This window comes from Xanthomonas sp. NCPPB 3005 (genome assembly GCF_041228095.2).
In the GTDB taxonomy this organism is placed as follows: domain Bacteria; phylum Pseudomonadota; class Gammaproteobacteria; order Xanthomonadales; family Xanthomonadaceae; genus Xanthomonas_A; species Xanthomonas_A bonasiae.
Genome location: NZ_CP166096.2, coordinates 607,501 through 663,514 on the forward strand (window position 1 = coordinate 607,501; position 56,014 = coordinate 663,514).

General features: G+C 68.6%; 47 protein-coding genes and 2 rRNA genes (2 of these 49 running past the window's edge). 31 read left to right on the forward strand and 18 right to left on the reverse strand.

Annotated features, from left to right (window positions below):
• Together AB8810_RS02810 and rrf are read left to right on the forward strand one after the other, a co-directional pair.
• Positions 1-1,064 (forward strand): 23S ribosomal RNA (locus AB8810_RS02810) (it extends 1,816 nt beyond the left edge of the window).
• Positions 1,065-1,237: 173 nt separating this feature from the next.
• Positions 1,238-1,352: ribosomal RNA gene (gene rrf / locus AB8810_RS02815) — 5S ribosomal RNA — on the forward strand.
• 73 nt (positions 1,353-1,425) lie between these two features.
• Here rrf and AB8810_RS02820 read toward each other — a convergent pair.
• Entirely contained in the window at positions 1,426-1,521 is a 96-nt protein-coding gene (locus tag AB8810_RS02820; protein WP_369915509.1) for a hypothetical protein, read from the reverse strand.
• A 329-nt stretch (positions 1,522-1,850) separates the two neighbouring features.
• Between AB8810_RS02820 and AB8810_RS02825 the strand changes: the two genes are divergently transcribed.
• Complete coding sequence (locus tag AB8810_RS02825) at positions 1,851-2,918, forward strand: NAD(P)-dependent alcohol dehydrogenase (RefSeq protein ID WP_206229849.1); 1,068 nt, start codon at positions 1,851-1,853, stop codon at positions 2,916-2,918.
• Positions 2,919-3,273: 355 nt separating this feature from the next.
• Here AB8810_RS02825 and AB8810_RS02830 read toward each other — a convergent pair whose 3' ends face one another.
• Together AB8810_RS02830 and AB8810_RS02835 are read right to left on the reverse strand one after the other, a co-directional pair.
• Positions 3,274-5,004 carry a M28 family metallopeptidase gene (locus tag AB8810_RS02830; protein WP_369915510.1) on the reverse strand — a complete coding sequence of 577 codons (1,731 nt, stop codon included), beginning with the start codon at positions 5,002-5,004 and terminating at the stop codon, positions 3,274-3,276.
• Between the two features lie 84 nt (positions 5,005-5,088).
• A complete protein-coding gene (locus AB8810_RS02835) occupies positions 5,089-5,751 on the reverse strand; it encodes a hypothetical protein (protein ID WP_179567892.1) in 663 nt (220 codons plus the stop codon).
• 162 nt (positions 5,752-5,913) lie between these two features.
• On the opposite strand from AB8810_RS02835, the gene AB8810_RS02840 reads away from it, so the two are divergent.
• The gene (locus AB8810_RS02840; RefSeq protein ID WP_369916604.1) at positions 5,914-7,167 is read left to right on the forward strand and encodes a murein hydrolase activator EnvC; all 1,254 of its coding nucleotides are present in this window, start codon (positions 5,914-5,916) and stop codon (positions 7,165-7,167) included.
• A 105-nt stretch (positions 7,168-7,272) separates the two neighbouring features.
• On the forward strand, positions 7,273-8,760 hold the full coding sequence (locus AB8810_RS02845; protein WP_179567890.1) for a S41 family peptidase: 1,488 nt from the start codon (positions 7,273-7,275) through the stop codon (positions 8,758-8,760).
• Positions 8,761-8,989: 229 nt separating this feature from the next.
• On the opposite strand, the gene AB8810_RS02850 is transcribed toward AB8810_RS02845, so the two are convergent.
• Both AB8810_RS02850 and AB8810_RS02855 read right to left on the reverse strand, forming a co-directional pair.
• Positions 8,990-9,310: a DUF1820 family protein gene (locus AB8810_RS02850; protein ID WP_142742976.1), complete on the reverse strand. Its 321-nt coding sequence runs from the start codon at positions 9,308-9,310 to the stop codon at positions 8,990-8,992.
• Positions 9,311-9,350: 40 nt separating this feature from the next.
• Complete coding sequence (locus AB8810_RS02855) at positions 9,351-10,043, reverse strand: rhomboid family intramembrane serine protease (RefSeq protein ID WP_039006253.1); 693 nt, start codon at positions 10,041-10,043, stop codon at positions 9,351-9,353.
• Between the two features lie 232 nt (positions 10,044-10,275).
• On the opposite strand from AB8810_RS02855, the gene AB8810_RS02860 reads away from it, so the two are divergent.
• The 6 genes from AB8810_RS02860 (at position 10,276) to AB8810_RS02885 (ending at position 20,916) form a co-directional block, all read left to right on the forward strand.
• Positions 10,276-11,613, forward strand: a complete 1,338-nt coding sequence (locus AB8810_RS02860) for an outer membrane protein transport protein (RefSeq protein WP_369915511.1) — start codon at positions 10,276-10,278, stop codon at positions 11,611-11,613.
• A gap of 631 nt (positions 11,614-12,244) precedes the next feature.
• Entirely contained in the window at positions 12,245-15,214 is a 2,970-nt protein-coding gene (locus AB8810_RS02865) for a TonB-dependent receptor (protein WP_369915512.1), read from the forward strand.
• A 70-nt stretch (positions 15,215-15,284) separates the two neighbouring features.
• Positions 15,285-17,156 carry a beta-galactosidase gene (locus tag AB8810_RS02870; protein ID WP_369915513.1) on the forward strand — a complete coding sequence of 624 codons (1,872 nt, stop codon included), beginning with the start codon at positions 15,285-15,287 and terminating at the stop codon, positions 17,154-17,156.
• A 70-nt stretch (positions 17,157-17,226) separates the two neighbouring features.
• On the forward strand, positions 17,227-18,600 hold the full coding sequence (locus AB8810_RS02875) for an APC family permease (protein WP_191826922.1): 1,374 nt from the start codon (positions 17,227-17,229) through the stop codon (positions 18,598-18,600).
• Positions 18,597-19,523, forward strand: a complete 927-nt coding sequence (locus AB8810_RS02880) for a carbohydrate kinase family protein (RefSeq protein ID WP_369916605.1) — start codon at positions 18,597-18,599, stop codon at positions 19,521-19,523. The genes AB8810_RS02875 and AB8810_RS02880 overlap by 4 nt, the downstream gene beginning before the upstream one ends.
• A complete protein-coding gene (locus AB8810_RS02885; protein WP_206229844.1) occupies positions 19,504-20,916 on the forward strand; it encodes a 6-phospho-beta-glucosidase in 1,413 nt (470 codons plus the stop codon). Before AB8810_RS02880 ends, AB8810_RS02885 begins: the two co-directional genes overlap by 20 nt.
• A 159-nt stretch (positions 20,917-21,075) precedes the next feature.
• Here AB8810_RS02885 and putA read toward each other — a convergent pair whose 3' ends face one another.
• Positions 21,076-24,261: a bifunctional proline dehydrogenase/L-glutamate gamma-semialdehyde dehydrogenase PutA gene (gene putA / locus AB8810_RS02890; protein ID WP_369916606.1), complete on the reverse strand. Its 3,186-nt coding sequence runs from the start codon at positions 24,259-24,261 to the stop codon at positions 21,076-21,078.
• Positions 24,262-24,535: 274 nt separating this feature from the next.
• Here putA and AB8810_RS02895 point away from each other — a divergent pair, with 274 nt between their 5' ends.
• Genes AB8810_RS02895 through AB8810_RS02920 form a run of 6 tightly spaced genes read left to right on the forward strand, consistent with a single transcriptional unit; the run spans position 24,536 to position 29,277 of the window.
• The gene (locus AB8810_RS02895; protein ID WP_179567876.1) at positions 24,536-25,012 is read left to right on the forward strand and encodes a DUF2244 domain-containing protein; all 477 of its coding nucleotides are present in this window, start codon (positions 24,536-24,538) and stop codon (positions 25,010-25,012) included.
• 20 nt (positions 25,013-25,032) lie between these two features.
• On the forward strand, positions 25,033-26,022 hold the full coding sequence (coxB, locus tag AB8810_RS02900; RefSeq protein ID WP_191826926.1) for a cytochrome c oxidase subunit II: 990 nt from the start codon (positions 25,033-25,035) through the stop codon (positions 26,020-26,022).
• A gap of 30 nt (positions 26,023-26,052) precedes the next feature.
• Positions 26,053-27,663 carry a cytochrome c oxidase subunit I gene (ctaD, locus tag AB8810_RS02905; RefSeq protein WP_185815048.1) on the forward strand — a complete coding sequence of 537 codons (1,611 nt, stop codon included), beginning with the start codon at positions 26,053-26,055 and terminating at the stop codon, positions 27,661-27,663.
• Positions 27,663-27,794, forward strand: a complete 132-nt coding sequence (locus AB8810_RS02910) for a hypothetical protein (RefSeq protein WP_255432700.1) — start codon at positions 27,663-27,665, stop codon at positions 27,792-27,794. Before ctaD ends, AB8810_RS02910 begins: the two co-directional genes overlap by 1 nt.
• Positions 27,791-28,381 (forward strand): cytochrome c oxidase assembly protein, encoded by a 591-nt coding sequence (locus tag AB8810_RS02915; protein ID WP_179567870.1) that lies wholly within the window; start codon positions 27,791-27,793, stop codon positions 28,379-28,381. Before AB8810_RS02910 ends, AB8810_RS02915 begins: the two co-directional genes overlap by 4 nt.
• A 20-nt stretch (positions 28,382-28,401) precedes the next feature.
• Entirely contained in the window at positions 28,402-29,277 is an 876-nt protein-coding gene (locus AB8810_RS02920) for a cytochrome c oxidase subunit 3 (protein WP_179567868.1), read from the forward strand.
• 100 nt (positions 29,278-29,377) lie between these two features.
• On the opposite strand, the gene AB8810_RS02925 is transcribed toward AB8810_RS02920, so the two are convergent.
• Positions 29,378-29,596, reverse strand: a complete 219-nt coding sequence (locus tag AB8810_RS02925; RefSeq protein WP_003480622.1) for a twin transmembrane helix small protein — start codon at positions 29,594-29,596, stop codon at positions 29,378-29,380.
• Positions 29,597-29,626: 30 nt separating this feature from the next.
• Between AB8810_RS02925 and AB8810_RS02930 the strand changes: the two genes are divergently transcribed.
• Genes AB8810_RS02930 through AB8810_RS02950 form a run of 5 tightly spaced genes read left to right on the forward strand, consistent with a single transcriptional unit; the run spans position 29,627 to position 33,541 of the window.
• Positions 29,627-30,385: an SURF1 family protein gene (locus AB8810_RS02930; protein WP_369915514.1), complete on the forward strand. Its 759-nt coding sequence runs from the start codon at positions 29,627-29,629 to the stop codon at positions 30,383-30,385.
• A gap of 27 nt (positions 30,386-30,412) precedes the next feature.
• On the forward strand, positions 30,413-30,988 hold the full coding sequence (locus tag AB8810_RS02935) for a hypothetical protein (RefSeq protein ID WP_206229842.1): 576 nt from the start codon (positions 30,413-30,415) through the stop codon (positions 30,986-30,988).
• A gap of 11 nt (positions 30,989-30,999) precedes the next feature.
• A complete protein-coding gene (locus tag AB8810_RS02940; protein WP_369916607.1) occupies positions 31,000-32,163 on the forward strand; it encodes a heme A synthase in 1,164 nt (387 codons plus the stop codon).
• Positions 32,160-33,080: a heme o synthase gene (gene cyoE / locus AB8810_RS02945; protein WP_179567862.1), complete on the forward strand. Its 921-nt coding sequence runs from the start codon at positions 32,160-32,162 to the stop codon at positions 33,078-33,080. Before AB8810_RS02940 ends, cyoE begins: the two co-directional genes overlap by 4 nt.
• Positions 33,077-33,541, forward strand: coding sequence for a hypothetical protein (locus tag AB8810_RS02950; protein WP_369915515.1), 465 nt, complete (start codon positions 33,077-33,079; stop codon positions 33,539-33,541). Before cyoE ends, AB8810_RS02950 begins: the two co-directional genes overlap by 4 nt.
• Positions 33,542-33,706: 165 nt before the next feature.
• Here the strand turns inward: AB8810_RS02950 and AB8810_RS02955 are convergent, their stop codons facing one another.
• Both AB8810_RS02955 and AB8810_RS02960 read right to left on the reverse strand, forming a co-directional pair.
• Positions 33,707-35,293, reverse strand: coding sequence for a thioredoxin family protein (locus tag AB8810_RS02955; protein ID WP_206229839.1), 1,587 nt, complete (start codon positions 35,291-35,293; stop codon positions 33,707-33,709).
• A gap of 365 nt (positions 35,294-35,658) precedes the next feature.
• Positions 35,659-36,648, reverse strand: a complete 990-nt coding sequence (locus AB8810_RS02960; protein WP_179567856.1) for a bile acid:sodium symporter family protein — start codon at positions 36,646-36,648, stop codon at positions 35,659-35,661.
• Between the two features lie 240 nt (positions 36,649-36,888).
• Between AB8810_RS02960 and AB8810_RS02965 the strand changes: the two genes are divergently transcribed.
• The gene (locus AB8810_RS02965) at positions 36,889-38,073 is read left to right on the forward strand and encodes a hypothetical protein (RefSeq protein WP_369915516.1); all 1,185 of its coding nucleotides are present in this window, start codon (positions 36,889-36,891) and stop codon (positions 38,071-38,073) included.
• A 52-nt stretch (positions 38,074-38,125) separates the two neighbouring features.
• Here AB8810_RS02965 and dnaG read toward each other — a convergent pair whose 3' ends face one another.
• The 4 genes from dnaG to rpsU all read right to left on the reverse strand — a co-directional run bounded on the left by dnaG (position 38,126) and on the right by rpsU (position 41,929).
• A complete protein-coding gene (gene dnaG / locus AB8810_RS02970; RefSeq protein WP_206259090.1) occupies positions 38,126-39,865 on the reverse strand; it encodes a DNA primase in 1,740 nt (579 codons plus the stop codon).
• A gap of 67 nt (positions 39,866-39,932) precedes the next feature.
• Positions 39,933-40,847, reverse strand: coding sequence for a YihY/virulence factor BrkB family protein (locus tag AB8810_RS02975; protein WP_179567850.1), 915 nt, complete (start codon positions 40,845-40,847; stop codon positions 39,933-39,935).
• 131 nt (positions 40,848-40,978) lie between these two features.
• Positions 40,979-41,425 carry a GatB/YqeY domain-containing protein gene (locus AB8810_RS02980; RefSeq protein WP_191826935.1) on the reverse strand — a complete coding sequence of 149 codons (447 nt, stop codon included), beginning with the start codon at positions 41,423-41,425 and terminating at the stop codon, positions 40,979-40,981.
• A 288-nt stretch (positions 41,426-41,713) separates the two neighbouring features.
• Complete coding sequence (rpsU, locus tag AB8810_RS02985) at positions 41,714-41,929, reverse strand: 30S ribosomal protein S21 (protein WP_003465342.1); 216 nt, start codon at positions 41,927-41,929, stop codon at positions 41,714-41,716.
• A 121-nt stretch (positions 41,930-42,050) separates the two neighbouring features.
• Here rpsU and tsaD point away from each other — a divergent pair, with 121 nt between their 5' ends.
• The 6 genes from tsaD to AB8810_RS03015 all read left to right on the forward strand — a co-directional run bounded on the left by tsaD (position 42,051) and on the right by AB8810_RS03015 (position 49,965).
• Complete coding sequence (gene tsaD / locus AB8810_RS02990; protein ID WP_179567846.1) at positions 42,051-43,130, forward strand: tRNA (adenosine(37)-N6)-threonylcarbamoyltransferase complex transferase subunit TsaD; 1,080 nt, start codon at positions 42,051-42,053, stop codon at positions 43,128-43,130.
• A gap of 95 nt (positions 43,131-43,225) precedes the next feature.
• Positions 43,226-43,585: a dihydroneopterin aldolase gene (gene folB, locus AB8810_RS02995; protein WP_179567844.1), complete on the forward strand. Its 360-nt coding sequence runs from the start codon at positions 43,226-43,228 to the stop codon at positions 43,583-43,585.
• A gap of 117 nt (positions 43,586-43,702) precedes the next feature.
• Positions 43,703-45,151 (forward strand): circularly permuted type 2 ATP-grasp protein, encoded by a 1,449-nt coding sequence (locus AB8810_RS03000; RefSeq protein ID WP_369915517.1) that lies wholly within the window; start codon positions 43,703-43,705, stop codon positions 45,149-45,151.
• The gene (locus tag AB8810_RS03005; RefSeq protein WP_179567840.1) at positions 45,151-46,092 is read left to right on the forward strand and encodes an alpha-E domain-containing protein; all 942 of its coding nucleotides are present in this window, start codon (positions 45,151-45,153) and stop codon (positions 46,090-46,092) included. Before AB8810_RS03000 ends, AB8810_RS03005 begins: the two co-directional genes overlap by 1 nt.
• 353 nt (positions 46,093-46,445) lie before the next feature.
• Positions 46,446-48,623: a glycoside hydrolase family 3 N-terminal domain-containing protein gene (locus AB8810_RS03010; RefSeq protein WP_369915518.1), complete on the forward strand. Its 2,178-nt coding sequence runs from the start codon at positions 46,446-46,448 to the stop codon at positions 48,621-48,623.
• 196 nt (positions 48,624-48,819) lie between these two features.
• Positions 48,820-49,965: a PQQ-dependent sugar dehydrogenase gene (locus tag AB8810_RS03015; RefSeq protein WP_369915519.1), complete on the forward strand. Its 1,146-nt coding sequence runs from the start codon at positions 48,820-48,822 to the stop codon at positions 49,963-49,965.
• Between the two features lie 357 nt (positions 49,966-50,322).
• On the opposite strand, the gene AB8810_RS03020 is transcribed toward AB8810_RS03015, so the two are convergent.
• Entirely contained in the window at positions 50,323-50,628 is a 306-nt protein-coding gene (locus AB8810_RS03020; RefSeq protein WP_179567834.1) for a hypothetical protein, read from the reverse strand.
• A 191-nt stretch (positions 50,629-50,819) separates the two neighbouring features.
• On the opposite strand from AB8810_RS03020, the gene AB8810_RS03025 reads away from it, so the two are divergent.
• Entirely contained in the window at positions 50,820-51,332 is a 513-nt protein-coding gene (locus AB8810_RS03025; RefSeq protein WP_369915520.1) for a hypothetical protein, read from the forward strand.
• 40 nt (positions 51,333-51,372) lie between these two features.
• On the opposite strand, the gene AB8810_RS03030 is transcribed toward AB8810_RS03025, so the two are convergent.
• From AB8810_RS03030 to AB8810_RS03040, 3 genes are all read right to left on the reverse strand, one after another.
• Positions 51,373-51,870 (reverse strand): hypothetical protein, encoded by a 498-nt coding sequence (locus tag AB8810_RS03030; RefSeq protein WP_179567830.1) that lies wholly within the window; start codon positions 51,868-51,870, stop codon positions 51,373-51,375.
• An 87-nt stretch (positions 51,871-51,957) separates the two neighbouring features.
• Complete coding sequence (locus tag AB8810_RS03035; RefSeq protein WP_179567828.1) at positions 51,958-53,250, reverse strand: APC family permease; 1,293 nt, start codon at positions 53,248-53,250, stop codon at positions 51,958-51,960.
• Positions 53,247-53,978, reverse strand: a complete 732-nt coding sequence (locus AB8810_RS03040; protein WP_369915521.1) for a L,D-transpeptidase — start codon at positions 53,976-53,978, stop codon at positions 53,247-53,249. The genes AB8810_RS03035 and AB8810_RS03040 overlap by 4 nt, the downstream gene beginning before the upstream one ends.
• A gap of 408 nt (positions 53,979-54,386) precedes the next feature.
• On the opposite strand from AB8810_RS03040, the gene AB8810_RS03045 reads away from it, so the two are divergent.
• Positions 54,387-54,752 carry a hypothetical protein gene (locus AB8810_RS03045; protein WP_369915522.1) on the forward strand — a complete coding sequence of 122 codons (366 nt, stop codon included), beginning with the start codon at positions 54,387-54,389 and terminating at the stop codon, positions 54,750-54,752.
• A gap of 550 nt (positions 54,753-55,302) precedes the next feature.
• Here AB8810_RS03045 and AB8810_RS03050 read toward each other — a convergent pair.
• A protein-coding gene (locus tag AB8810_RS03050) for a dipeptide epimerase (RefSeq protein WP_369915523.1) crosses the window boundary here: on the reverse strand, positions 55,303-56,014 show its 3' portion. It continues 392 nt past the right edge of the window; 712 of the gene's 1,104 nt are visible here — the last part of the coding sequence; the start codon falls outside the window, past its right edge; it ends in the stop codon at positions 55,303-55,305.

Below are 56,014 nucleotides of genomic sequence, written 5' to 3' on the forward strand. Positions count from 1 at the left end.
TGCTGGAAGGTTAATTGATGGGGTCAGCCGCAAGGCGAAGCTCTTGATCGAAGCCCCAGTAAACGGCGGCCGTAACTATAACGGTCCTAAGGTAGCGAAATTCCTTGTCGGGTAAGTTCCGACCTGCACGAATGGCGTAACGACAGCGGCGCTGTCTCCACCCGAGACTCAGTGAAATTGAAATCGCTGTGAAGATGCAGCGTTCCCGTGGCAAGACGGAAAGACCCCGTGAACCTTTACTATAGCTTTACACTGAACGTTGAGTTCGTCTGTGTAGGATAGGTGGGAGGCTATGAAACTGTGGCGCTAGCTGCAGTGGAGCCATCCTTGAAATACCACCCTGTCGTGCTTGACGTTCTAACCTAGGTCCGTAATCCGGATCGGGGACCGTGTATGGTGGGTAGTTTGACTGGGGCGGTCTCCTCCTAAAGAGTAACGGAGGAGCACGAAGGTACGCTCAGCGCGGTCGGACATCGCGCACTGTGTGCAAAGGCATAAGCGTGCTTGACTGCAAGATCGACGGATCAAGCAGGTACGAAAGTAGGTCTTAGTGATCCGGTGGTTCTGTATGGAAGGGCCATCGCTCAACGGATAAAAGGTACTCCGGGGATAACAGGCTGATACCGCCCAAGAGTTCATATCGACGGCGGTGTTTGGCACCTCGATGTCGGCTCATCACATCCTGGGGCTGTAGTCGGTCCCAAGGGTATGGCTGTTCGCCATTTAAAGTGGTACGCGAGCTGGGTTCAGAACGTCGTGAGACAGTTCGGTCCCTATCTGCCATGGGCGTTGGAAGTTTGAGAGGGGCTGCTCCTAGTACGAGAGGACCGGAGTGGACGAACCTCTGGTGTTCCGGTTGTCACGCCAGTGGCATTGCCGGGTAGCTATGTTCGGAAGCGATAACCGCTGAAAGCATCTAAGCGGGAAGCGCGCCTCAAGATGAGACTTCCCGGGGCACAAGCCCCCTTAAGGAACCATGTAGACTACGTGGTTGATAGGTCAGGTGTGTAAGTGCAGCAATGCATTGAGCTAACTGATACTAATGATCCGTGCGGCTTGACCATATAACCTCAAGTTGCTTCCTCAAGAAGTAACCCTTAGCACGACACACGTCGATAGCTATCCAAATGCTCGCTACGTCACACCCTATGAGAGGCTGGCGCCAGTTGCCGTCCTTCCCACACCGCACACCCGTGCGCTGTCCGAAGACGCAACCCGGCGACACTCCAACCGTCTCCCTGGTGAAATTAGCGCTGTGGAACCACCCGATCCCATCCCGAACTCGGAAGTGAAACGCAGCTGCGCCGATGGTAGTGTGGCTCAAGCCATGCGAGAGTAGGTCATCGCCAGGGGCTTTACCCCAAATCCCCGTCCGCAAGGACGGGGATTTTTTATTGGCCGCGAGATACACAAACACCACGCGCCTCAGTCCACCTCCGCGCTCACCACGCCTCCATCCGTCGGGTCCGCGTAGAGTTCCACCCGCTGACCCGCCGCACTGTGCGCACGTGCTTCCCACAACCCGTCGGCGTACTTCAGGTCGTGGACCTGCGTGACACCAAGCGCCTCAATCCCCCTCCGCGCTCACCACACGCCCGTCCAACGGGTTCGCATATACCTCCAGTCGAACGCCCGTGGCCGATCCGAGCGATCCGCGACGGCGTCCTTGGTTCCCTGGCCTGTCTGCCACCATGGTTCGCTCCGTTCCACCGGCGATGCGTGCTTTTAATGCATCGCGGCTTAGACTTTTCGTCTGCCGCGCCAGCCGGCTTTGACCTGCGCTGTCGGCTCCGACGACACCGGAGTCCCTCAAGCCGCTACCCCTTCCCCCGTCACGAGAGAACTCTCCCATGAGCCAAGCCAATGGATACGCCGCACTGGCGTCCGATCAGCCGCTGACCCCTTACGCGTTCGAGCGCCGCGCGACCGGGCCGCAGGACGTCAGCATCGAGATCCTCTACTGCGGCGTCTGCCATTCCGACCTGCATACGGCGCGCAACGAATGGCAGAACACCCAATATCCGTCCGTGCCGGGACATGAAATCGTCGGCCGCGTGATCGCGGTCGGCGAGCAGGTCGAGGCCTTCAAGGTCGGCGACCTGGCCGGCGTCGGTTGCATGGTCGATAGCTGCCGGCATTGCGCGTCCTGCGCGGACGGCGAAGAGCAGTATTGCGAAAGCGGCTTCGTCGGCACCTATAACGGCCCGATGTTCGGTGGCGAGAATACCTATGGCGGTTACTCCGACCATATCGTGGTCGACCAGAAGTACGTGCTGCAGATCCGCCATGCCGAAAAGGACCTTGCCGCGGTGGCGCCGCTGCTGTGCGCCGGGATCACCACCTATTCGCCGCTGAATCACTGGAAGGTGGGACCGGGCAAGAAGGTCGGCATCGTCGGCCTGGGCGGTCTGGGTCATATGGGCGTGAAGATCGCGCACGCGATGGGCGCGCATGTGGTGCTGTTCACGACTTCGGCGAACAAGAGGGAGGATGCACTGCGTCTGGGCGCCGACGAAGTGGTGGTGTCCAAGCTGCCGGAGGAGATGGCGGCGCATACCAACAGCTTCGACTTCATCCTCAATACCGTCGCGGCCTCGCACGACCTGGACGCGTTCCTGACCTTGCTCAAGCGCGACGGCACGATGACGCTGGTCGGCGCGCCGGCCGAGCCGCATCCGTCGCCGACGGTGTTCAATCTGATCATGAAGCGCCGGCAGTTGGCCGGCTCGCTGATCGGCGGTATCCGCGAAACCCAGGAAATGCTCGATTTCTGCGCAAAGCACGGCATCGTGTCGGACATCGAGACGATCGAGATGGCGCAGATCAACGAGGCCTACGAGCGCATGCTCAAGGGCGACGTGAAGTACCGCTTCGTCATCGACATGGCCAGCCTGGAGAAAGCCAAGCAGGCCGCCTGACGCAGCGGCATGGTCGGCCGCGCAACGTCGCGGTCGGCCCATGCGCTATAAACGTTCGACGATGCGCCTGGACACGCGAGTGTCCAGGCGTTTTTTATGCGCGTCATGCGCCATGACCTTGCGTTGGAGCGGTTTGCGTCCCGGTGGTTAACAGGCAACGAAACTCGTAGAGGCGGCTCGGGGGAATCCCAGGACCATCAGCTGCAACAGGCCATATCGGGAACGCCTGTCGCGGCTGAAGCCGCTCCTACAGGAAAGCGCGGGCTCATGCGCCAGCGGCGATGGCCGATAGTTCGAAACGACAACGGCGCCGCAGCGCCGTTGTCGTGACCATCGTCAGGAACGCGTCAGCCGGTCATTTGCCCGGCGTCGCCGCTGCCTGCTTGGCATTGCCCATCATGCTGTCGCGGGCGGCCTTGAACGGATTGTCCTGATACCAGTTGGGCCATGCGTCGCCCGCCGCCAGTCCCTTGCCGACGCCGTAGACGGCCTGCAGGTCGTCCATCACCCCGTCGAGCTTCCAGGTCGCCGGATCGTACTGGTCGGCGGGCGTGTGGTAGCGATGCTTGCCGTAGTCCTCGGCAGCGCGCTTGCCGGCATCGATGCCACCGTCGACCAGGTCTTCGCCGCCATCGATGTACAGCGCCGGCACGCCGGCCTTGGCGAAGTTGAAGTGATCGGAGCGGAAATAGAAGCCGCTCTGCGGCGAGGACTCGGCATGCAGCACGCGGCCCTGCGCGGCGGCGATCGGCTTGAGCAGGTCCTCCAGTTCGGAGCTGCCGAAACCGTTGACCACCAGGTCCTTGGCGCGGCCGGCGACCGGCATCGCGTCGAGGTTGATGACGCCGGCGATCTTGTTCAACGGGAAGGTCGGATGGGCGACGTAGTACTTGGAACCGAGCAGGCCCGACTCTTCCAGCGTCACCGCCAGGAACACCACCGAGCGTTCCGGCTTGGGCTGCTGGTGCACGAATGCGTCGGCGATCTCGAGGATGCCGGCGACGCCGGTCGCATTGTCGACCGCACCGTTGTAGATGTTGTCGCCGGTCTCGCCCTCGTGCTTGCCCAGGTGATCCCAGTGCGCCATGTACAGCACCGCTTCGTCGGCACGGCTGCTGCCGGGCAGCACGCCGACCACGTTGCGCGACTTCTTCTCGGAGATCGTGCTCTTCAGGTCCACCGACAGCTTGGCCTTCAGCGGCACCGGCTTGAAGCCGCGCTTGCTCGCGTCCTTGTAGGCCTGGTCCAGGTCCAGCCCGGCGTCGGCGAACAACTGCTTGGCGGCCTGCGCGGTGATCCAGCCCTGCGCTGGGATGCGCGGTTCCGGGTCGTCCTTGGCCGGCAGGTCGTACTGCGCGCCGGACCAGGAATTCTTCACCACGTCCCAGCCGTAGCTGGCACCGGGGGTGTCGTGCACGATCAGTGCGGCGGCCGCGCCCTTGCGCGCGGCTTCCTCGAACTTGTAGGTCCAGCGCCCGTAATAGGTCATGCGCTTGCCTTCGAACAGCGCGCCGTCCTCGGTGTGGAAGCCGGGGTCGTTGACGAACATCACCACCGTCTTGCCCTTCCAGTCCTGGTCCGCGTAGTCGTTCCACTTCTGCTCGGGCGCGTCCACGCCGTAGCCGACGAACACCATGTCGCTGGCGTCGATCTTGACCTCGGTCTGGCCGGTGCGGGTGCCGATCACCATGTCGGTGCCGAACTTCAGTTCGCGCGGCTTGCCGTTCTGCTCCAGCTTCAGCGTGGTGTTCGGATCGGCCGTGGTCTCGGTCATCGCCACGTCCTGGAACCAGCTGTCGCCGTTGCCCGGCTGCAGGCCGATGCGCTGCATCTGATCGCGGATATAGGAGACCGTCTTCTCTTCGCCCGCCGTGCCGGGACCGCGGCCTTCGAACGTGTCCGAGGACAGGGTCTTGACCAGCTCGCCGAAGTCGGCCGGCGTGATCTCGGGAGAAAAGGCGTGGCCTGCGGCGGCCACAGGAGCGGGCGCGGGCGGCGTGGCATCGGCGGCCGGGGCCGGCGCCTCGCGCTTGCACGCGGTCAGCGCGGCCGCGGCGGCCAGGCACAGCACAAGCTTGCGGGACATGGGGGCTCCTGGGGTGTGAGGAATCCCGATTCTATAGGCAAGTCCCGCGCGCGCGCCGCCGGCAGTGCGGACGACGCGGCCGGATCAATTCTCCGGCGCGGTGTCGCCATCGAACGGCTGCGCGGTGGCGCCGCTGATCGGGCCGGTCTTCGCGCTGCGATGCACGTACAGGGTCACCTCGCGCTCGAAATGCAGCGGACCGTCGATCACCGCGCGCGGACCGATGATGATGCGCGGCTTGCGCGTCGGCTTGAACGAGATGCTGAAGCTCGGCTTCTTGATCTCGATGCCGCCGCCGAGGTGCGAATCGTGGCCGACGGTGATGTCGCCGTTGACCGTCTCGATGCCGCCTTCCAGTTGCGTGGCGACCAGGCCGATGCTGCCGTTGACGCTCTCCACGCTGCCGCCGATGCGGCCGCCGCGGTCGACGAAGATGCCGCCGTTGACCGTCTCGATGGACTCGGAAATCTGCACCTGCTGGCCCACACGGATGCCGCCGTTGACCGTGGACAGGCCTCCGGTCTGCGCGTTGTCGGCGATCTTGAGGCTGCCGTTGACGGTTTCCACATCGCCGACGCTGGCGCCGGATTCGACGGTGATGCCACCGTTCACGGTTTCCAGGTCGCCGTACTGCTTGCCCGATTCGGCGGTGATGCTGCCGTTGACCTTGCTGATGCCTTCTGCGGCCAGGGCGGGGCCGGCGGCCAGGGCCAGCGCCAACAGGACCGATACATGCGTACGCTTCATCACCCACCTCCGGGACGCCGGCCAGTCGCGGCACCTACTTGTGCGGCGATCACAACATGCTTCGTTACAATCCGCACCTGCCTGAAGTCATTGGACCAGCCCTTGCCCGCAACCGCCTCCGCTTCGTTGCGCTCCGCCTCGCCTGCCGCGCCGGGGCGGCGCCTGCGCGCGCCTGGGCACGCGGCAACGAGGTGGCTGGCGGGGACGGTGTTGCTGCTGATCGCGACGCTGGCGCTGGCGCAGAACCCGCGCGAGGCCGAGCGCCGCCTGGAGAAGGTGCGCGGCGAGCTGAAGAGCGTGGCCGAGGAGCGGCGCCAGCTGGAAGGCAAGCGCGGCGATGCCGCGCGCCAGCTGCGCGAGGCCGACGAGAAGGTGGCCACCACCGGGCGCAGCCTGGCGCAGACCCAGCAGGCGCTGCAGCAGCACCAGCAGACCCTGGCCGAACTGGAGCGCAAGCGCGACACGCTGCGCAACGGCCTGGTGCGACAGCGTGCCGAACTGGCGCAGCTGTTGCGCGCGGCCTATGCGATCGGCGGCAATGCGCCATTGAAGCTGCTGCTGGCGCAGGACCGGGTGGCCGACGCCAACCGCCTGCTGGCCTACCACCGCTATCTGCAGCGCGAACGCGCGCAGCGTATCGCCACACTGACCCATGAGCTGCAGGCGCTGGAACAGGTACAGCACGAGGTCGCGGCAAAGCGGCAACAGCTCAGCGCAGCGCAGCGCCAGCAGCAGGAACAGGCGGCGGCGTTGCAGCGCGACCGCAAGCAGCGCGCCAGCCTGGTGTCCGAACTGGACGAGCGCTACCAGGACCGCAGCGAGCGCGAGAAGGCGCTGGGCCAGGACGCCAAGGCGCTGGAAACGTTGCTGGCCAATCTGCGTGCGGCGGCGGCGCGGGCCGAGGCCGAGCGCCGTGCGGCAGCCAGGCGCGCGGCGGCCGAGCAGGCCGCGCAGGCCAAGGCCGCAGCGAAGAATCCGTCGCGCGGCGGCAGCAAGGTACCGCCCAAGGTGGTGGCCTCGGCGCCGGCGCTGAAGGTCGGCGGCCTGGGCTGGCCGCTGTCGGGCGACCTGATCGCGCGCTACGGCGGCAAGCTGCCCGATGGGCGCACCAGCAACGGCGTGCTGATCGCCGCGCCGGCCGGCAGCACCATCACTGCGGTGGCCGACGGCACGGTGGTGTTCTCCGACTGGATGACCGGGTACGGCATGATCCTGATCGTGGACCACGGCAACGGCTACATGAGCCTGTACGCGCACAACGACACGCTGTTGCGCGATCCCGGCGCGCGGGTCAAACGCGGCGATGCGGTGGCCAAGGTCGGCAATTCCGGCGGGCAAGGGCGCCCGGCGCTGTATTTCGAATTGCGCCGCAACGGCCAGCCGGTGGATCCGTCGTCGTGGCTGCAGCGGCGCTGAGCGCCACCGAGGCCGTGCATTCAACGCGGATTTAGCCCGCTTTCGCGCATAATCCGGACAGCTGCGCCGTGGACGGTGCAGGTCATCCCACAATCGGAGTGCTTCATGCGCGTAGTTCTGTCCGCTGCCCTGTTGCTTGCTCTGGCGCCGCTGCCGTCGATGGCGCAGAGCGCCGGCGAACAGACGCCCTCGGCCTCCACCGCCAGTGCCGACGATCCGGACGCCACCGAATCGGCCACCTCGCGCGTGCCGCTGGACGAGATCCGCCGCTACGTGGCGGTGTACAACGCGGTGAAGGAAGCCTACGTCGATCCGGTCGACGACAAGAAACTGATGCAGTCGGCGATCCGCGGCCTGCTGCTCGACCTGGATCCGCACAGCACCTATTTCAGCAAGGAAGACGCCGAGGCCTTCGACGAACAGGCCACCGGCGCCTACGACGGCATCGGCGTGGAACTGCTGCAGCTGCCGGACAACACGCTCAAGGTGGTGTCGCCGATCGACGACACGCCGGCCGCGCGCGCCGGCGTGCGCTCGGGCGACATCATCGTCGCCATCGACGGCAAGCCGATCAGCGCGGTCAAGGCGATGGAGCCGTTGCGCGGCGAGTCGGGCAGCAAGGTGGTGCTGACCATCGTTCGCGAGAAGGTGGACAAGCCGTTCGACGTGACCCTGACCCGGCAGACCATCCGCGTGGCCAGCGTGCGCAGCCGCATGCTCGAGCCGGGCTACGGCTACATCCGCATCAGCACGTTCCAGGCCGATACCGGCGCGGACTTCCACAAGCAGCTGCAGCAGTTGCAGGCGCAGTCCGGCGGCAAGCTGCGCGGCCTGGTGCTGGACCTGCGCAGCAATCCCGGCGGCCTGTTGACCGCGGCGGTGCAGGTGGCCGACGACCTGCTCGACAAGGGCACCATCGTGACCACGCGCGGGCGCATCTCGGTCAGCGATTCCAAATTCGACGCCACGCCCGGCGATCTGCTCAACGGTGCGCCGATGGTCGCGCTGGTCGATGCCGGATCGGCCAGCGCCTCGGAAGTGCTGGCCGGTGCGCTGCGCGACAACAAGCGCGCGCGCATCGTCGGCAGCCGCACCTTCGGCAAGGGTTCGGTGCAGACCGTGCTGCCGCTGGACAACGGCGATTCGGTCAAGCTGACCACGGCGCGCTACTACACGCCCAGCGGCAAGTCGATCCAGGCCAGCGGCATCGTGCCGGAGGTGGTGCTGCGCCCGGAAGAGAGCAAGGAAGACGCGGACAAGCCGGCGGTGCTGGCCGACTACAGCGAAGCGACGCTGCCCGGCCACCTGCACGGCGACGACGAAGGCGCCGAGGGCTATAGCGCCGGCGACGTGCTGCCCGGCGACGCACCGATCGCGCAGGCGCTGGCCGAACTGAAACAGCCCGGTGCGGTGGCCAGGGCCGCTGCGGCCAAGCAGGCCAAGGCCAAGCCGAAGGCGGCCGCGCCGACCGCGGCCAAGCCGGCGACGCTCGCGCCAAAGAGCGTGGCGCCGAAGACCGATGCGCCGGCCGCAGAGGCGCCGAAGGTCGATCCGCCCAAGACCGACACGCCGACGCCGCCTTCGGGCGACTGACGCGGTGCTTGCCGTTCGCCGCGCCGGCAGGGTGCGCGGCGTGGTGCGCCGTGCATGGCGCGCCACCTGCGATCGAGCGCATTGCGATCCGCACGATGCTCTTGCAGCAGCGGCTTCAGCCGCGACCGGGCGTTACCGGCAACGCCCGGTCGCGGCTGAAGCCGCTCCTACAAAAGCACTGGATGCCGACAGCGGCGTGGCGCTGACCGGCACTTCACCCCGCATGCGCTCAGCGCGGTTTGCCCGGCATCGGGAACGGGGTGATCACCTTTTCGCCGGTGGCCGCGTCGCGGATCGCGGACTGGCCTTTCTTCTCCACTTCCTCGATGCGCACGATGCTCTGCATCGGCAGGTGCAGCATCTTGGTGTCGCCGAATTCCTCGCGCAGGCGTTCTTCGGTGGGGTCGACTACCAGGCCGTCGTGCAGGTCGAACACCAGCCCGCCGATCTCGCTGAAGCCCCACAGGTGACTGCTGCCCACGTGCTGCGCGTACAGCTCGTACACCTTGCCGTGGTTGAGGAACGTCACTTTGTACAGGGACTTGGCCATGCGCGAAGTATAGAGCGCGGTAGCGCGATGGCGTGGCGGATCAAAAGCCCTTGCGCTTGCGCAGGCGCCGCGCGATCGCCGCGCGCACGTACAGCCCGTACGCCATGCCCAGGGTGAAGCCGGTCAGGTGCGCGGACCAGGCGACCATGCCGAAGGCCGGGCCGATATAGGCGAACACCACCTGCAGCGCCGCCCAGGTGCCGATCAGCAGCGAGGCCGGCGCGCGCACGAATTCCAGGAACAGCCCCAGCGGCAGCACCACGCCGAGCTTGGCGCGCGGGAACAGCGCCAGGTAGGTGCCGATCAGCGCCGAGACCGCGCCGCTGGCGCCGATGATGACCCGGTCCGGAGTGCCGATCGCGAACACCGCGGCCAGGTTGGAGAGGGCGCCGCCGCCCAGGAACAGCAGCAGGAAGCGCCACGGCCCGAGCACGCGCTCGGCCGGCAGGCCGAAGATCAGCAGGAACACCAGGTTGCCGAGCAGGTGCGACCAGTCCGCATGCAGGAACAGCGCGGTGAACAGCCGCAGCACGCTGCCGTCCTGCACCGTCGCCAGCCAGTCGCGCGGGCTGGCGACGCCGGCCGACAGCGCGCCCCAGTCCAGCCACAGCGTGGCGCGGGCCTGGTTGGGGCGGCTGATCGACCACAGGAACGCCAGCCACATCGCCGCGAACAGCAACGGCGTGGCCCAGCGCAGCGTGGTCCGGTCGCGGGAGGGAATGGAGACGAACATGCCAGTACCGGGGGACGCGGCCCGTAACGATACCGGCTCCCTCCGGCTGAACGCACGCCTACTCCGCGCGAAACTGAACGGGCGGTATTGTTATTGTTCGGTTAACGCAGAGGGGTATACTGCATACGGCGTCGTATGTCGGGAGGGGACTCCGGCGCGCATTTCCGGCTTGCTCAGCGGGGATGCGCAGACGCGAACACAGACATTTTCGTCTTCCGGAGAGTAACAAGCCATGCAAAACGCAACCCAGTTCGTCCGCTTCACCGCCCTGGCCGTCGGCATCGTCGGCGCCCTGACCATCGGTCAGGCGCACGGCGCCGCGTTCCAGCTCAAGGAAAACAGCGCCAAGGGCCTGGGCCGCGCCTTCGCCGGCTCCGGCAGCGCCCCCGGCGACGCCTCGATCATCGCCAACAACCCGGCCGGCATGCGCCAGCTCGACGGCAAGGTGTTCCAGGCCGACGTCAGCGCGATCCAGTTCGCGGCCAAGTACGAGGGCACCGGCACCTACGCCACCGGCTCGGCGATCTCCGGCGGCAACGGCGGCGATGCCGGCACGATCGCGCCGGTCCCGGCGGCCTACTTCCACCTGCCGTTCGGCGAAAACAACAACATGCACTTCGGCACCTCGCTGACCGTGCCGTACGGCTTCAAGACCGAATACGACCGCGACTGGAAAGGCCGCTACAACGGCGTCAAGACCGAGTTGCAGGCGATCGACCTCAACCTCGCCTTCTCCTACGACGTGAACCCGTACGTGTCGTTCGGCGCGTCGGTGTTCGCCGAGCGCCTGGACATCGATCTGTCCAACGCGATCGATCTGGGTTCGGTCCTGGCCGCGCGCCGCGTGCCGGGCTTCGCGCCGGGCAGCGCCGACGGCTACTCGCGCATCAAGGGCAACAGCACCGATATCGGCTACACCCTGGGCGGCCTGTTCAGCATCGACGAGAACACCCACATCGGCTTCAGCTACCGGTCGAAGGTCGAGCACAAGATCACCGACGGCACCGCCGACTTCACCACGCCGGCCAACGCCGCCACCGTGCTGGCCGTCGCTGCGCCGGGCACCTTCGTCGACACCAAGGGCCGCGCCACGGTCACGCTGCCGGCCAGCGCGACCGCCAGCTTCACCCACACCATCAACGAGCAGTGGACGGTGATGGCCGACGTCAGCCGCACCGCCTGGAGCAAGTTCGACCAGGTGACGGTGGACTTCGCCAACAACCAGCCCGACAGCGTGCTGAACTTCGCCTACAACGACACCACCTTCGTCTCGATCGGTGCCGACTACCGCATGAGCGACACGCTGACCCTGCGTGGCGGCCTGGCCTACGACGAAACCCCGACCAGCAACGAGCACCGCGACGTGCGCGTGCCCGACGCGAGCCGCAAGTGGGTCTCGCTGGGTCTGAGCTGGCGTCCGTCCGAGCAGGCCGAGTACAGCTTCGGCTATACCCACCTGTTCACCAGCGATCCGAGCATCAACTCGACCACTGCCACCGGCAACACCCTGATCGGCAGCTACGACGTCAGCGGCAACGTGCTGGCGGCGTCGGTCAACTACAAGTTCTGATCGAGCGCTTGCGCGACAGTCTCGCGGCGCAGGCCGCGAGCCACCAAAGCCCCGCTTCGGCGGGGCTTTTTTGTGCGTGTTTCCCTTCCCCTGACGCGGCTTCGCGCATATCGCCGCGAATGCTTGACAGACATCCCACCCCGGCGTAGAAGGCTTGTGAAGCCGATGGGGATGTGACATCGGCATGCGGCCACGGCAGTCATGCCGTCGCCATCCGGCCTGCGGTCGTCGAATGGGAGAGGTTGGCAATGCACCACCGCGAATCGACTCCTTCGTCCTGCGCTGCAACGCCGCTGTTTTTCTGTACCGCGCCTTCGGCACTGGCTGCCGTCCGCGTTTCCCGAGGCGAGCCGGCATGACCGTTCGCCACAAGCTGAGTGCCTTGCGCTCACGCGACAAGTGCGTCGCCGGCTACTCGCCGCCTCGACGCTAATCGTGCATCGCGGTCTGATCTGACCGACGCCGTCGCGTTTGTTTCCCGTGTCCCGTTGCCCGTGCGCGCCCGTTGTTGCGCGCAGCGCCGCAGCGTGCGCGCCATGCATTCGCCGTGCGTCCGGTCGGTCCAAACGACATCCGGGTTGCCGACATGCGTCGCGCCCGGTGCATGGCACTTTTGGCGAGGGGAAGCATCATGTGCAGTGGCAAGCGTTCGAACGGCAAGATCCTGGTTGAGGCGATCCTGGCGGTACTGGGGGCGAGCGCCGCATTGACGGCGGTGGCGGGGACGGTGACCGGTCAGGTCAGCGTGCAAGGCGGCAAACCCGCCGCGAACGCGCGGGTCGGCATCGCCGGGACCGCGTACAGCGCGGTGACCGATGCCAATGGGCATTTCGCCATCGCCGATGTGCCGGCGGGGCAATACGCGCTGGAATCGAGCTATCCCGGTTTCAGTGCGGCGCAGACCAGCTTCGAGGTGAGCGACACCGGCACCACCGCGCTCACCGTCGCGCTGGACGAGGTCAAGCAACTGAAGAACATCACCGTCGTCGCCAACCGCTACGACGCCAGCAACCTGAAGATGAATGCCGTGAACACGGTGGACGTGCTGTCCGCCAACGACCTGCAGCACACCGCGGTGCACAACGTCGCCGAGGCACTGGGGCTGATCTCGGGCATCAACATCACCACCACCGGCTCGGGCTATTTCGGCGGCGTGGATGGCGCGGCGCGCGGCGAGGGCATGTTCGCCTCGGTGCGCGGATTGCCCTCGGAGTACAACGTCAACCTGATCGACGGTGTCACCGTCGCGCAGGGCATGCCCTACAGCCGCAGCGTGCAGCTCAGCCTGCTGCCGCCGTCGGGATTGCAGACCATCGTGGTCAACAAGACCTCCACCGCCGACATGGACGGCGATGCGATCGGCGGCACCATCGACTTCCGCACGCCCACCGCGTTCGATTTCAAGCAGACCACCAGCGGCAGCGTGACCGGCAGCGGCCGCCTGGAGAGCCGTGCGCGCGACTACGGCGGCGACGGCCTGGGCGGCGGCCTGGCCGGCGAGTTCCAGCACAAGTTCGGCGACGAACAGCAGTTCGGCTTCTATGCCAGCGCCTATTACGACTACCGCACTTCGACCAACAGCGAGGTCGCTGCGGCGACCAGCGCGCTGAACGACCATTCGTGGGCGTTCCTGCATGCCGATGCCGACGGCGGCAACGCCGCCGGTTACGATCCGCAGCACAACCTGACCAGCACCGGCATGAACGTCGGCGTGGTCGCCGGCTGGGAACGCCGCTACGGCGGCAACGCTTCGTTCGACTGGCAGGTCGACGACAGCCTGTCGCTGTACGCGCGCGCCACCTACGCCTACGCCAAGACCGACCAGGGCACCACCTTCGTGCAGCTGCTGCCGCAGGACGTGACCTATGTGCCGAGCGCGACCGCAGGCGTCTACACGCCCAACATCGGCCGCATCGCCTCGCGCTTCTGGTACGAGACCAATCCGGAAATCGCCGACCTGGCGACGTTCCAGATCGGCGCGCGCAAGACCTCCGGCGGCTGGACCTTCATGCCGAACCTGTTCTACAGCTTCGGCGACAACGACCGTCCCAACCATGTCGAGATCGACGGCCGCGAGGACAAGTTCTCGCAGACCAATTACGCCTACTCCGGCAGCAGCCTGGTCAACTACGGCAGCGGCGCCTTCCCGTATCCGCAACTGACTCCGGCGTTGCTGGCGCAGGTCAACAATATCCCGTCGCTGTACGCCAGCAGCTACGGCGAACTGACCAAGATCTATTCCGGGCAGAAGAAGGGCGGCGCCAAGTTCGACGTGCGCTACGACTTCGAGGACGGCGCGCTGTCGGCGCTGCAGTTCGGGGTGAAGTACAGCAAGAGCTCGCGCAATTTCAGCAACCGCGACTGGTGGACCGGCGGCGTCGACGACACCAGTACGCTCGGCGACCTGGGCATCTTCAACGGCAACTACAGCGCGATCTTTCCCGGCAAGTATCCCTGGGTCACGCCCAAGGTCAGCGAGACCGCGGTCAGCAACGTCATCTACAGCCATCTGCACGACGACGACCTGGACAGCTGCGGCAAGGCGTATTACGTCAACAACTGGAACTGCAACACGATGCGCGGCACCGAGGCGGTCGCCGCGGCCTATGCGATGGCGACCTTCTCGCTCGGCAACCTGGAAATCGTGCCGGGCGTGCGCTTCGAGCACAGCAGCATCCACAACACGTTCTGGGTGACGCCGTCCGATGCCGACGGCAACGAAACAGTCGGCTATTTCGACAGCAACCACACCGCCTACGACGAACCGTTGCCGAGCGTGTTCCTGACCTGGCGGCCCGACGCGCGCACCGCCTACCGTGCCTCGCTGTGGACCAGCTATACCCGGCCCGCGTTCGTGCAGTTGGGCGGCGGCAGCAATATCAGCGTCTCCAATGGAAATACCACGATCACCCAGGGCAACCCGGACCTGAAGCCGATCGAAGCGACCAACCTGGACCTGTCCGGGGAATGGTCGACCGAGCATGGCGGCTTCTTCTCGGTCGCCGGCTTCTACAAGCGCCTGCGCAACTACATCTACGACGCCGGCTCCGGCCAGGCCAATCCCGACACCAGCGGCAGCGGCACGGTGTTCTATTCGATGCCGACCAATGGCGGCGACGGCCGCGTCTATGGCCTGGAGGTCAGCGCACGCCAGCGCTTCCAGGATCTGCCCGAACCGCTGAACGGCCTGGGCGTGAGTTTCAACGCCACCCGCCAGCATGCGCGCGCCGATCTGGGTATGGACGGTTTCGAGAACGAGCACATGCAGTCGGCGCCCAATGCCATGGCCAACGTCGAACTGTTCTACGAACGCGAGCGGTTCTCGGTGAACCTGAGCTACCACTTCAGCAGCTCGTACCTGCTCAGTTACGACTATCTGCACCAGGGCGCGACCTGGGACGACCTGTGGGCGCGTCCGACCCGGCGCGTGGACCTGCATGCCGGCTACCACTTCGACAACGGCCTGAGCCTGGATCTGTCGATCTCCAACCTGACCAAGGAGTACAGCTACTGGGCGCACGTGGGCCGCAGCGATCTGGCGGTCTCGGACATCGTCGATGCCGGCATGACCACGTTGCTGACCGCCAAGTACGCGTTCTAGCCAGTTCTCCGCGGGACCGGGGCGGTGCAGGTCTGCATCGCCCCGTGCCGCGCTGCCCACGGAGACTTCGATGAAACGTCGCCATTTTTGCTTGCTGAGTGTGCTCGCGCCGCTGGGAATGGCGGCCGTGCCGGCGGGCGCGGCCGCCACGGCTGCCGCGCCCGAACCGGATGGACGCCCGCATGCGTTCGGCTTCGCGCAAGGGCAGTTCGTGCTCGACGGCCGGCCGTGGCAGATCCGCAGCGGCGAGATGCATCCGCTGCGCATTCCGCGCGAGTACTGGCTGCAGCGGATCCGCATGGCCAAGGCGATGGGCCTGAACACCATCGCGCTGTATCTGATGTGGAACGCGCTGGAATCGGAACCGGGGGTATTCGACCTGGACAGCGGTCGCCGCGATTTCGTCGCCTTCATCCGCCTGTGCGCGCAGGAAGGCATGTGGGTCTATCTGCGGCCGGGTCCTTACGTCTGCGCCGAGTGGACGCTCGGCGGCCTGCCCGCCTATCTGTTGCGCGAACCGGGCATGCGCCTGCGCGATGCCGGCGATGCGCGTTACATGGCGGCGGTGCGCCGTTATGTCGCGGCGGTGGCGCCACGCATCGCGCCGTTGCTGGCGTCGGCCGGCGGGCCGGTGCTGATGCTGCAGATCGAAAACGAGTATTCGATGTTCGGCGACGACGTCGGCTACCTGCAGGCGCTGCGCACGCTGTGGCAGGAGCACGGCATCGACGGGCCGTTCGCGGTCGCCGATGGCATGAAGGATCTGCGCCGGCGCAAGGCGTACCTGCCGGGCGCGGCGTTGGGCCTGGACGGTGCCGATCTGGCCGATCTGGAGCACGGCCGCGCGTTCGCCGGCGACGCCCCGGTGTGGGTGGCCGAGGGCTATCCGGGCTGGCTGACGCACTGGGGCGAGGCGGACTTCGCGCGGCGCGACTATCTGCCGACGCTGCGCCGGCTGCTGGCGCATGGCCATTCGTTCAACCTGTACGTGGTGCATGGCGGCAGCAACTTCGGCCTGAGCGCCGGCGCCAATGCCGACGACGACGGTTCCAACTTCCAACCGGCGTTGACCAGTTACGACTACGGCGCGCCGATCGACGAGCGCGGCGAGGCGACGCCGGCGTATTGGGCGATGCGCGACACGATCGCCGCGTATCTGCCACAGCGCTTGCCGGCGCCACCGGCAGCGCCGGCACGCACGGCCTTCGCACCGACGCTGGCGCTGCCGTATGCGGCGCTGTGGGACAACCTGCCTGCAGCACCGGTCGCGACCGTGGCGCCGGCCGGCAACGAACTCCTGTTCGGCCAGGACCAGGGATTGGTGCTGTATCGCCGCCGCATCGGTCCCGGCGCGCAGTTGCGCGTGGACGGCGTGCACGACTACGCGGTGGTGCATGTCGATGGCGAGGAAGTGGGGCATGTGTCGCGGGTGCGGCACCGTACGTTGCATTCCTCGGCACAGCTGACGCTGCCGCCGGCGCAGCAAGCGGAGCGCACGCTGGAGATCCTGGTCGACAGCTTCGGCCATGTGAACTTCGGTCCGGCGCTGGGCGATGCCAAAGGACTGCTCGGCGACGTGCGCCTGCACGGCACGCCGCTGCAGGACTGGCAGGCGTATCCGATCGCACTGGACGACAGCTGGATCAAGACGCTGCAGCCGCTGCGCGCACCGACGTCGCGGCCGGGGCTGTTCTTCCGTGCGGAGATCGTGATCGAGACGCCCGGCGACGCCTACCTGGACATGCGCGAGTGGGACAAGGGCTATGTGTGGGTCAACGGCCAGTTGCTCGGCCGCTACTGGCGCATCGGGCCGCAGCAATGCCTGTACTGCCCGGGACCGTGGCTGCGGCCGGGCCGCAACGAGGTGCTGGTGCTCGATCTGCATCGCACCCGTGCCGCCGCGATCCGCTGTGCGGACGCGTTGCAAGGAGCGCGCGCATGAGCGTGCGCCGCATACACACCCACCGTCTCCATCCGATCCACTGCGTCGCGCCGGCGACAAGGGAGTCTGCATGCTGCTGACCACGCCCGATGCGACGCGCCACGATGCCGAGCACGTGCCGCCGCGCGCGATCGGATTCTGGGGCGGGCTGTCCGCGAACCTGCTGAACATGGTCGGCATCGGCCCGTTCATCACCATCCCGTTGGCGTTGTCGGCGCTGGCCGGACCGATGGTGCTGCTGGGCTGGGTGGCCGGCGCGCTGCTGTGCCTGTGCGACGGCCTGGTCTGGGCCGAACTGGGCTCGGCGATTCCCAAATCCGGCGGGCCGTACCACTACCTGCGCGAGGCTTATGGCCGCGACCGCCTGGGCAGCCTGTTCGGTTTTCTCTACCTGTGGCAGACGCTGCTGACCGCGCCGTTGTCGATCGGCGCGGCGGCGGTCGGCTTCACCCAGTACCTGGCCTTTCTGGCGCCGGGCCTGGCGCCATGGCAACTGACCGCGATCGCCGCGGCGCTGTGCCTGTTCAACACCGCCTTGCTGTACCGCGAAGTGCGCTCGGTGCAGGTGCTGTCGCTGCTAGTCACCGCCGCGGTGGTGGCGGCGGTGGTGTGGATCGTGGCCAGCGGCCTGCTGCATTTCGACATGGCGATCGCGCGGCGTTTCCTGCATGCCGGTGCGGTCTCGCCGCACGGCTTCTGGCTCGGCTTCGGCGCGGTGGCGCTGATCGCGGTGTACGACTACGGCGGCTACAACAACGTGTGCATGCTCGGCGGCGAGATCCGCCAGCCGCGGCGCAACATCCCGCTGGCGGTGCTGTGTTCGATCCCGATCGTGGCGGCGCTGTACCTGGGCTTGAACGTGGCCATCCTCGGCGTGCTGCCGTGGCAGCAGGCGGCGCAGTCGAAGGCGGTGGTCGCCGACTTCATGCAGGCGATCTACGGGCATGTCGGCAGCACCATCGCGGTCGCGCTGATCATGCTGGCCAGCTGGGGCTCGGCGCTGGTGGTATTGCTGGGCTATTCGCGGGTGCCGTACGCGGCGGCGGCCGAGGGGCAGTTCTTCCGGGTGTTCGCGCGGCTGCATCCGCGCGGGCGTTTCCCGACCGTGTCGCTGCTGTTCGTCGGCGCGACCTCGGCGCTGGCCTGCCTGCTGTCGCTGGACGACCTGATCGCCACGCTGATGGTCATCCAGATCATGTTCCAGTTCATGGCGCAGTGCCTGGCGGTGGTGCTGCTGCGGCGGCAGGCGCAGCGTCCGCCGGAGGCGTTCTCGATGCCGCTGTATCCGTGGCCGCTGTGGGTGAGCGTGGCCGGCTGGCTGTACATCCTGGCCACCAGCCAGGGCCGCCACCTGCTCGCGGCGGTCGTGGCGTTGTGTGTGGGCACGGCGCTGTTCTTGATTCAAGCCAGGAGGCAGGGCACATGGCCTTGGGTAGCGCGATGAGCGCGTGCGACGTCGCCGTGGTCGGCGAGATCTACGCCGATCACATCCTCAGCGGGTTCCAGCGCTGGCCGCAGCCGGGCGAGGAAGCCCTGGCCAGCGCCTATCTGCGCGAACTCGGCGGCGGCACCGTCAACACCGCCTGCGGGCTGGCGCGGCTGGGGCGCAGCACGCGGCTGATCGGCCTGATCGGCGAGAGCGACCGGCCGTGGTTCGAACAGCGCCTGGGCCAGTTCCAGGTGCGCAGCGACGGCTTGCGCAGCGACCCGGCCGGCACCGGGATCACGGTCAGCGTGTCGATGCCCGACGACCGTGCGTTCTTCACCTACCTGGGCGCCAACGCCAAGCTCGACGCGCTGCTCGCGCGCGCCGAGCTGCTGGACGAACTGTGCGCGGCGCGCCACGTGCATTTCGCGATGCCGCTGTCGCGCGCGCTGGCGCAGACGCTGCTGCCGGCGCTGGCTGCGGCCGGCTGCACGACGTCGCTGGACGTGGGCTTCAGCCCGGACTGGCTGAGCGCGCCGCACAACCTGGCCACCTGCCGCGAGGTGGACTATTTCCTGCCCAATCAGAAAGAGGCCGCGCTGCTCGGCTGCGGCGACGGCGCCGAGGCGTGCCGCCAGTGGGCGCAGACGCTGGGCTTGCGCCATGCGGCGATCAAGCTCGGCGGCGCCGGCGCGATGGCGGTCGATGCGGCCGGCGCGCGCCTGGTGGCCGCGCCCGCGGTGCAGGTGCGCGACACCACCGGCGCCGGCGACGCCTTCGACGCGGGCTTCATCGATGCGCTGCTCGACGGCGCAGGACTCGACGACTGCCTGCGCCGCGCCTGCTTCTGCGGCGCGTCCTGCTGCGCCGCGCTCGGCGCGCTGGACGGCCTCCCCGATTTCGACCAACTGAGGAACCGCAATGACAGCAACGAATCGTAAGATCGCCTTGATCGGCGGTGGCGGGGTGCGCTCGCCACTGGTCGTGTATGGGGTCAACGAGGCGGCCGCGGCACTGGGCGTGGAGGAGATGGTGCTGTACGACCCGGATCCGGAGCGCGTGCAACTGATGGTCGCGATGGGCCGCGCGGTGGTGAGCGAGTTCGGCGGCGACTTGCGCCTGCGCGCGGCCGATTCGCTGGAGGATGCGATCGAAGGCGCGGACTTCGTGCTCAACAGCATCCGCATCGGCGGCATCGCGCAGCGCGCCGCCGACGAGCGGGTGAGCATCGACCAGGGCTATCCGGGGCAGGAGACCACCGGCCCGGCGGGCGTGGCCATGGCCTTGCGCACCGTGCCGGTGTCGATCGCGCAGGCGCGGCTGGTCGAGCAGTTGAGCCCGGACGCGTGGCTGGTCAACTTCACCAATCCGGCCGGGTTGATCACCCAGGCGGTGACCACGCATACCCGCGCCAAGATCGTCGGCATCTGCGACACCCCGACCGAACTGTTCCACAACATCGCGCACGCGCTGGGCGCGCACCACGACGCGGTGGAATGCGATTACGTCGGCCTCAATCACCTGGGCTGGGTGCGCGGCGTGCGCCTGCACGGCGAAGAGGTCATCGACCGGCTGCTGCAGGACGACGCGCTGCTGCGCCAGCTGTACCTGGCGCCGCTGTTCGACTTCGACATGATCCGCGAGCTGCGGCTGATTCCCAGCGAATACCTGTTCTTCTACTACGAGCGGCGCCGCGCGCTGGCCAACCAGCGCACGCAGGGCGGCAGCCGCGGCGCCGAGATCGAGACCTTGAACCATGCCCTGATCGCCACGCTGGGCAGCCGCCTGCAGGCCGGCGACGGCCACGGTGCGGTGCAGACCTATGCGGCGTATCTGAACCAGCGCTCGGGCTCGTACATGAAGCTCGAGGCCGAAGGCGGTTCGGCGTTCGATGCCGGGGTCAGCCTGCAGGCCGATCCGTTCCGGGTCAGCACCGGCTACCACCGCATCGCCATCGACGTGATGAGCGCGCTGACCGGCGCGGTGCCGGCGAAGATCGTGGTCAACGTGCGCAACCAGGGCGCGATCGCCGATCTGCCCGACGACGACATCGTGGAGATTTCCTCGCACATCGACCGCGACCGCATCGTGCCGTGCCCGACCGCGCCGCTGCCGGATGCCGTGCATGGCCTGATCCGCGCGGTGAAGGCCTACGAGCGCGCGGCGATCGAGGCGGTGCTGTCGGGCAGCCGCCTGACCGCGCGCAAGGCGATGCTGATCCATCCGGCGATCGGCGAATGGACGCCGTCGCACGATTTGCTGGAGAGCCTGTTCGGGCATCTCAGCGACGACGGCCAGTGCCTGTGCCAGGGGCCGATGCACTGGCATGGCTGATGGGTGCATGAAGACGTGGCGGCGGAGCCGTTGATCCGCCGCCAATTGCGCTTCGCTGTCGTGTAGGAGCGGCTTCAGCCGCGACATTGGCCTACCGGAGAGTGCCTGTCGCGGCTGAAGCCGCTCCTACAGACATGCCGCAGAGGACTCTTGCGCCGATCAGTCGCCCAGGGTCAGCAGCGACGCATTGCCGCCGGCCGCGGTGGTGTTGACCGTCACCACCTTCTCGGTGGCGAAGCGCAACAGGTAGTGCGGACCGCCGGCCTTGGGGCCGGTGCCGGACAGGCCCTGGCCGCCGAACGGCTGTACCCCGACCACCGCGCCGATCTGGTTGCGGTTGACGTAGACGTTGCCGACCTGCACGCGGGCGGCGATGCGCTCGATGGTCTCGTCGATGCGCGAATGCACGCCCAGGGTCAGGCCGTAGCCGGTGGCGTTGATCTGCTCGATCACCGCGTCGAGCTGGTCGGCCTTCCAGCGGATCACGTGCAGCACCGGGCCGAAGATCTCGCGCTGCAGCTGCGCCAGCGACTGCAGTTCGTAGGCGCGCGGGGCGAAGAAGCTGCCGTGCGCGGTGCCGTCGTCGCTGGCGGCCACCGCGATCAGGCGCGCTTCGCGGTCCATGCGCGCGGCGTGGTCGGTGAGGAGTTGCAACGCGTCGGCATCGATCACCGGGCCGACGTCGGTGGACAGCAGGCCCGGGTCGCCGATCTTCAGTTCGGCCATCGCGCCGGCGAGCATGGTCATCACCTTGTCGGCGATGTCGTCCTGCACGAACAGCACGCGCGCGGCCGAGCAGCGCTGGCCGGCGGAGATGAAGGCGCTGGAGATCGCGTCCTTGACCACCGCCTCGGGCAGCGACGAGGAGTCGGCGATGAACGCGTTCTGGCCGCCGGTCTCGGCGATCAGCACGCCGATCGCGGCGTCGCGCGCGGCCAGCGCGCGGTTGATCGCGCGCGCGGTCTCGGTCGAGCCGGTGAAGGCGACGCCGGCCACGCGCGCATCGCGGGTCAGTGCGGCGCCGACGGTGGCGCCGTCGCCGGGCAGGAACTGCACCGCCGCTTCCGGCACGCCGGCCTCGTGCAGCAGCTTCACCGCGGCATGGCCGACCAGGTTGGTCTGCTCGGCCGGCTTGGCGATGACGCTGTTGCCGGCGGCCAGCGCCGCGGCGACCTGGCCGAGGAAGATCGCCAGCGGGAAGTTCCAGGGACTGATGCACACGAACACGCCGCGGCCGTGCAGCTGCAGTTCGTTGGACTCGCCGGTCGGCCCGGGCAGGCGCTCGGGCGCGCCGAACTGGGCGCGCGCCTGGCCGGCGTAGTAGCGCAGGAAATCCACCGCCTCGCGCACTTCGGCGACGCCGTCGGGCAGGGTCTTGCCGGCTTCCTTGACGCACAGCGCGATGAACTCGGGCATGCGCGCTTCCAGCAGATCGGCGGCGTGCTCGAGGATGGTGGCGCGGCTGGCGGCCGGGGTGCGGTTCCAGCCCGGCTGCGCGGCGACCGCGTTGGCCAGCGCCTTCTCCACGGTGGCGGCGTCGGCCGGTTGCCAGCGGCCCACCACCTGGCGGCGGTCGGCGGGGTTGGTCACGTCCAGCGGCGCGCTGGCGATCACCGCGCCCGGCACCAGCGGCACGGCCTGCCAGGGCTTGATCGCGGCGTTGAGCTGGTCGGCCAGCGCGCGCAGGTCGTTGTCGTTGGCGAGGTTGGCGCCCATGGAATTCTTCCTGTTGTGGTTCTGGCTGCGCAGCAGATCGGCCGGCAGCGGAATCTTCGGATGCGGGATGGAGGCGAATGCGGACACGGCTTCGACCGGATCGCGGATCAGGTCCTCGATGGCCACGTCCTCGTCGGTGATGCGGTTGACGAAGCTGGAGTTGGCGCCGTTCTCGAGCAGGCGCCGCACCAGGTACGGCAGCAGGTCCTCGTGCGAGCCGACCGGCGCGTACACGCGGCACGGCACGCCCAGGCGGTCGGCGGGAATCACCTCGGCGTACAGGTCGTCGCCCATGCCGTGCAGCTTCTGGTGTTCGTAGTCCTTGCTGCCGGCGATGGCGCGCACCGCGGCGATGGTCTGCGCGTTGTGGGTGGCGAACATCGGGTACAGCGCGTCGCTGTGCGCGAACATGCGCTTGGCGCAGGCCAGGTACGACACGTCGGTGTTCTGCTTGCGGGTGAACACCGGGTAGCCCGGATGGCCCTCGACCTGCGCGCGCTTGATCTCCGCGTCCCAGTACGCGCCCTTGACCAGGCGCACCGGGATGCGGCGGCCGACGCGGCGCGCCAGGTCGGCGAGGAAGTCGATCGTGTACGGGGTACGCTTCTGGTACGCCTGCACCGCCAGGCCGTAGCCTTCCCAGCCGTCCAGCGACGGATCGGAGAAGGTGGCCTCGATGATGTCCAGCGACAGTTCCAGGCGGTCGGCCTCTTCGGCATCCACCGTGTAGCCGATGCCGTAGGACCGGGCCAGCTGCGCCAGTTCCAGCACGCCCGGCACCAGTTCGGCCATCACCCGCGCGCGCTTGGCGTGCTCGTAGCGCGGATACAGCGCGGACAGCTTGATCGAGATGCTGGGCGCGGCGAACACGTCGCTGCCCTTGTACGAGCCGTTGGGACCGCTGCGGCCGATCGCGTGGATCGCCTGGCGGTAGGCGTCGAGGTAGCGGTGCGCGTCCTTCATGGTCAGCGCGCCTTCGCCGAGCATGTCGAACGAGTAGCGGTAATGCGCGTTGTCGCCCTTCTTCGAGCGCGACAGCGCCTCGCCGATGGTACGGCCCATCACGAACTGGTGGCCCATGATCTTCATCGCCTGGCGCACCGCCAGGCGGATCACCGGCTCGCCGACGCGGCCGATCAGGCGCTTGAACGCGCCGGCCACGTCGGCGCGGGTCAGGTCGTTGATCTGCACCAGCTTGCCGGTGAGCATCAGCCCCCAGGTGGAGGCGTTGACCAGCACCGAGTCGCTTTCGCCCATGTGCTTCTTCCAGTCCGCGTCGCCGAGCTTGTCGCGGATCAGCTTGTCGGCGGTTTCCTGGTCGGGGATGCGCAGCAGCGCTTCGGCCACGCACATCAGCAGCACGCCCTCTTCGCTGCCCAGGTCGTACTGGCGCATGAAGGCTTCGATCGCGCCCTGGTTCTGGGCGCGGGCGCGCACCCGGGTGACCAGGTCGGCGGCCAGCGCCTGCACCTTGGCCTGGTCGGCGGCGGGCAGGCGCGCCTGTTCGAGCAGTTCGCGCACGTGGTCGGCCTCGTCCTTCAGCCATGCGGCGGTGATCGCGGCGCGCAGCGCGTGGGAGGCGGGGGGCAGTTCGGGGGCAAGCAACGGCGAGGGAGACGCGGACGGCATCGCCGGTGAGGAACCGGCGCCAGACAGAGCGTTCATGCAGGGAGGACCAGGGAAGATGCGCGCATTTTATGCCAGCGCCCGCTCGTGCAGCGCGTCGGCGCGGTGCACGGTTGCCTGCGGCGGACACCGATGGCTGAACGCTTGCGGCGAGAATTTGGTTGCAATGCAGCATTTTTTATGATGAACGCGCGCTTGCCGGCGCGCAGGCCCGGGGCTACCATCGAATCGTTGCTCGCGGCTGGTACAGCGCGGCGGCTCGGAAGCGCGGTTCGACATGATCGAAATGTGTCCGTTTTCTGCGGAGGGAGCGGGTACGCAGCTGCGGCTGCGGCCGCCGCGGGCGCTCAGTGCCCGGCAATTCGTGATGTTGTTCGCGGCGCTGGCCGGGGCGATGTGGGCGGTGGCGGTGCTGGGGTGGTTCGCCGGCAACGTGTTCGCGCCGGCGTTCGCCTTGTTGCACAGCATCGTGGTGGCGCTCGCGCTGCGCTGGTCATGGCGCAGCGGCGAGCGCGAAGAGGACATCCGGGTGGGTCCGGGCTGCGTGGAAGTGACCCGCACGAATGCAGGAACGCCGGCGTTCCGCGCCCACCCGCATTGGGTGCGGTTGCGGATCGAAGGCGACGACAGGGTGGTGCTGGCGTGCAGCGGCAAGCAGGTCCGGGTCGGCGAGTTTCTCGGCCCGGGCGAGCGCCGCGAGCTGGCGCAGACCCTGGAAGGCTTGCTGGCGGCCGCGACCGGCCGCAACCGATGACGCTCCAAGGGGTCTAGGCAATGAAGCAAAGCGGCAGATGGAAGCAACAGGCGGTCAGGGGCGGGATGGCATTGGCGGCGGCGCTGGCCGTCCCGATGGCGTGGGCACAATCGGCCGATCCGAAACCCTGGCAGTTGAACATGGGCCGCGGCGTCACCCAGAGCGCGCGCAACGCCTACGATTCGAACATGCTGTCGCTGTGGATCTGCGCGGTCATCGGCGTGCTGGTGTTCGGCGCGATGGGCTATGCGATGTTCAAGTTCCGCAAGTCCAAGGGCGCGGTCGCGGCGCAGTTCAGCCACAACACCAAGGCCGAGGTGATCTGGACGGTGATCCCGGTGCTGATCCTGATCGCGATGGCGTGGCCGGCCACGGCCAAGCTGATCGCCATGTACGACACCCGCGACGCCGAGCTGACGGTCAAGGTCACCGGCTACCAGTGGATGTGGCGCTACGAATACCTGGGCGAGAACGTCTCCTTCACCAGCCGCCTGGCGCGCGACTCGGACCGCATGCGCCAGAGCGGCCAGGTGCCGAGCCTGGAGAGCAATCCGCACTACCTGCTCGACGTGGACAACCGGCTGGTGCTGCCGGTGAACACCAAGGTGCGCTTCGTGATCACCTCCGACGACGTGATCCACGCCTGGTGGGTGCCGGCGCTGGGCTGGAAGCAGGACGCCATCCCCGGGATCATCAACGAAGCCTGGACCGACATCGACACCCCTGGCGTGTACCGCGGCCAGTGCGCCGAACTGTGCGGCAAGGACCACGGCTTCATGCCGATCGTGGTCGAGGCGGTGTCCAAGCAGGACTTCCAGAAGTGGCTGGCGGCGCGCAAGCCGGCACCTGCGGCGGCCCCGGCCGCGCCGGCCGCCGCACCTGCCGAAGCGCCCGCCGCGCCGGCGGCTCCCGCTGCGCCCGCGCCCGAGGCCACTGCGCCGGCCGCGCCGCCGCAGGCCCTGCTGCCCCGTCTTCGTTCCGGTTCGCACCTGACCGTGCAAGCCGCCTGATCTCCTGCATTCTTTTTTGAGGTAGCCGCCATGGCCCATTCCGCAGTCGATCACCACGACGAGCACGGGCATCAGCAGAGCTTCGTGGAACGGTGGTTCTTCTCCACCAACCACAAGGACATCGGCACGCTGTACCTGCTTTTCAGCTTCACGATGTTCATCGTCGGCGCGGCGATGAGCGTGGTGATCCGTGCGGAGCTGGCGCAACCGGGCCTGCAGTTCGTCAAGCCCGAATTCTTCAACCAGATGACCACCGTGCACGCGCTGGTGATGATCTTCGGCGGGGTGATGCCGGCCTTCGTCGGCCTGGCCAACTGGATGATCCCGCTGCAGATCGGCGCGCCGGACATGGCCCTGCCGCGCATGAACAACTGGTCGTTCTGGCTGCTGCCGGTGGCGTTCACCCTGCTGCTGCTGACCTTCTTCCTGCCCGGCGGCGCGCCGGCCGGCGGCTGGACCCTGTACCCGCCGCTGTCGCTGCAGGGCGGCTACAACGTCGCCTTCAGCGTGTTCGCGATCCACGTCGCCGGCATCAGTTCGATCATGGGCGCGATCAACATCATCGCCACCGTGCTGAACATGCGCGCGCCCGGCATCGACCTGCTGAAGATGCCGATCTTCTGCTGGGCCTGGCTGATCACCGCGTTCCTGCTGATCGCGGTGATGCCGGTGCTGGCCGGCGCGGTGACCATGCTGCTGACCGACAAGTTCTTCGGCACCAGTTTCTTCAATGCGGCCGGCGGCGGCGACCCGGTGATGTACCAGCACATCTTCTGGTTCTTCGGGCACCCGGAGGTCTACATCATGATCCTGCCGGCGTTCGGCGTGGTCAGCGAGATCATCCCGACCTTCAGCCGCAAGCCGCTGTTCGGCTACCAGGCGATGGTGTACGCGATCGCCGCGATCGCGTTCCTGAGCTTCATCGTCTGGGCGCACCACATGTTCACCGTGGGCATGCCGCTGGGCGGCGAGATCTACTTCATGTTCGCCACCATGCTGATCTCCATCCCCACCGGGGTGAAGGTGTTCAACTGGGTCAGCACCATGTGGCAGGGCTCGCTGACCTTCGAGGCGCCGATGCTGTGGGCGGTGTCGTTCGTCATCCTGTTCACCATCGGCGGCTTCTCCGGGCTGATGCTGGCGATCGTGCCGGCCGACTTCCAGTACCACGACACCTACTTCGTGGTCGCGCACTTCCACTACGTGCTGGTCACCGGCGCGGTGTTCGGGCTGATCGCCGCGGTTTACTACTGGTGGCCGAAGTGGACCGGGCGCATGTACAGCGAGGCCTGGGGCAAGTTCCATTTCTGGTGGACGATGCTGTTCGTCAACCTGCTGTTCTTCCCGCAGCACTTCCTCGGCCTGGCCGGCATGCCGCGGCGCATTCCCGACTACAACGTGGTGTTCGCCGACTGGAACCTGGTCAGCTCGATCGGTGCGTTCGGCATGTTCGTCACCCCGTTCCTGATGGCCGGCATCCTGCTGGCGTCGCTGCGCAACGGCGCACGCGCCGAGGCGCGGGCGTGGGAAGGCGCGCGCGGCCTGGAATGGACGGTGCCGTCGCCGGCGCCGGCGCACACCTTCACCCTGCCGCCGGTGCTCAAGCCCGGCGACCTGGCCCACGACGACATCAGCCACTGATGACCGCGCAGACGCCGCTCGACGATCTGGCCCTGCGCCGCAAGCGCGCCGTGCGTACCGCGCTGGTGGTGGGCGCGGTCGCGGTGCTGATCTATGCCGGCTTCATCCTGTCCGGGGTGATCGGCCGATGAGCGCGCCGGCGCCGCGCGTGCACAGCAGCGCCGGGCTGTTCAAGCTGGTCGGCGTGGCGCTGGCGGTGTTCGTGCTGACCTTCTCGCTGGTGCCGCTGTACCGCATCGCCTGCGAGAAGGTGTTCGGCGTGCGCCTGGAGCGCGGCCCGGGCGAAGGCCCGCAGGCCGGCAAGCCGCTGCTCGGCAAGCGCACGGTCAAGGTCGAGTTCGACGGCGGGGTGAATTCCAAGCTGCCGTGGTCGTTCCATCCCGAGCAGCTGACCATGCAGGTGGTGCCCGGCGAACTCAACGAAGCGCTGTACTACGCGCGCAACGACGGCGAACGCGCGATCGTCGGCAGCGCGGTGCCGTCGGTGGCGCCGGCGCGCGCCTCCGGCTACTTCACCAAGACCGAGTGCTTCTGCTTCACCGCGCAGACACTGCAGGCCGGCGAGAAGCGCGACATGCCGGTGCGCTTCATCGTCGATCCGAACCTGCCCGGCGACATCACCACCATCACCCTGTCGTACACCTTCTTCAAGAACGATGCGCTGAGCGCGGAACTGGGATCGCCGAAACTGGCCGGTTCCGCGCGCGCGGCCCCTTGACCTCACCCGGAACGCCCGCCATGGCCCAGCCCAGCACCGACGCCACTGCCTATTACGTGCCCAGCCAGAGCCGCTGGCCGTTCATCGGCTCGATCGCGATGTTCGTGACCATGATCGGCGTGGCCAGTTGGCTCAACGACGCGGCCTGGGGCAAGTGGACCTTCTTCATCGGCATCGCGATGCTGGTGGCGACCTTGTTCATGTGGTTCGGCGACGTGATCCGCGAATCGATCGCCGGCCATTACAACCGCCAGGTCGACGTGTCGTTCCGCATGGGCATGGTCTGGTTCATCTTTTCCGAAGTGATGTTCTTCGGCGCGTTCTTCGGCGCGCTGTTCTACACCCGCACCTTCATCCTGCCGTGGCTGGGCGGCTCCGGCGACGGGGTGATGACCAACGCGCTGCTGTGGGACGGCTATTCGGCGGCCTGGCCGACCAACGGCCCGGGCGCGATCGGCGGCCAGTTCCAGACCATTCCGGCGTGGGGCCTGCCGCTGATCAATACGCTGATCCTGCTCAGCTCCGGCGTGACCCTGACCATCGCCCACCATGCGCTGAAAGCCGGCCATCGCACGCGCCTGCTGGTGTTCCAGGGGCTGACCGTGCTGCTGGGCTGCGCCTTCCTGTACTTCCAGGCCGAGGAATACATCCACGCCTACAAGGAGCTCAACCTGACGTTGGGCTCGGGCATCTACGGCTCGACCTTCTTCATGCTCACCGGCTTCCACGGCGTGCACGTGCTGCTGGGCACGATCATGCTGCTGGTGATGTGGCTGCGCTCGGCGCGCGGCCATTTCAGCCGCGACAACCACTTCGCCTTCGAAGCGGCGGCATGGTACTGGCACTTCGTCGACGTGGTGTGGCTGGCGCTGTTCCTGTTCGTCTATGTACTTTGACGGCTGGGAATGGGGAATCGGGAATAGGGAATAGGAACAGCGGAAGCGCGCCGCTCTTGCCATTCCCTATTCCCGATTCTCCATTCCCGGCTAGGCCGCGTCAGCGGCCCAGCCCATGCGGCTTGATCACGCCGGTGTAGATGCCCAGGATCACCAGCAGGATCAGGCACACCGATAGGCCGATGCGCCAGGTCAGTGCGTTCACCGTGCGCTTGCTCTGGCCGCGGTCCACCAACAGGTAGTACAGGCCGGCGCCGAGGTTCCACAGAATGACCAGCAGGAACGCGACGATCAGCAGGGTTTTCAGCGAGTCGTTCATGGGCGTCTCGGTGCACGGTATCGCCGCATTATGACCCTCGCCGCGTCCTCGCGCGTCGCCGCGCGCGCGCGCATGCCGCTGTGGCTGGGCTGGAGCATCGCCTTGGCGGTGGCGCTGGGATTCTGCGCGCTGGGCCGCTGGCAATTGCTGCGCATGCACGAGAAACAGGCGCTGCTCGCGCAGGCCGCGCACATCCGCGATCGTCCGCAGGCCTTGGCCGACGCGCTGCGCGCGGCGCGGCCGACGCAGCTGGCCTGGGTGCACGGCGCTGGCCGTTTCCTGCCCGGGCAGATCCTGCTCGACAACCAACTGCGCGAGGGCCGCAGCGGGGTCAAGGTCTACCAGCCGTTCCTGGCCGATGGCGCCTCCGCGCCGCTGCTGGTCGAACTGGGCTGGTTGCCGCTGCCGGCCGATCGCGCGCTGCCCAGGCCGCTGCCGCTGCAGGGACGGTACACGCTGGTCGGCCTGCTCGGGCCGGTGCCGTCGCACGGGCTGACCCTGGGGCCGGCGCTGGTCGCCGCGCCGGCGCCGCAGCTGTGGCTGGCGATGCGCATCGAGCCGGCGGCGATCGGCCAGGCGCTCGGCCGCCGCGACATTTTGTCGCAGGTGCTGCGCCTGGATCCGGCCCTGCCGCTGGGCTATCCGCGCGACCTGGACATGCTGCCGAACACGCTGCCGCCCGAGCGCCACTTGGGTTACGCGGTGCAATGGTTCGGCCTGGCGCTGGCCGTGCTGATCACCGCGGGCCTGCTCAGCTGGCGCGCGCGCAAGGGGCGAGGCGGGCGCTGAGCGCGCGCGCATGAGAAAATCCCCGGCATGAATGCCTCCCCTTCGGCTCCACGCCAGGCGACCGCACGCGGTCGCTGGACGTTGATCGCGCTGTTCGCCCTGTTCTTCGGCTCGATGCTGGTCGCCGGCGCGCTGCGGTTTTCCGGCTGGCAACCGCCCGGCAGCCGCAACCATGGCGAGTTGCTGAAGCCGCCGGCCGACCTGCGCGCGCTGCAGCCGCGGCTCGACGACGGCAGCGTCTACGCCTGGCAACCGCAGCAGCGCCTGTGGCGCATCGCGCTGGCGCCGCCGCGCGACTGCAGCAGCGCCTGCGAGGCGCTGGCGCGCGACCTGGACAAGGTCTGGCAGTTGTTCGGCCACGACGCCGACCACGTGCAGATCCTGTGGATCGGCACGCCGCCGGCGGCGGTGCGCGCGCTGCCGCAGGTGCGCGTGCTGCGTGCCGACGCCGCATTGCTGGACGGTCTGCCGCGCGTGCACGACGCGGCCGGGGTGCCGGTCTACGTGATCGATCCGAACGGCTTCGTGGTGCTGCGCTACGCGCCGGGCTTCGATCCGGCCGGGCTGCGCGCGGACCTGTCGAAGCTGCTGAAACTCCTGTGAGCCGTCCCCCTATGAACCTGTTCGCGCCACCGGCGCTGTTTCGGCACTTCCACCGCATGGCCTGGCTGGCGGCGCTGTTCACCGCCAGCACGATCATGTTCGGTTCGTTCGTGCGCCTGTCCGATGCGGGCATGAGCTGCCCGGACTGGCCGACCTGCTATGGCCGGGTGACCTGGCCGCAGAGCAGCGACGAAGCCAACGCGCACGCGGCCAGCAAGATCCGCCCGCTGGAGACGCACAAGGCCTGGCGCGAGCAGGTGCACCGCTTCCTGGCCGGGGCGCTGGGCGTGGAAGTGCTGGTGCTGTCGCTGTTGGCCGCACGACGGCGGCGCCTGGGCATCGCCCAGATCGTCGGCGCCGCGCTGCTGGTGGCGCTGTCGATCCCGCTGTACATGTCCGGCTGGCCGTCGCTGGCGATGGCGCTGGCCGCTGCCGGCGAAGCGATCCTGCTGCTGGCGGCGCTGCGCTGGTCCAATACCGACCTGGCGCGCGCGGCGGTGCTGACCCTGGCGGTGGTGATCTTCCAGGCGCTGCTCGGCATGTGGACGGTGACCCTGCTGCTCAAGCCGATCGTGGTGATGGGGCATCTGCTCGGCGGCCTGCTGATGTTTTCGCTGCTGGTGTGGATGGCCTGGCGCGCCACCCACCTGCCGATCACCCTGGCCGACGCGTCGCGGCTGAAGTGGCTGCTGCGCATCGGCGTGGCGCTGCTGGCGCTGCAGATCGCGCTCGGCGGCTGGGTCAGCGCCAACTATGCGGCGCTGGCCTGCGGCGGCGGCAGCTGGTCGGCCGACAACTTCCCGCGCTGCGTCAGCCAATGGTGGCCGCCGCACGATTTCCGCGAAGGCTTCACCCTGTGGCGCGGCATCGGCGTGGACTACGAAGGCGGCGTGCTCGACGGCGCGGCGCGCATCGCGATCCAGATGGCGCACCGTATGATGGCGCTGCTGGTGGCCGCCTACCTGCTGTGGCTGGGCTGGCGGCTGAGCCGCTCGCCGGGCATGCGCGGCTGGGCCGCGGCGCTGGCGCTGCTGCTGGTGGCGCAGGTCAGCCTGGGTATCCTCAACGTCAAGCTGGCGCTGCCGTTGCCGGTGGCGGTGCTGCACAACGCCGGCGCGGTGGCGCTGCTGTTCGTGCTGGTGTCGCTGCTGGCGCGGCTGCGGGCGCCGCAATGAGCGCCAAGGGCCTCCACTGGCGCGACTACTGGGACCTGACCAAGCCCAAGGTGGTGGCGCTGATCGTGTTCACCGCGCTGGTCGGCATGTGCCTGGCGATTCCGGGCGTGCCGACCTGGGCGCAGGTGCGCACCGGCTTGATCGGCTTCTTCGGCATCTGGCTGGCGGCATCCGCCGCGGCAGCGATCAACCAGTTGCTGGACGCGCGCATCGACGCGCAGATGGCGCGCACCTCGTGGCGGCCGCTGGTGGTGGGCAAGGTGCTGCCGTGGCAGGTGCTGCTGTTCGCCACCGCGCTGACCGCGCTGTCGATGGCGATCCTGGTGATCTGGGTCAACACCATCACCGCGGTGCTGACCTTCGCCTCGCTGATCGGCTATGCGGTGATCTATACCGTGTTCCTCAAGCGCACCACGCCGCAGAACATCGTCATCGGCGGCCTGGCCGGCGCGGCGCCGCCGCTGCTGGGCTGGGCCGCGATCACCGGCATGCAGGGGCAGTGGGACTGGGCCTACGCGTCGCTGCTGGTGCTGATCATCTTCGTGTGGACGCCGCCGCACTTCTGGGCGCTGGCGATCTTCCGCCGCGCCGACTACGCCAAGGCGTCGGTGCCGATGCTGCCGGTCACCCACGGCGTGGCGCATACGCGCAAGCAGATCCTGGTGTACACGCTGCTGCTGGTGGTGGCGACGCTGCTGCCGGCGGCGGTGGGCATGAGCGGCGTGTTCTACCTCGGCGGCGCGCTGGTGCTGAACGCGGTGTTCGTCTGGTACGCCTGGCGCATGCTCGACCCGCCGGACGAGATGTTCTCGATGCGCATGTTCGGCTATTCGATCGTGTACCTGATGGCGCTGTTCGCGTTCCTGCTGGTGGATCACTGGTTGCTGCCGGCACTGCCGATGCCGACCGGCGCGTGAGCCGCCTGCGCCACGCCGGGTTGCTGGCGCTGGCGGCGCTGCCGTTGCCGGCATCGGCGTGGGACACGCCGGAACAGGCGATCGACGCCTACCTGGCCTTCGAGCTGGACGGCGGGCGGCTGCAGGCCTGGCCGTTCGCGCGCTACATCGTGGCGCCGCGCGGCTACGACGAACCGGGCTGGGACGTGCTGCACGCGGTGCGCGGCTGGCAGCGCGGCGCGGTGCGCTGCGACCATCCCGCGCGTTGCGAGGTCGTGGTGGTGTTCGAATACGCCGACACGCTGGCCCTGCCGGCGGCATGGCAACTGATGCCGCATCCGCATGGCGGCAGCGAGCGGGTGCGCTATACGCTGCAGCAGCAGCCCGCGCCGGACGGTTGGCGCGTGGCCTCCACGCTCGGCCCGCCGCGGGTCAGGCTGAAGGTGGTGGCGACGCTGTGGCCGGAAACTGCGGCCGACTGAGCCGCGCCGATCGACCGCGGCGCGCGGGCGCTGGCGCCGCAGCCGGTGCAGGCCGGAGCGGCTCCGATGGTGCAAGGCCTTCGTTCGATGGCGCCCGGTGCGGCGCGCGCGCTGCTCGGCGGGCGCGTGCGCCAGCACCGACGCATGCCGCGATGACCCGGGCGCTCAGCTCAGCCAATGCTGGCAGCTGTCGCGGTCCTGGCTGCCGCAGCTTTGCTGCATCTTGTGCTGCAGGCGTGCGAGCACGGCGCTGCCGCCATGGCCCTTGCTCCAGCCCTGCAGGGTCTTGGCCAGGGTGTCGAAGCGCTGCCTGGTGCGCTGGTGGTAGCCGCCGGGCTGCCCGGCCAGTTCGCCGATGACCTGGCCGGCGGCGGCCTCGATCGCGGCCGCATTGTCCGGCTGCAGCCGGATCAGGCCGTCGACATAGAGCACGCCCCACTGCACCCGGGTGGCGGGGCCTTCGGCGCTCTCGTAGGCCTTCTTCAGCCAGTACAGCGCGGTCTGCTTGTCGCCGCGCGCCTCGGCCAGGCCGGCCAGTTCCGGCATGTAGTAGTACGGCGTCTTGCTGCGCCCCAGCTCGGCCAGCAGCAGCTGTTCGGCGCCGGCGCTGTCGCCGGCGTCGTCGAGCAGGCCGGCGGCATTGCTGATCGTGGACTGGCGTTCGTAATCGGTCTTGGCCGCCTGCTCGGCCCACTGCACGCGCTGTTGGACCTTGGCGACCACCGCAGCCGGCAGCGGCGGATGCGGCGCGTCGCCGGCGTCGGCCGGCTGGCCCTGCGCCAGCCGCGCCAGCTGGATGTCGGCGTACGCGGTATCCAGGCGATCGCTGATCGGCAGGCTGCTGTCGGCGTAGACCCGGTCCAGCGCGCCGGTCAGCGCATTGGACAGTGTGGTCCGTTCGCTGGCATCGGCCGCCGCGGCCTGCACCAGTTCGCGCGCCGAATAGGTCAGGGTGCTGCGGTTGGCGCGCGCCTCGGCCGGATCGGCGAGCACCGCCTGCAGCAGGCGGCGATCGGCGGCGCGGCGCTTGGCGTCGGTGGCGCCGGCCTTGTCCGGTTCCCGCGCGGCCAGCGCCAGCAGCGCGAAGCGGCGCTGCAGCGCCGGCTGCGGCGCGGCCGCGGCCAGTTGCGCGAGCACGCCGGCGGCCTGCTCCGGCTTGACCAGTTTGCTCGCATCCACCGCCCAGCCGTATTCGCCGAGCAGGGTCCAATCGTCGGCGCTGAGCGTGGCCGGCGCCTGCAGTGCCTTCTGCAGCAACTGCGCCGAGGTGGTGGTGCGGGTCGCGGCCACGCGCAAGGCCTCGGCCAGGCGCCCGGTGTCGCTGTCGCCGGCCAGGCGGGTGATCTCGCTGCGATCCGGGCGCAGCACGATGATGGTCGGGTAGCCCTTGATGCCGAAGCGTTCGCCCCAGGCCTGCGCGCCTTCCGAATCGCCGTCCAGATGCACCGCGACGAAGGCGCGGGTACGGGCGATGAAGGCCGGGTCCTTGAACAGCGTGGCCTTGAGCCGGTTGCACGGCGGGCACCAGGCCGCGCCCCAGTACAGCAGCACCGGCTTGTTCTGCTCGCGCGCTTCGGCGAAGGCGTCGTCGACGTCGCCCTCGCGCCAGGCGATGCCGGCGCTGTCGGGCGCCCTGGCCGGCGCGATGGCCTGCGGCTTGGCGGGAGCGGGCGGCTTGTCGCAGCCGCCCAGCGCCAGCAGTGCGGCAAGGCTGGCGGAGGTCATGACGGAAAGGCGGAGCGTACGGCGCATACGTCGGTCACCGGGCGAAGAGGGGAGGGCGGCAACGGCGGATGCCGTGCAGGCCATGGCGCCAATCGCGCACTCTACCTAGCCGATCGCGCTGCGTGTACCTGGCGGACATGGCGGTTGCGCATTTGCATATGCCGCGACTCAGCGGCGGCGGCCAGCGCGCTTGCGGCTCGCGGCACCGGCGATGGCGATGGCGATGGCGATGGCGATGGCGATGGCGCGGCGCCGGGCGAGCGCCATTGCGCAGCGTTCTCGCCAGCGCAGACCTGATCGATCGGCGTGTGGCGCCCGAGCGCGGGCAGCGGCCGCGGCTTGAACTGGGACAGGCCGCGCCGGGCCGCTGCCGCCGCGACGGGCCGCGGTCGCTAGTCGTGCTTGGCCGTCTTCGCATCGCGCGCATAGCGTTGCGCGACGAAGGCGCAGACGATCAGCTGGATCTGGTGATAGATCATCACCGGCAGCACGATCGCGCCCAGGCTGCCGCCTGCGAACAGCACCTTGGCCATCGGCACGCCGGTGGCCAGGCTCTTCTTCGAGCCGCAGAACACGATCGGGATCTCGTCGCGGCGGCTGAAGCCCAGCCGCCGCGCGGCGAAGGTGATCAGCCCCATCGCCAGCGCCAGCAGCAGCGCGGCGACCAGCGCCACGCCGAGCAGCGCCGGCAGCGGCGTCTTGCGCCACAGGCCCTCGATCACCGCGGCGCTGAAGGCGGTGTACACCACCAGCAGGATCACGCCCTGGTCGGTGTAGCGCAGCACTGCGCGGCGCCGCTCGACCCAGCCGCCGACCCAGGGCCGCAGCAGGTGGCCGGCGACGAACGGCACCAGCAGCTGCAGCATGATCTTGCCCATCGCCTCCAGCGGGTTGGCCATCGCGCTCTGCGCGCCGGCCAGCAGGCCCATCAGCAGCGGCGTCAGGAACACCCCGAGCAGGCTCGACAGCGAGGCGCTGCACACCGCCGCCGGCACGTTGCCGCCGGCCATCGAGGTGAACGCGATCGACGACTGCACCGTGGACGGCAGCGCGCACAGGAACAGCACGCCGATGTACAGCTCCGGGGTCAGCAGCCAGTGCGACAGCGGCTTGAGCAGCAGCCCCAGCAGCGGGAACAGCACGAAGGTGGCGGCGAGGATGGTCAGGTGCAGGCGCCAGTGCAGCGCGCCGGCGACGATCGCCTCGCGCGACAGGCGCGCGCCGTGCAGGAAGAACAGCGCGGCGATGGCGATGTCGGTGACGTCGTCCATGATCGCCGCGGCCTGCCCTTGCACCGGCAACAGCGAGGCCAGCAGCACGGTACCGAGCAAGGCCAGGGTGAACGGTTCGATGCGCAGGCGGGCGAGCCAGTGTCTGATCATGGCGGGGAGGTGGGCGAGGGAGAGGCTCATTCTAGGAAGCGCTGCGCGCGGATGCGAATCCGTCAGCAAGCCGTAGACAACTCGCAGACATGTTGCTGCGTACGCCGCTCCGGCCACAACCGGCGATCGCGTGCTTGCTAGATTGCCCACGCCCCGTCGATGAGCGCGGCGAGCGAGCGTTGGGTCACGCGATCGTCGGCGCTTGCCTTTCCAAGGATCGCAACGGAGAAGGAGCAAGCCATGCAATACGATCAATACCAGACCGTGTTCGCGCTCTCGAGCCTGTCCAACTGGGTCAGCACGCGCAAGGGAACCGCGCAGGCGCTGCAGGCCGACTACCAACATGTGCTGCATGCGACGCTGGTCTCGGCGGCGGCGCAGAACGCCATCGGCACCTGGGAGCTCGTCTGGGGACCGCAGGTCTGGCAGGCGCCGGACTCGCAGCGGTCGGACAATGCGATGTTCGTGGCCAAGGCGGGTGCGGTGCCGGGCATCGAAGGCGATGTCTATGTCGTGGCGATCTGCGCCACCAATCCGAATTCTCTCTACGACTGGTTGGTGGAGGATTTCGATGTGTCCGTGGTGGTCGATTTCGCCACTTACGATCCGTTGGCCGGCACCGCCCCGGTCAGGACCCCGAAGCCGGTGGCGCCGGGGACGGTCGTCATTTCGATGGGAACCGCGCTGGGGGTATGGCATCTGCTCGACATGGTCAGCCCGGCGTCGGCATCGGCGCCAGGCACGACCCTGGCCAGCTTTCTGCAAACCGCCGCGAGCGAAAACGCGACCGTGATCTTCGCCGGCCACAGCCTGGGCGGCGCGCTGGCGCCGACCATGGCGACCTGGTTCGAGCGCACCGGCAGGCTCGATGGCTGCAAAGCGGTGTACTGCTATCCGACAGCAGGCGCCACGCCAGGAAACACCGATTTCGCGGCGCTCTTTCAGGCGACGCTGCCGCCGGTCATCGGGAACAAGCCGTACCAGACTTGGAATCGCGATCTGTGGAACACGCTCGACGCGGTGCCGCATGCATGGGTGTTGGCGATGCTGCGGCAGATCAAATCGCTCTACGGCAACAAGCCGATCGCGGGTGTCGATGCCCTGGTCTCTTTCGCCAGGGCCAATGCGCGCGCCTCAGGGGTCATCTACAGCCAGATCACCAATCAGCCGCTGCAGGGGACGCGCAGCGGCGATCCGCCGACCACCACGCTGGCCTTCCTTGAGCAGATGCGGATCCAGCACGGCACGGCCTATGAAGCGCTCATCGCGGACTGGTTGCAGCCGGTGGTGCCGCTCGGGCGCGCGTTGCAGTCCGCCGAGGTGGACATGGATGCCCTGCTGGCCGAACTGGCCAGGCGTCTGGATGCGGGCAGCGACACGGTGAAGGCATTGGAGGCCGAGGAGCGCGCCGCACTCGGGGAATGATCGCCGCCGCCGCTCGCGGGATCGGGCCATGGCCTGATCCCGCCTGCCGCCCTCAATGCAGCGCCGCGCGCGCCTTGAACAACTCGCGCAGTTCGTACTTGTCGGTCTCGTCCAGGCCTTGCGCGCGCTGCTTGGCCTGCAGTTCCTCCAGCCGCTGCTGCAACGTCTGCCGTTCCAGTTGCACCACCACGTCGTGCAGTTCCTGGCGCCAGCTGGCGGTCTCGCCGGGAATCTCCTGCACCGCCAGCTTCTGCAGCGCGGGCAGTTCCTCGCGTTCGTGGAAATGCTCGAGCAGGGCGCCGGTGGAGATGTCCGGGCGCGTGTGCACGATCTCCAGCAGTTCGATCATCAGCTCGATGCCGGGCAGGCGCAGGCCGGCGAACGGGTAGGGCGGCGGCAGGTCCAGCGCCAGCGAGGGCGTGTGCAGCAGGCGCACGATCGCCTCGCGCACCAGGCTGCGTTTCTGCGTCGGCCGTGCCGCTGCGCGCGGCGGCGGCTTGGCCAGCTGCGCGGCGGCGGGCGCGGGGCCGCCGATGCCGGTGATCTCGGCCAGGCGCTGGCGCATCAGGTCGCCGAACGCGCCATCGGGAATCTGCGCCAGCATCGGCCGCGCGCGCTCGGCCAGCCGCGCCTTGCCGTCGAGCGTGGCCAGGTTGACCTCGCGCGAGAGTTCGTCGAAGAAGAACTGCGACAGCGGCGTGGCCTGCTGCAGGCGCGCGGCGAAGCCGTCGGCACCTTCCTTGCGCACGATGCTGTCCGGGTCCTCGCCGTCGGGCAGGAACAGGAAGAACGCCTGGCGCCCGTCCTTCATCCGCGGCAACACCGATTCCAGCGCCTTCCAGCCGGCGCGGCGGCCGGCGGCATCGCCGTCGAAGCAGAAGAACACGTCCGGCGCGTTGCGGAACAGCAGCTCGGCGTGTTCGGAGGTGGTCGCGGTGCCCAGCGTCGCCACCGCCTGGGTGACGCCGAACTGGAACAGCGAGACCACGTCCATGTAGCCCTCGACCACGATCAGCCGCTCGATTTTCTGGTTGGCCTGCCGCACCTGCCACAGGCCGTACAGCTCGCGGCCCTTGTGGAACAGCGCGGTCTCCGGCGAGTTCAGGTACTTGGGGCCGTCGTCCTTGTCCATGACCCGGCCGCCGAAGGCGATGACCCGGCCGCGGCGGTCGAAGATCGGGAACATGACCCGGTCGCGGAACTTGTCGTAGACGTGGCCGCGCTCGTTCTTGGAGAACAGCCCGGCGCGCTCGAGCAGCTTGTGGCGGCGCTCGTCGGTGCCCAGCGCGTCCTTCAGCGCGCTGTAGCCGTCCGGCGCGTAGCCGATCTGGAAACGCGCGCGGTTGTCCGCGTCCACGCCGCGGCCGTCCAGGTAGCTGCGCGCCTTGTCGCTGCTGTCGAGCTGGCGCTGGAAGAACTTGGTCGCCGCGTCGAGTGCCGAGTACAGGTCGCGATGGTCGTCGCCGGCGGCCTGCGCGGCGCCGCGCTGTTGCGCGTCGCGCGGCACTTCCATGCCGGCGCGCTTGGCCAGTTCGTCGACCGCGTCGAGGAACTCGAGACGGTCGTAGTTCATCAGGAAGCTGATCGCGGTGCCGTGCGCGCCGCAGCCGAAGCAGTGGTAGAACTGCTTGGTCGGCGACACCGTGAACGAGGCCGAGCGCTCGTCGTGGAACGGGCAGCGCGCCGCGTATTCCTTGCCCTGGCGCTTCAGCGGCACGCGCGTGCCGACCACCTCGACGATGTCGGTGCGGGCGAGCAGGTCGTCGATGAACGCGTCGGGGATGCGGGCCATGGGCGATAGGATGCCATGCGTCCGCGCCACCGCCACGGATCGGCCCGCAAACCCTGGCGTTGCGGCGCTACAGCGGCGGCGGAATCGCGGTGATCGCGCTGGCGTCGATCCCGGCCGCGGCGAGCTTGCGCCGCGAGCGCAGGCGCTCGTCGATCACCGCGGTGATCAGCGCGCCGACGAAGAACACCACGGTGGCGTAGTAGATCCACACCAGCAGGATCACCAGCGCGCCCATCGAGCCGTAGGCGCTGCCCGGCGCGGCGGTGGCGATGTACAGGCCGATCGCGTAGCGCCCGGCCACGAACAGGCAGGCGGTGATGGCGCCGCCGATCACCGCCTGGCGCCATTCCACGCGCCGGTCCGGCAGGTAGTGGTAGAGCACGGCGAAGGCCAGCACGTAGATCGCCAGCGTGGAGGCGTAGCCGACCGCCGGCAGCAGCGACGGCAGGCGCGCGAAGGCGACCTGCAGCACCGTGGTCAGGATCATCGAGATCAGCAGCAGGAAGCCCAGCGCGAACACCACGCCGAACGAGAACACGCGCTTCTTCAGCCACGCCACAATGCCTTCCAGGCGCTGCTTGTCGGTGCGGAAGATCAGGTTCAGCGCGTTCTGCAGCTGCGCGAACACCGCGGTGGCGCCGACGAACAGCAGCAGCGTGCTCCACAGCCCGGCCAGCGAGCCGACATTGGGCTGGTTCTTGGCGTTGTCGATGATGGTCTGCGCCACTTCGCGCGCGCCGTGTCCGGCCAACTGCCCGATCTGCTCGATGAAGGCCTGCTGCGCCTGCGGGTACAGCGAGGCGGTCAGCCACAGCAGCAACACCAGCAGCGGCGCCAGCGACAGCAGCGCGTAGAACGACAGCGAAGCGGCCTGGGTCATCACGTCGATCTCGACGAAACGCCGCAGCAATGCCGCCGGCAGGCTCTGCTGCAGGCGTTCGAGGTGTTTTTGCAGGCGGGTGGGCGACAGCGACAGGGACATGGGAGCGGCGACGGCCTTGCAGCGGGCGCGGCAGGTGATGCCGGGCCCGCGGATGCGCGTGGAAGGTGTCGCAGGCTCGCGGGGGTTGTAGCAGCCCGGCGCCGAAAGGCGGGTGAAGCCCGCCTGCGCGATCAGCCGGCCAGTTGCTGCTTGACCAGCACCGAGACCAGGCTCATGTCGGCCTTGCCGGCCAGCGCCGGCTTCAGCACGGCCATCAGCTTGCCCATGTCGGCCGCGCTGCTGGCGCCGGTCTGCGCGATCGCGGCCTGGATCGCGGCGACGATCTCCGCCTCGCCGAGCTTGGCCGGCAGGTAGCGCTCGATCACCACGATCTCCTCGCGCTCGATCGACGCCAGGTCCTCGCGCCCGGCCGCGGCGTACTGGCTCACCGAGTCCTTGCGCTGCTTGACCATCTTGTCCATCAGCGCCAGCACCGCGGCGTCGTCCACGTCCTTGCGCTCGTCCACTTCCTTCTGCTTGATCGCGGCGTTGATCAGCCGGATCACGCCCAGGCTGTGCGCGTCGCGGGCCTTCATCGCGGCCTTCATGTCGTCGGTGAGCTGCTGCTTGAGGGTCATGAGGGGCTCCAGGGAAAGGGAAGAAGGGGGGACATTCTAGGCGCTGCGCCGCATCGGTCCGGACAGGGCGCAGGCGGTCACGCGCCGAGGCGGTGCGCAGGGGATGGTGGCGGGTGCGCCGGCGCGATGCGGATGCGGATGCGGAGAGGGCGGTGCGCCGCGACGCGGGCTGGCCGGGCCTGACCCGCGGCCACACAAAAAGCCGGCGACGCTTGCGCGTGCCGGCTTCGTGGGCTTACCGTAGCGGATGCCGAAACCGGCACAACCCGCTACCGCAAACCGCGATCCTCAGTACAGACGCTGGCGCTTGGTGACGTCGCGAGACGTACGGCGCAGCTGACGCTTCACCGCGGCTGCGGCCTTGCGCTTGCGTTCCTGGGTCGGCTTTTCGTAGAACTCGCGCTTGCGGGTTTCGGCCAGCACGCCGGCCTTTTCGCAGGTGCGCTTGAAGCGACGGAGCGCAAACTCGAAGGGCTCGTTCTCGCGGACTTTGACGCTGGGCATGGAATCTCCGGGACACAATGGTGACCGGGTCACGCCCGGCGAGCCGCACATTATAGCGACTGATTTCCTGGCTGCAAGCGGGACGTTTGCCTGCCGCCGATTCGGCCCCACAATGGCAGCCATGAGAGTCCTCGGCATCGAATCCAGCTGCGACGAAACCGGCGTCGCCGTCTACGACACCGCCCTGTCCGGCGCGGCCGCGCTGCGCGCGCACGGGCTGTACAGCCAGATCGCGCTGCACGCCGAATACGGCGGCGTGGTGCCGGAACTGGCCAGCCGCGACCATGTGCGCAAGCTGCTGCCGCTGATCCGCCAGACCCTGGCCGAGGCCGGGCTGCAGGTGCGCGACATCGACGGGGTCGCCTATACGGCCGGCCCTGGCCTGGTCGGCGCCTTGCTGGTCGGCGCCGGCGTCGCCCGCGCGCTGGCCTGGGCGCTGGAGGTGCCGGCGATCGGCGTCCACCATATGGAAGGCCACCTGCTGGCGCCGCTGATGGAGGACCCGGACCCGGTGCACGGCGTGCCGGCACCGCCGTTCGTGGCGTTGCTGGTGTCCGGCGGGCATACCCAGCTGATCGCGGTGGAGGCGATCGGCCGGTACCGGCTGCTCGGCGAGACCCTGGACGACGCCGCCGGCGAGGCCTTCGACAAGACCGCCAAGATGATGGGCCTGCCGTACCCGGGCGGCCCGCAGCTGGCCGCGCTGGCCGCGCAGGGCACGCCGGGCCGGTTCCGCTTCGCGCGGCCGATGACCGACCGGCCCGGGCTGGATTTCAGTTTTTCCGGACTCAAGACCCAGGTGCTGCTGGCCTGGCGCGGCAGCGACCAGAGCGAGAGCACCCGCGCCGACATCGCCCGCGGCTTCGAGGACGCGGTGGTGGACACGCTGGCGATCAAGTGCGAGCGCGCGCTGCAGGCCGCCGGCAGCGACACGATCGTGGTCGCCGGCGGCGTCGGTGCCAATGTGCGCCTGCGCGCCAAGCTGCAGGCGATGGCGCAGGCGCGCGGCGGCCGCGCCTGTTTCCCGCGCCCGGCGCTGTGCACCGACAACGGCGCGATGATCGCCTTCGCCGGCGCGCTGCGCCTGCAGGCCGGCCAGTCCAGCGACGCGGCGGTGCGGGTGACGCCGCGGTGGGACATGGCTTCGCTGCCGCCGTTGGCGGCAGCGCGGGATTCGGGAGTGGGGAATGGGGATTCGTAGAAGCGGCTCCGTGCGGCTCCTGTCTGTGCTTTCGCCTCTGCTTTTGCCTTTGCTCTTACCATTCCCCAATCCCCAATCCCCAATCCCGGCCCCCAATGGATAAAGTTTTCATCGAAGGTCTAGAGATCGACGCGCTGATCGGCATCTACGATTGGGAGCGGCGGATCCGGCAGACCTTGCGCTTCGATCTGGAGATGGGCTTCGACAACCGGGTGCCGGCGGCCAGCGACGACATCGCCGATACGCTCAACTACAAGGCGGTCAGCAAACGCCTGGTGGAGCTGGTCGAGCAGTCCGACTACGGCCTGGTGGAGACGCTGGCCGAGCGCTGTGCGGCCGCGGTGCTGGACGAGTTCGAGGTGCGCTGGCTGCGGCTGAAGCTGAGCAAGCCGGGGGCGGTGCGCGGCGCGCAGGCGGTGGGCGTGATCATCGAGCGCAGCCGCGACGCCGGCTGAGCGCGCGCCGGCGCGGCATCGGCGCAGCCGCTTGACGCTCATTCCGGTTCCGGGCATGTTGCTGTGCAACGCAACACTCGGCCGATCGCGCCCGGTGGCGTACACCGACGGGGCACGATGGACTGGAGCAAGTACCGCACGGCCACCTACGACGAGCTGATCCAGGCAGATGGTCAGCCGCGTCCCGCCGCCCGCCGGGTCATCGAATACCTGTCCAGCCTGTCCGGCCGCGAATTGTCCGAGCGCCAGCTCGCCGCCGATGTCGCCGCGCGGGTCATGGGCATCACCTTCACCGTCTATTCCGATGGCCGCAACGTCGATCGCACGCTGCCGTTCGACCTGATCCCGCGGGTGATCCCGCTGCGCGAGTGGCAACGCACCGAGGCCGGGCTGAAGCAGCGCATGCGCGCGCTCAACCTGTTCATCGGCGACGTCTACGGCGCGCAGCGCATCGTCAAGGACAAGGTGTTTCCGGCGATGCTGCTGGAGCATTCGGTGAACTTCCGTCCGCAGTGCGTGGGCATCACCCCGGCGCTGGGCGTGTGGGCGCATATCTGCGGCTCGGACCTGGTGCGCGATGCCGACGGCACGCTGTACGCGCTGGAAGACAACCTGCGCATTCCCAGCGGCGTGTCGTACATGCTGGAAAACCGCATGGTCGCCAAGCGCGTGTTTCCCGAACTGTTCGAGACCAGCGCGATCCTGCCGGTGGACGAATATCCGGCGCAGCTGTACGACACCCTGGCCGCGCTGTCGCCGCGCCCCGGCGACCAGCCGGTGATCGCGCTGCTGACCCCGGGCATCTTCAACAGCGCGTATTTCGAGCACGCCTACCTGGCCCAGGCGATGGGCATCGAGCTGGTCGAGGGCGACGACCTGTTCGTCGCCGACGACGACTGCACCTACATGCGCACCATCTACGGGCCGCGCCGGGTCGACGTGATCTATCGCCGGGTCGACGACCTGTTCATCGATCCGGAAGTGTTCCACCCCGATTCGGTGCTCGGCGTGCCCGGGCTGATCCGCAGCTGGCGCGCCGGCAAGGTGGCGCTGGCCAATGCGCCCGGCGCCGGCGTGGCCGACGACAAGGTGGTGTTCGCCTACGTGCCGAAGATGATCCGCTACTACCTGGACGAAGAGCCGATCCTGCCCAACGTGCCCAGCTACCTGTGCCACGACGACAAGGACCGCAAGTACGTGCTCGAGCACCTCGACCAGCTGGTGGTGAAGCCGGCCAACGAATCCGGCGGCTACGGCATGCTGATCGGGCCGCGCTCGACCAAGCGCCAGCGCGAGGAGTTCCGCAAGCTGATCCAGGCCGATCCGCGCAACTACATGGCGCAGCCGACGCTGGGCCTGTCCACCGCGCCGATCGTGACCGAGGTCGGCCCGTCGGCGCGGCATCTGGACCTGCGCCCGTTCATCCTGTCGCGCGAGGACGTCTACGTCACTACCGGCGGGCTGACCCGGGTGGCGATGGAAGAGGGTTCGCTGGTGGTCAATTCCTCGCAGGGCGGCGGCGCCAAGGACACCTGGGTGGTGGACCTGGACGAGGAGATGGACTGATGCTGTCGCGGGTCGCCGACAACCTCTACTGGTTCAGCCGCTACGTGCGCCGCGCCGAGACCACCGCGCGGCTGGTCGGCGTGGGCAGCCTGCTGCAGCTGGACCTGCCGCGCTCGGTGCGTTTCGCCTGGCGGCCGATGATCGACACGGTCGGCGCCGGCGAGATCTTCAACGTCTGGTTCCCGAACGCCGGCGACGACGTCGGCGACGCCGACGTGGTGCGCTTCCTGCTGCTGGACGAGCGCAATCCGTCCTCGCTGCGCAGTTCGGCGCGGCAGGCGCGCGAGCTGCTGCGCGGCATCCGCGACACGCTGCCGCAGGAAGTGTGGGAGGCGGTCAACGACCTGCACCTGTACATCGACGCCAACGGCGAGCGCAGCGTCGGCCGCCGCTACCGGATGGAATTCCTCGGCCACGTCACCGACGCCTGCCTGAAGGTCTCCGGCCTGCTCACCGCCAACGTCAGCCGCGACATCGGCTTCCAGTTCCTGCGCCTGGGCACGGCGATCGAACAGGCCGACATGACCACGCGCATCATCGACGCCGGCGCCTCGGGCCTGATCACCCCGCGCAAGGCCGACGATCTGGAGGCCTACCAGAACATGCAGTGGATGAGCGTGCTGCGCTCGCTGGCCGCCTACCAGATGTACCGGCGCCACGTGCGCCAGCGCGTCACCGGCGAGCATGCGCTGCGCTTCCTGCTGCAGAACAACGATTTCCCGCGCAGCGTGCATTTCTGCCTGACCCGCGCCCAGCACATCCTGCCGACCATGCCGCCGCGGCCGACCGTGGAGCGCGCGCTGATGCGGATCAACGGGCTGGTGCGCAATGCCGACCCGTCCTATCTGGCGCGGCACAATCCGGCCGAGTTCATGGACGAGATCCAGACCCACCTGGGCTACCTGCACAGCGCGATCGCCGAGGCCTACTTCAGCTCGTGAGCGGCGCCTGGCCGGCGCGGCGCCGGTCGCCTCGCGTTGCCACCCGGGGTGTGTGGCCAGTGCGTCGCAAGGCAGTTGAGACGCAATCCGGCATGGACCCAGGGCGCAGGACCGCTACGATCGCAGCCGCGCCCGCTGGGCGCGAGACACCTGCGCCGGCCAGTGCGGAGTGCGACGCGCGCGGCGCAAACGGTTCGGCAGCGGGATGCGGGGGCGTATGGCGGCGTTGGGCGCCAGCGGCGGGCGACGGTAGACAGTTCCCTGAATAGGCGGATCCGGCGCCGGGATTTGCTCTTTCGTCTGGCCGGAGAGCTAGAATTGACGGCTATGTAAACGTTTTCTCAAAGGACCCCATGGCTTCGGATCGTATCGAATCGCTCATCGCCCGCATGACCGTCGAAGAGAAGGTCGGCCAGCTCGGCGTCTTCGCCGACATGGTGCGCCCGTTCGCGCCGGACGTGAATCCGGAAGCGAACGTCAGCAATGCCGACGAGGTGCTGCAGCAGGTGCGCGCCGGCCTGGTCGGCTCGCTGTTCAACGGCGTGGGCGCCGAACTGGGGCGGCGGATCCAGCGCACGGCGCTGGAAGAGAGCCGCCTGGGCATTCCGGTGATCCTGGCCGCGGACGTGATCCACGGCATGCGCACCGTGTTCCCGATCCCGCTGGGCGAGGCCGCCAGCTTCGAGCCGGAGCTGGCCGAGCGCACCGCGCGCGCCACCGCGGTCGAGGCCACCGCCGCCGGCATCCACTGGACCTATGCGCCGGCGGTGGACATCGCCCGCGACCAGCGCTGGGGCCGCGGCGCCGAGGGCGCCGGCGAGGACGTGGTGCTGGGCTGCGCGTTCGCCGCCGCCCGCGTGCGCGGCTTCCAGGGCCCGGACCTGCGCGCGCACGACGCGCTGCTGGCCACGCCCAAGCACTTCGCCGCCTACGGCGCGGTCGCCGCGGGCATGGAATACAACAGCGTGGACATCGCCCCGCAGACCCTGCGCGACGTGCACCTGCCGCCGTTCCAGGCCGCGTTCGGTGCCGGCGCGCTGAGCGTGATGACCTCGTTCAACGACATCAACGGCGTGCCGGCCAGCGCCAACCACGAACTGCTGACCGAGATCCTGCGCGGCGAATGGAAGTTCCCCGGCGTGGTGATCTCCGACTACACCGCCGACATGGAACTGATCGCGCACGGCTATGCGGCCGACGAGCGCGACGCGACCAAGAAGGCGTTCCTCGCCGGCATGGACATGAGCATGCAGAGCGGTTTCTACGCCGCGCACCTGCCGTCGCTGGTAGAGGATGGCGAAGTGCCGATGGCCGCGCTGGACGAAGCGGTGCGGCGGGTGCTGACGCTGAAGGAAACCATCGGCCTGTTCGACGATCCGTACCGTTCGCTTGACCCGCAGCGCGAGGCCGACCAGTCGCACATCGCCGCGCACGATGCGCTGTCGCGCGAGGCGGCGCGGCGCTCGATCGTGCTGCTGAAGAACGACGGCGACGTGCTGCCGCTGCGCAAGCGTGGACAGAAGATCGCGCTGATCGGGCCGTTCGTGCAGGACCGCGAGAACATCGAGGGCTGCTGGACCCTGTTCGGCGACAAGACCCGCTACGTGACCCTGGAAGCCGGCGTACGCGCGGCGCTGGACGACGCCGATGCGCTGAGCGTGGTGCCGGGCTGCGAGCTGGAAGCGCCGCTGGACGGCGGCATCGACGCGGCGGTGGCCGCCGCGCGCGCCGCCGACGTGGTGGTGCTGGCGCTGGGCGAGCCGCAGCGCTACAGCGGCGAGGCGCAGTCGCGCACACAGATCGTGTTGCCGCCGGCGCAGCAGGCGCTGGCCGAAGCCGTCGCCGCCACCGGCACGCCGCTGGTGGTGTTGCTGCGCAACGGCCGCGCGCTGGCGCTGCAGGGCGCGGTGCGCGACGCGGCGGCGATCGCGGTGACCTGGTACCTGGGCACGCAGACCGGCCCGGCGGTGGCCGACGTGCTGTTCGGCGACTACAACCCCTCGGCGCGATTGCCGGTCAGCTTCCCGCTCGATCCGGGCCAGCAGCCGTACTTCTACAACCACGCGCGCACCGGCCGGCCGGAACTGCCGACGATGAGCGAGTTCAAGGCGCGCTGGCGCGAGATCCCGAACGCGCCGCTGTATCCGTTCGGCCACGGCATCGGCTACACCCGCTTCGCCTACGGCGCGCCGCAACTGGATCGCGTGCAGTTGGGCTGGGACGACACGCTGACCGTGACCACCCGCATCGACAACGTCGGCGAGCGCGACGGCGAGGAAGTGGTGCAGCTGTACGTGCACGACCGCGTCGCCAGCCGGGTGCGCCCGGTGCGCGAACTGAAGGGCTTCCGCAAGGTGCGGCTGGCGCCGGGGCAGGGCATGGACGTGGTGTTCACCCTGGATCGCCGCGCCCTGGCCTTCAGCGGCCGCGACGGCCGGTTCGAGGCCGAGCCGGGGCTGTTCGACCTGTGGGTCTGCGCGTCGTCGGCCAGCGGCGAGCCGGTCGGTTTCGAACTGCTGCCGCAGGCCTGACAGCTGCGCGCAGGCGGCCGCGTCACGGTCGTCTGCGCGCACGTCTCCCTTGCCCGCCGTTGCGTCGCGCGCAGGCCGCTGTCTACGCCGCGCGAACGCCGCGCGTGACCGCGGCCACGGCTTGGCCATTGCATGCTTGCCGTCCACACCTGCTTTGCTAGGTTCGGCCTTCGACCCCATTCGATAGGTGCGCGTCATGCAACGTTCTCCCCTGGGTTTGGCCTGTGCATTGGCGATGAGTCTGGTCGTGTCCGCGGCAAATGCGGCGCCGCCCGCCAAGAGCGCCGAACGGCGCGGCGACTGGCCGTTCTCGGCGACGCCGTTCGCCACCTTCAACGAACCGTGGGCGATGAGCTTCCTGCCAGACGGCAGTGCATTGATCAGCGAGAAGCGCGGCACGCTCAAGCGTTTCGATCCGGCCAGCGGCCGGACCGGCACGGTCAGCGGCGTGCCCGCGGTCGCCTATGGCGGCCAGGGCGGTTTCGGCGATGTGCTGGCGCATCCGGGCTTTGCCCAGAATGGCTGGGTGTACCTGAGTTATGCCGAGGCCGGCAGCGGCGACACGCGCGGTGGCGCGGTGGCGCGCGCCAAGCTGACCCTGGACGGCAATGGCGGCGGCGCACTGTCGCAGCTGAAGGTGATCTGGCGCCAGCAGCCCAAGGTGTCCGGCAACGGCCATTACGGCCACCGCCTGGCGTTCGGGCCCGACGGCAAGCTGTGGATCAGTTCCAGCGAGCGGCAGAAGTTCGATCCGGCGCAGGACATGAGCGGCAACCTGGGCAAGATCGTGCGCCTCAACGACGACGGCAGCGTGCCGGCCGACAATCCGTTCGCGCGCCGCGGCGGCGTCGCCGCGCAGGTGTGGTCGCTCGGCCACCGCAACGTGCTCGGCCTGGCCTTCGACGCCAACGGCCAGCTGTGGGAACACGAGATGGGCCCGGCCGGCGGCGACGAACTGAACCTGATCCAGCGTGGCGCCAACTACGGTTATCCGATCGTCTCCAACGGCGACCACTACGACGGCCGGCCGATCCCCGACCATTCCACGCGCCCGGAATTCGCCGCGCCCAAGGTCAGCTGGACGCCGGTGATCTCGCCGGCCGGTTTCGTGATCTACAGCGGCAGCAGCTTCCCGCAGTGGCGCGGCAACGGCTTCATCGGCGGGCTGTCCTCGCAGTCGCTGGTACGGATCGAATTCAACGGCGAGAACGCGCGCGAAGCGGCGCGCTACGACATGGGCAGGCGCATCCGCGAAGTGGAACAGGGCCCGGATGGCGCGCTGTGGCTGCTGGAAGACGGTAGCGGCGGACGTTTGCTGCAGCTGCAGCCGGTGGAGAGCTGACGCCACCCGAGCCGACGGGTGATGCGTTGCCGCGCCGCTGAGAGCGGCGTGGCGACTGGTGGCGGGATGTGGCCGCTATGCGTGGGAAATGGTCTGCGTTGCGGCCATATCGGTCGCTCAATTGCGCCGGTCGCGGCTGAAGCCGCTCCTACAAGGTGGGCCGCGCATTGTTAGGCCGCTTCGTGTAGGAGCGGCTTCAGCCGCGACCAAAACCGTCCGCCTGAGACGCTCGCCGAAACGCGCAAGCTCATCCGACATCGCGCAAACCCGAATCCGCGCCACGTCGATAACCGCGCGGCGACTCGGAAAGACCCACCGAAGCGACCGCACCGGTAGCCCTTCCAGCCGCGATCACCCTCAGTCCTGACCCGCCCGCTCCCAGGCACGGCGCACCGCATGGCGGGCCTTGCTCCAGCTCAGGGTCTGCGAGCCCTTGGTGCTGTCCCAGTTGCGGTGCAGTTCGGCCTCGACCTGTTCGTAGGCCAGATTGAAGTTGCGTACGCGCGCCTCGTGTCCGGCGTGGTAGGCCGGCTCGTAGTCCTCGAAGCGTTCGCCGTCGCTGTAGTAAGGCTCCTCGGCGAAACGCTCGCGCCAGTATTGCGACACCAGGCTGCGATCGTCGTCGTTGGGCGCGCGACCGGGGATCTGATAAGGAACGCTCATCGTTGTCTCCTGTGCGAATGGGGTGTCCGACGTTAGCGACGGCGCCGTTAATGCGATTCCAGCATCGCGTGATCGAGGCATGAAGCACGGCGCGGCGGTCGATTGCCGCCGCCGCGCCGGCGCCGGCTACGCCACGGGCCACGGATGGATTACGATCCGGCAACGCCGCTCGTCCCCCGTCGCAGGATTCCATGGCCGCCACCGGTATCGCCTTGCTCACCCCGTACCTGGCCACCGCCGGCATCGGCTGGTTGTACTACCGGCGCATCCGCCGCTATTTCGGCCGCCAGCCATGGCAGCCGCGGCGGACCGTGGCGCGGATGCTGCTGCTGGCGCTGGCGGCGGCAGGGCTGACCTACCTGGCGGCGGTAGTGCCGCCGGTCCGCCTCGGCATGGCGCTGGGGGTCCTGGCGGGCGCGGCGCTGGGGGCCTTCGCCTTGCACCACACCCGCATCGACGTGATCGAGGGCCGGCGCTATTACACGCCCAATCCCTGGATCGGCGCCGGACTCAGCGTGCTGCTGATCGGACGCCTGGCGTGGCGTTGGGCCAGCGGTGCGTTTTCCGGCGGTAGCGCGCAGTCGCTGCAGAACGCCAGCCCGCTGACCTTGGCGATCGCCGCGGCGCTGATCGCGTATTCGTTGGTGCACACCGGCGGCTTGCTGCTGCGCATGCGCGCGCTGGCGCCGGCGCAAGCCTCCTAGCGGCGCGAAGCCTGCGCCGCCTGCAACGCGCAGGGCCGCGTCATTGCGCGGCAGCGGCGGACTGGTAGGGCAGCGCGATCGTGCCGGCGCCACGCAGTGCCGCATCGGCGGCATCGAGTTGCGACGCTTCGCCCTCGATCACCACCAGGATGCGGCCGGCCTCGATTTCCTCTTCGAAGTTGCGCCGCACCGGATCCGGCACGGTGGCGCCGACCAGGGCCGAGGACCAGCTGCCGACCAGTGCGCCGGCGATGGCCATCACCCCCGCGCCGGCCAGGGTGATGCCCAGCGGCGGCACCGCGATCGCCGCGAGTCCAGCGAGCAGGCCGGCCGCGCCGCCGCCCAACGCGCCGCGTGCGGCCGCGGGCAAGGCGTCGGTCTTGACGTCCTTGCGCTCGTCGGGGATCGCGTCCAGTTCGATGTCGCTGCGGGCGATCAACGACAGGTCGTCGTTGTCGATGCCGGCGCCGCGTGCCGCTTGCAGGGCACGGGTGGCGGTGGCCAGATCGGGGGCGCTGTAGACACGGCGTAGTTTCATCGCGGACTCCATCGCTAAGGCTGGCGCCCAGAGTCGAAGCGATGCGGTTACCCGCACGTGACAGCGGCGCAAGGCCGCGTGAAGGCGCTACGGCGCCTTGCGCGGGAAGCGGTAGAACAGCGCGCCGACCAGCAGCGCCACGCCGGCCGCGGCCAGGTTCTGCCAGCTGGCGCTGAGCAGCAACGCCAACGCCAGCAGCAACGCGGCGACCGGGATCAGCGGGCCGCCCGGCAGGTGCAGCGCACCCGGCCGGTCGCGGTAGCGCCGTGCCAGCACCAGCACCGCGGCGGCCGTACCGATGTAGGCGAACAGGCGGGTGACCATCGACAGCAGCGCCAACTGCACGAACGAGCCGGACAGCGCCAGCGCCAGCGACAGCACGCCCTGCAGCAGGATCGCCGCGGCGGGCGTGCGGAAGCGCGGATGCACCCGTGCCAGGAACGCCGGGCCGTAACCGTCCTGCGCCAGCGCGAACAGGAAGCGCGGCCCCAGCATCACCGTGTTGCTGGTGGTGCCGAGGATGGAGATGGTGGCGCCGACGGTGAGGATCAGCGCCAGCGCTTCGCCGCCGAAGCCGCTGGCGGCGTCGGCCAACGGCGTCGCCGACTGCGCCACGTTCGCCAGCGTGCCCTGCGCGACCACCTGCACCGCGGCATAGATCAAGGTGACGGTGACGATCATCGTGATCAGCGCGAACGGCACGTCGCGGCGCGGATTGCGGTATTCGCCGGCGGCGGCGGGGATGTTCTCGAAGCCGGCGTAGGCGAACAGCAACAGCAGCGCCGCTTCGCCCATGTTGCCGAAGTCGCGCGGGTCCGGCGCCTGGCCGGAGAACGCCCACGACCAGTCCACGTAGAACAGGCCGATGGCCACGAACAGCAGCAGCGGCACCAGCTTGCCGATCACCAGCGCCACGCCGGTGCGCGCGGCCGATTTCACCCCGATCACGTTGATCGCGGTGAGCAGGCCGAGCGAGCCGACCACGATCGCCAGGCGCGCGCCGCCGCCGGCCGCGGCCGGCCAGAAGCGCACCACCGCATCGGCCAGGCCGTTGCCGAGCGCGGCGGCGGAACTGATCCGGGTCAGCCAGATCATCCAGCCGATCTCGAAGCCGGCGAAGCGGCCGAACGCCTCGCGCGCATACAGGTAGCTGCCGCCGGGTTCGTCGAAATAGCTGGCCGCCTGCGCGTAGCACAGCACCAGCAAGCCCACCGCCAGCCCGGCCAGCAGCACCGCCCACAGGCTCATCGGTCCGAGCAGCGCGGCGGTGGCGGCGGGCAGCAGATAGATGCCGCTGCCGATGACGTCGTTGATCGACAGGCCGACGATCTGCCAGCGGCTGACCGCGCGGACCAGGCTCGGTTCGGGTGCGTTGCTCATGGTGCCGGCTCCACGGCCGGCAGCGCCCAGGCGCCGCGCAGGCGTGCGTAGTCGTTGCGCGGCAGCAGCACGAACAACGGCGCGGCATCCGGCCGCAGCCAGGCCAGCAGGCGCTGCATGTCGGCCGGCTCCATCGCGGTGCAGCCGGCGGTGGCCTCGCCCGCGGCACGCCACAGGTGGGCGAAGATGCAGCTGCCGGCGCCGGGCCGCGCCTGCGGGTTGTGGCCGATCACGAAGCCTTCTTCGTAGCGGCGATCGCCGTCGTGGTGCAGGTCCAGGCGCATCGGCTCGGTCGAGCCGGCCACCGCGTCGGCGCCGACCCGGTCGGCGTCGACGATGCGGTTGTACAGCGGCGAATCGGGCACGTCGATGCAATAGCTGCTCTGCTGCATCGGCTGGTACGGCAGCGCGCTGTCGATGCGCTGCGCATAACCGAACGCCTCGCCGATGGTGAAGATGCCGGCCGGGCTGCGGCCGTCGCCTTCGCGTTTCTGCGGGCCGTCGGTCTGCGCCGGGTGCAGGCCCAGCCCCCAGGCGCTGCCGTTGCGGCCGAGTGCGACATCGAAGCGCTGGCCGTGCGCGCGCCAGCCCTGCGCCGTGCGTTCGAACGCCTGCAGTTGCCCGCGCGGGCTGTCCCAGTCCGGTGCCACGACCAGCACCAGCTGGCGCGCCTGCTGCAGTGCCGGCGGCATGGTGTCGCCGGTGGCGGCCAGGCACGTGCCGCTCATGGCGGTGCACAGCACTGCCATGGCCGCCAGACAGCTGCGGCGGACGCGGCCGGTCTGCGTCAGGGCGGACCACCATGGGAATTTCGGCATGCGCATCTCCGGTCGCGATCGGGCATCGTGCGGGTGCTGGGCCCGCTGCGGGTTCACCGCCGGCTGTCGCCTGCGGTCGGGGTGGGTTTGGCGCGTCGGCCCGACCGCGAAGTCGAGCAGATGCGGCAATGCTGCACGGTACAACAGTTGTTCGATCTGCGGCGCTGGATCAGGCACGGGGACCGTCCGTGCGGTGTCGGTAGGCGCTGTGGATTGGTGCGCCGATGGTGTGGTGTGCTTGAGGCTGTTGGCAGTGCACGACGCGGCAAGCTCGGTCGGCTTGCTAGGCAGTTCGATCGTGTGGTGCGGCTGCGGCTGATGCTATTGCTGCTGCTACTGCGGTTGGGGTTGCTGTTGCTGTTGCTTTTTTTGCTTTTGATCTTGATTTACCGGGTCCCTTACGTAGCGGCGAATAGGGCGGGAAAAACCCCGAAGGGGCGGCGCACAGGGATGTGCGCCGTTCGCGGCAGGGGCAGGATGCCCCTTCCGCGAATCCCGTCCTATTCGCGGACCCGGAGCGCGCAGCGCGGAGGGCGCGGAGGAGGGTGTGCTTTCTTTTGGTTACTTTTCTTTGCACAAGCAAAGAAAAGTAACTCGCCGCAGGCGAAAGCCTTTGCCTTTGCCTTTGCCTTTGCGACGGCGACGGCGACGGCGATGGCGATGGCGATGAAGGAATCATTGTAGGAGCGGCTTCAGCCGCGACCAATTCTGTCAGGAAGGTGTCGCGGCTGAAGCCGCTCCTACAAAAGCAAACGCCCAAGCAAAAAAGCAACAGCAAAGCAAAGGCTTCCGCCCTTGGCGGGTCACTTTTCTTTGCTCGTGCAAAGAAAAGTAACCAAAAGAAAGCACGCCCTGCCTTGCGCCCTCCGCGCTGCGCGCTACGGGTCCGCGGATGCACCGGGGATTCGCGGAAGGGGCATCCTGCCCCTGCCGCGAACGGCGCACATCCTTGTGCGCCGCCCTTCGGGTTTTTCCCCGGTCCATCCGCCGCTGCGGAAGGGAACCCGGTAAAAGCAACAGCAGAGCACAGCACAGCACAGCAGAGCAGAGCAGAAGCAGAGGGCAACCGGGATCTGTTTAGCGTTTCAGATGCGTGTGCCGAAGTCCCGGTGGTTGTTCGCCCTGGCGCGCAATGGCGTCACAGCGATACGTGGTGATGGCAAGCGCGATCGCGATGGAAGCCATCGCATGCGTCGGCCGTGCGCATTGCAGCGCAAGCACCAGCGCGCCCAGATCACCCGCGCGGCGGCAGCAGTTCCAGGCCGCAGATCTCGCGGATGCCCAGGCCCGGCGCGTCGGTGATCGTGATCTGCGAGTCGTTGAAGAGCACTCCGCCCTGCACCGGGTCGAACAGGCCCAGCGACGGGCCGTCCAGGTCCACCTTGGTGATGACCTCCGCCTTGGCCACCGCCAGGTGCACAGCCGCCGCCACGCTGATGCTCGACTCGAGCATGCAGCCGATCATGCACTCCACCCCGTACAGCGCGGCGATGTCGGCGATGCGGATCGCGTTGGACAGTCCGCCGGTCTTCATCAGCTTGATGTTGACGATGTCCGCGGCGCGGCGCTGGATCAGGTCGAACACCTGCGCCGGCCCGAACACGCTCTCGTCCGCCATCACCGGCGTGTTCACGCGCTCGGTCACGTACTTCAGCCCGTCGATGTCCCAGGCCTTGACCGGTTGCTCCAGCAGCTCCAGCGCCACGCCGGCGTCTTCCAGCGCACGCATCGCGTACACCGCCTGTTTCGGCGTCCAGCCCTGGTTGGCGTCCAGCCGCAGCGAGGCGCGGCCTGCGACCGCGGTGTGGATCGCCTTGACCCGCGCGATGTCCACGTCGATGTCCTTGCCGACCTTGATCTTCAGCGCCGCGAAGCCGCGCGCGAGCGCCGACAGCGCATCGGCCACCATCTTGTCGATGGCGTCCACGCTGATGGTGATGTCGGTG

What these genes read in the sequence shown, in the direction of transcription:
- AB8810_RS02870 (WP_369915513.1), top strand. Translation starts at nt 15,285, where the DNA reads ATGAAACGTCGCCATTTTTGCTTGCTGAGTGTGCTCGCGCCGCTGGGA.
- AB8810_RS03010 (WP_369915518.1), top strand. Translation starts at nt 46,446, where the DNA reads ATGGCTTCGGATCGTATCGAATCGCTCATCGCCCGCATGACCGTCGAA.
- AB8810_RS02960 (WP_179567856.1), bottom strand. Translation starts at nt 36,648, where the DNA reads ATGATCAGACACTGGCTCGCCCGCCTGCGCATCGAACCGTTCACCCTG.
- AB8810_RS02830 (WP_369915510.1), bottom strand. Translation starts at nt 5,004, where the DNA reads ATGTCCCGCAAGCTTGTGCTGTGCCTGGCCGCCGCGGCCGCGCTGACC.
- AB8810_RS02915 (WP_179567870.1), top strand. Translation starts at nt 27,791, where the DNA reads ATGAGCGCGCCGGCGCCGCGCGTGCACAGCAGCGCCGGGCTGTTCAAG.
- AB8810_RS02910 (WP_255432700.1), top strand. Translation starts at nt 27,663, where the DNA reads ATGACCGCGCAGACGCCGCTCGACGATCTGGCCCTGCGCCGCAAGCGC.
- tsaD (WP_179567846.1), top strand. Translation starts at nt 42,051, where the DNA reads ATGAGAGTCCTCGGCATCGAATCCAGCTGCGACGAAACCGGCGTCGCC.
- AB8810_RS02920 (WP_179567868.1), top strand. Translation starts at nt 28,402, where the DNA reads ATGGCCCAGCCCAGCACCGACGCCACTGCCTATTACGTGCCCAGCCAG.
- AB8810_RS03020 (WP_179567834.1), bottom strand. Translation starts at nt 50,628, where the DNA reads ATGAGCGTTCCTTATCAGATCCCCGGTCGCGCGCCCAACGACGACGAT.
- AB8810_RS03040 (WP_369915521.1), bottom strand. Translation starts at nt 53,978, where the DNA reads ATGAGCGGCACGTGCCTGGCCGCCACCGGCGACACCATGCCGCCGGCA.
- AB8810_RS02935 (WP_206229842.1), top strand. Translation starts at nt 30,413, where the DNA reads ATGAATGCCTCCCCTTCGGCTCCACGCCAGGCGACCGCACGCGGTCGC.
- AB8810_RS02880 (WP_369916605.1), top strand. Translation starts at nt 18,597, where the DNA reads ATGAGCGCGTGCGACGTCGCCGTGGTCGGCGAGATCTACGCCGATCAC.
- AB8810_RS02860 (WP_369915511.1), top strand. Translation starts at nt 10,276, where the DNA reads ATGCAAAACGCAACCCAGTTCGTCCGCTTCACCGCCCTGGCCGTCGGC.
- AB8810_RS03005 (WP_179567840.1), top strand. Translation starts at nt 45,151, where the DNA reads ATGCTGTCGCGGGTCGCCGACAACCTCTACTGGTTCAGCCGCTACGTG.
- AB8810_RS02850 (WP_142742976.1), bottom strand. Translation starts at nt 9,310, where the DNA reads ATGGCCAAGTCCCTGTACAAAGTGACGTTCCTCAACCACGGCAAGGTG.
- AB8810_RS02980 (WP_191826935.1), bottom strand. Translation starts at nt 41,425, where the DNA reads ATGACCCTCAAGCAGCAGCTCACCGACGACATGAAGGCCGCGATGAAG.
- AB8810_RS02955 (WP_206229839.1), bottom strand. Translation starts at nt 35,293, where the DNA reads ATGCGCCGTACGCTCCGCCTTTCCGTCATGACCTCCGCCAGCCTTGCC.
- AB8810_RS03035 (WP_179567828.1), bottom strand. Translation starts at nt 53,250, where the DNA reads ATGAGCAACGCACCCGAACCGAGCCTGGTCCGCGCGGTCAGCCGCTGG.
- cyoE (WP_179567862.1), top strand. Translation starts at nt 32,160, where the DNA reads ATGAGCGCCAAGGGCCTCCACTGGCGCGACTACTGGGACCTGACCAAG.
- ctaD (WP_185815048.1), top strand. Translation starts at nt 26,053, where the DNA reads ATGGCCCATTCCGCAGTCGATCACCACGACGAGCACGGGCATCAGCAG.
- dnaG (WP_206259090.1), bottom strand. Translation starts at nt 39,865, where the DNA reads ATGGCCCGCATCCCCGACGCGTTCATCGACGACCTGCTCGCCCGCACC.
- AB8810_RS02885 (WP_206229844.1), top strand. Translation starts at nt 19,504, where the DNA reads ATGACAGCAACGAATCGTAAGATCGCCTTGATCGGCGGTGGCGGGGTG.
- AB8810_RS02965 (WP_369915516.1), top strand. Translation starts at nt 36,889, where the DNA reads ATGCAATACGATCAATACCAGACCGTGTTCGCGCTCTCGAGCCTGTCC.
- AB8810_RS02895 (WP_179567876.1), top strand. Translation starts at nt 24,536, where the DNA reads ATGATCGAAATGTGTCCGTTTTCTGCGGAGGGAGCGGGTACGCAGCTG.
- AB8810_RS02875 (WP_191826922.1), top strand. Translation starts at nt 17,227, where the DNA reads ATGCTGCTGACCACGCCCGATGCGACGCGCCACGATGCCGAGCACGTG.
- AB8810_RS03000 (WP_369915517.1), top strand. Translation starts at nt 43,703, where the DNA reads ATGGACTGGAGCAAGTACCGCACGGCCACCTACGACGAGCTGATCCAG.
- AB8810_RS03045 (WP_369915522.1), top strand. Translation starts at nt 54,387, where the DNA reads ATGCTATTGCTGCTGCTACTGCGGTTGGGGTTGCTGTTGCTGTTGCTT.
- AB8810_RS02975 (WP_179567850.1), bottom strand. Translation starts at nt 40,847, where the DNA reads ATGTCCCTGTCGCTGTCGCCCACCCGCCTGCAAAAACACCTCGAACGC.
- AB8810_RS02940 (WP_369916607.1), top strand. Translation starts at nt 31,000, where the DNA reads ATGAACCTGTTCGCGCCACCGGCGCTGTTTCGGCACTTCCACCGCATG.
- AB8810_RS02855 (WP_039006253.1), bottom strand. Translation starts at nt 10,043, where the DNA reads ATGTTCGTCTCCATTCCCTCCCGCGACCGGACCACGCTGCGCTGGGCC.
- AB8810_RS03030 (WP_179567830.1), bottom strand. Translation starts at nt 51,870, where the DNA reads ATGAAACTACGCCGTGTCTACAGCGCCCCCGATCTGGCCACCGCCACC.
- AB8810_RS03015 (WP_369915519.1), top strand. Translation starts at nt 48,820, where the DNA reads ATGCAACGTTCTCCCCTGGGTTTGGCCTGTGCATTGGCGATGAGTCTG.
- AB8810_RS02865 (WP_369915512.1), top strand. Translation starts at nt 12,245, where the DNA reads ATGTGCAGTGGCAAGCGTTCGAACGGCAAGATCCTGGTTGAGGCGATC.
- AB8810_RS02930 (WP_369915514.1), top strand. Translation starts at nt 29,627, where the DNA reads ATGACCCTCGCCGCGTCCTCGCGCGTCGCCGCGCGCGCGCGCATGCCG.
- coxB (WP_191826926.1), top strand. Translation starts at nt 25,033, where the DNA reads ATGAAGCAAAGCGGCAGATGGAAGCAACAGGCGGTCAGGGGCGGGATG.
- rpsU (WP_003465342.1), bottom strand. Translation starts at nt 41,929, where the DNA reads ATGCCCAGCGTCAAAGTCCGCGAGAACGAGCCCTTCGAGTTTGCGCTC.
- folB (WP_179567844.1), top strand. Translation starts at nt 43,226, where the DNA reads ATGGATAAAGTTTTCATCGAAGGTCTAGAGATCGACGCGCTGATCGGC.
- AB8810_RS02835 (WP_179567892.1), bottom strand. Translation starts at nt 5,751, where the DNA reads ATGAAGCGTACGCATGTATCGGTCCTGTTGGCGCTGGCCCTGGCCGCC.
- AB8810_RS03025 (WP_369915520.1), top strand. Translation starts at nt 50,820, where the DNA reads ATGGCCGCCACCGGTATCGCCTTGCTCACCCCGTACCTGGCCACCGCC.
- putA (WP_369916606.1), bottom strand. Translation starts at nt 24,261, where the DNA reads ATGCCGTCCGCGTCTCCCTCGCCGTTGCTTGCCCCCGAACTGCCCCCC.
- AB8810_RS02825 (WP_206229849.1), top strand. Translation starts at nt 1,851, where the DNA reads ATGAGCCAAGCCAATGGATACGCCGCACTGGCGTCCGATCAGCCGCTG.
- AB8810_RS02925 (WP_003480622.1), bottom strand. Translation starts at nt 29,596, where the DNA reads ATGAACGACTCGCTGAAAACCCTGCTGATCGTCGCGTTCCTGCTGGTC.
- AB8810_RS02845 (WP_179567890.1), top strand. Translation starts at nt 7,273, where the DNA reads ATGCGCGTAGTTCTGTCCGCTGCCCTGTTGCTTGCTCTGGCGCCGCTG.